Origin of the sequence: Acinetobacter sp. V91_7, from assembly GCF_031799075.1 — a bacterium.
In the GTDB taxonomy this organism is placed as follows: domain Bacteria; phylum Pseudomonadota; class Gammaproteobacteria; order Pseudomonadales; family Moraxellaceae; genus Acinetobacter; species Acinetobacter calcoaceticus.
This window is the reverse complement of sequence record NZ_JAVQNT010000043.1, coordinates 115,343-173,013: the sequence shown is the minus strand read 5'-3', so window position 1 is coordinate 173,013 and position 57,671 is coordinate 115,343. Positions and strand designations below refer to the sequence as shown.

At 35.9% G+C, this 57,671-nt stretch carries 49 protein-coding genes and 1 pseudogene (2 of these 50 running past the window's edge); 27 read left to right on the top strand and 23 right to left on the bottom strand.

Annotated elements, in window-relative coordinates:
- Positions 1–8 carry the 3' portion of a biopolymer transporter ExbD gene (locus tag RMB03_RS15730; protein ID WP_001018517.1) on the top strand. Its footprint begins 397 nt before the window's first position, so only the last 8 of its 405 coding nucleotides appear in the window; the start codon falls outside the window, past its left edge; the stop codon is at positions 6–8.
- Between the two features lie 65 nt (positions 9–73).
- On the opposite strand, the gene RMB03_RS15725 is transcribed toward RMB03_RS15730, so the two are convergent.
- Complete coding sequence (locus RMB03_RS15725; RefSeq protein WP_281833861.1) at positions 74–1,657, bottom strand: ABC transporter substrate-binding protein; 1,584 nt, start codon at positions 1,655–1,657, stop codon at positions 74–76.
- A 285-nt stretch (positions 1,658–1,942) separates the two neighbouring features.
- Between RMB03_RS15725 and RMB03_RS15720 the strand changes: the two genes are divergently transcribed.
- The 5 genes from RMB03_RS15720 (at position 1,943) to RMB03_RS15700 (ending at position 8,856) form a co-directional block, all read left to right on the top strand.
- A complete protein-coding gene (locus tag RMB03_RS15720; protein ID WP_311076862.1) occupies positions 1,943–4,555 on the top strand; it encodes a TonB-dependent receptor plug domain-containing protein in 2,613 nt (870 codons plus the stop codon).
- A gap of 252 nt (positions 4,556–4,807) precedes the next feature.
- Positions 4,808–7,138 carry a TonB-dependent receptor domain-containing protein gene (locus RMB03_RS15715; RefSeq protein WP_336622899.1) on the top strand — a complete coding sequence of 777 codons (2,331 nt, stop codon included), beginning with the start codon at positions 4,808–4,810 and terminating at the stop codon, positions 7,136–7,138.
- Positions 7,139–7,160: 22 nt separating this feature from the next.
- Positions 7,161–8,357 (top strand): LLM class flavin-dependent oxidoreductase, encoded by a 1,197-nt coding sequence (locus tag RMB03_RS15710; RefSeq protein ID WP_311076861.1) that lies wholly within the window; start codon positions 7,161–7,163, stop codon positions 8,355–8,357.
- Between the two features lie 213 nt (positions 8,358–8,570).
- Positions 8,571–8,720 carry a hypothetical protein gene (locus RMB03_RS15705; protein ID WP_311076860.1) on the top strand — a complete coding sequence of 50 codons (150 nt, stop codon included), beginning with the start codon at positions 8,571–8,573 and terminating at the stop codon, positions 8,718–8,720.
- Positions 8,695–8,856, top strand: a complete 162-nt coding sequence (locus RMB03_RS15700; RefSeq protein WP_311076859.1) for a hypothetical protein — start codon at positions 8,695–8,697, stop codon at positions 8,854–8,856. Before RMB03_RS15705 ends, RMB03_RS15700 begins: the two co-directional genes overlap by 26 nt.
- Before the next feature lie 244 nt (positions 8,857–9,100).
- Here the strand turns inward: RMB03_RS15700 and RMB03_RS15695 are convergent, their stop codons facing one another.
- The 8 genes from RMB03_RS15695 to RMB03_RS15655 all read right to left on the bottom strand — a co-directional run bounded on the left by RMB03_RS15695 (position 9,101) and on the right by RMB03_RS15655 (position 16,524).
- Entirely contained in the window at positions 9,101–10,147 is a 1,047-nt protein-coding gene (locus tag RMB03_RS15695; protein WP_151766611.1) for a cytoplasmic protein, read from the bottom strand.
- Between the two features lie 601 nt (positions 10,148–10,748).
- Positions 10,749–12,101, bottom strand: a complete 1,353-nt coding sequence (gorA, locus tag RMB03_RS15685) for a glutathione-disulfide reductase (protein WP_311076858.1) — start codon at positions 12,099–12,101, stop codon at positions 10,749–10,751.
- Positions 12,094–13,308 (bottom strand): MFS transporter, encoded by a 1,215-nt coding sequence (locus tag RMB03_RS15680; RefSeq protein ID WP_311076857.1) that lies wholly within the window; start codon positions 13,306–13,308, stop codon positions 12,094–12,096. The genes gorA and RMB03_RS15680 overlap by 8 nt, the downstream gene beginning before the upstream one ends.
- A 238-nt stretch (positions 13,309–13,546) precedes the next feature.
- Complete coding sequence (locus RMB03_RS15675; protein ID WP_133973115.1) at positions 13,547–14,110, bottom strand: TetR/AcrR family transcriptional regulator; 564 nt, start codon at positions 14,108–14,110, stop codon at positions 13,547–13,549.
- A gap of 96 nt (positions 14,111–14,206) precedes the next feature.
- The gene (locus RMB03_RS15670) at positions 14,207–14,761 is read right to left on the bottom strand and encodes an OsmC family protein (protein ID WP_068556605.1); all 555 of its coding nucleotides are present in this window, start codon (positions 14,759–14,761) and stop codon (positions 14,207–14,209) included.
- Between the two features lie 86 nt (positions 14,762–14,847).
- A complete protein-coding gene (locus tag RMB03_RS15665; protein ID WP_013197542.1) occupies positions 14,848–15,183 on the bottom strand; it encodes a carboxymuconolactone decarboxylase family protein in 336 nt (111 codons plus the stop codon).
- Positions 15,184–15,210: 27 nt separating this feature from the next.
- Complete coding sequence (locus RMB03_RS15660) at positions 15,211–16,005, bottom strand: SDR family NAD(P)-dependent oxidoreductase (RefSeq protein ID WP_068556606.1); 795 nt, start codon at positions 16,003–16,005, stop codon at positions 15,211–15,213.
- A 114-nt stretch (positions 16,006–16,119) separates the two neighbouring features.
- Positions 16,120–16,524 (bottom strand): thioredoxin family protein, encoded by a 405-nt coding sequence (locus tag RMB03_RS15655; RefSeq protein WP_311076856.1) that lies wholly within the window; start codon positions 16,522–16,524, stop codon positions 16,120–16,122.
- 282 nt (positions 16,525–16,806) lie between these two features.
- Between RMB03_RS15655 and RMB03_RS15650 the strand changes: the two genes are divergently transcribed.
- The 3 genes from RMB03_RS15650 to RMB03_RS15635 all read left to right on the top strand — a co-directional run bounded on the left by RMB03_RS15650 (position 16,807) and on the right by RMB03_RS15635 (position 20,006).
- Positions 16,807–17,916: an alkene reductase gene (locus RMB03_RS15650; RefSeq protein WP_311076855.1), complete on the top strand. Its 1,110-nt coding sequence runs from the start codon at positions 16,807–16,809 to the stop codon at positions 17,914–17,916.
- An 84-nt stretch (positions 17,917–18,000) separates the two neighbouring features.
- Positions 18,001–18,702 (top strand): DsbA family oxidoreductase, encoded by a 702-nt coding sequence (locus tag RMB03_RS15645; RefSeq protein ID WP_311076854.1) that lies wholly within the window; start codon positions 18,001–18,003, stop codon positions 18,700–18,702.
- A gap of 698 nt (positions 18,703–19,400) precedes the next feature.
- Entirely contained in the window at positions 19,401–20,006 is a 606-nt protein-coding gene (locus RMB03_RS15635; RefSeq protein WP_151766616.1) for a hypothetical protein, read from the top strand.
- Positions 20,007–20,473: 467 nt separating this feature from the next.
- Here RMB03_RS15635 and RMB03_RS15630 read toward each other — a convergent pair whose 3' ends face one another.
- Genes RMB03_RS15630 through RMB03_RS15620 form a run of 3 tightly spaced genes read right to left on the bottom strand, consistent with a single transcriptional unit; the run spans position 20,474 to position 21,985 of the window.
- On the bottom strand, positions 20,474–20,905 hold the full coding sequence (locus RMB03_RS15630; protein WP_151766617.1) for a hypothetical protein: 432 nt from the start codon (positions 20,903–20,905) through the stop codon (positions 20,474–20,476).
- A 23-nt stretch (positions 20,906–20,928) separates the two neighbouring features.
- Positions 20,929–21,450 carry a hypothetical protein gene (locus RMB03_RS15625; RefSeq protein WP_151766618.1) on the bottom strand — a complete coding sequence of 174 codons (522 nt, stop codon included), beginning with the start codon at positions 21,448–21,450 and terminating at the stop codon, positions 20,929–20,931.
- Positions 21,451–21,499: 49 nt separating this feature from the next.
- Positions 21,500–21,985: a hypothetical protein gene (locus RMB03_RS15620; RefSeq protein WP_252514180.1), complete on the bottom strand. Its 486-nt coding sequence runs from the start codon at positions 21,983–21,985 to the stop codon at positions 21,500–21,502.
- A 68-nt stretch (positions 21,986–22,053) separates the two neighbouring features.
- Between RMB03_RS15620 and RMB03_RS15615 the strand changes: the two genes are divergently transcribed.
- Together RMB03_RS15615 and RMB03_RS15610 are read left to right on the top strand one after the other, a co-directional pair.
- Positions 22,054–22,293: a helix-turn-helix transcriptional regulator gene (locus RMB03_RS15615; RefSeq protein ID WP_151766620.1), complete on the top strand. Its 240-nt coding sequence runs from the start codon at positions 22,054–22,056 to the stop codon at positions 22,291–22,293.
- Between the two features lie 56 nt (positions 22,294–22,349).
- Positions 22,350–23,063: a metallophosphoesterase gene (locus RMB03_RS15610; protein ID WP_311076853.1), complete on the top strand. Its 714-nt coding sequence runs from the start codon at positions 22,350–22,352 to the stop codon at positions 23,061–23,063.
- A 62-nt stretch (positions 23,064–23,125) separates the two neighbouring features.
- Here RMB03_RS15610 and RMB03_RS15605 read toward each other — a convergent pair whose 3' ends face one another.
- From RMB03_RS15605 to RMB03_RS15595, 3 genes are all read right to left on the bottom strand, one after another.
- Positions 23,126–23,845 carry a hypothetical protein gene (locus RMB03_RS15605; RefSeq protein WP_151766622.1) on the bottom strand — a complete coding sequence of 240 codons (720 nt, stop codon included), beginning with the start codon at positions 23,843–23,845 and terminating at the stop codon, positions 23,126–23,128.
- Positions 23,835–25,484 carry an RNA-directed DNA polymerase gene (locus RMB03_RS15600; protein WP_311076852.1) on the bottom strand — a complete coding sequence of 550 codons (1,650 nt, stop codon included), beginning with the start codon at positions 25,482–25,484 and terminating at the stop codon, positions 23,835–23,837. The genes RMB03_RS15605 and RMB03_RS15600 overlap by 11 nt, the downstream gene beginning before the upstream one ends.
- Before the next feature lie 152 nt (positions 25,485–25,636).
- Positions 25,637–26,566: a site-specific integrase gene (locus RMB03_RS15595; protein ID WP_151766624.1), complete on the bottom strand. Its 930-nt coding sequence runs from the start codon at positions 26,564–26,566 to the stop codon at positions 25,637–25,639.
- Positions 26,567–26,788: 222 nt separating this feature from the next.
- Between RMB03_RS15595 and RMB03_RS15590 the strand changes: the two genes are divergently transcribed.
- Positions 26,789–27,796 carry a DNA-binding protein gene (locus RMB03_RS15590; protein ID WP_151766625.1) on the top strand — a complete coding sequence of 336 codons (1,008 nt, stop codon included), beginning with the start codon at positions 26,789–26,791 and terminating at the stop codon, positions 27,794–27,796.
- A 54-nt stretch (positions 27,797–27,850) separates the two neighbouring features.
- Here the strand turns inward: RMB03_RS15590 and RMB03_RS15585 are convergent, their stop codons facing one another.
- The gene (locus tag RMB03_RS15585; protein ID WP_311076851.1) at positions 27,851–28,885 is read right to left on the bottom strand and encodes a CHAT domain-containing protein; all 1,035 of its coding nucleotides are present in this window, start codon (positions 28,883–28,885) and stop codon (positions 27,851–27,853) included.
- A gap of 319 nt (positions 28,886–29,204) precedes the next feature.
- On the opposite strand from RMB03_RS15585, the gene RMB03_RS15580 reads away from it, so the two are divergent.
- The 5 genes from RMB03_RS15580 (at position 29,205) to RMB03_RS15560 (ending at position 36,995) form a co-directional block, all read left to right on the top strand.
- Positions 29,205–30,818, top strand: a complete 1,614-nt coding sequence (locus tag RMB03_RS15580; RefSeq protein WP_151766627.1) for a VPA1262 family N-terminal domain-containing protein — start codon at positions 29,205–29,207, stop codon at positions 30,816–30,818.
- The gene (locus RMB03_RS15575; RefSeq protein ID WP_151766628.1) at positions 30,806–32,332 is read left to right on the top strand and encodes a hypothetical protein; all 1,527 of its coding nucleotides are present in this window, start codon (positions 30,806–30,808) and stop codon (positions 32,330–32,332) included. Before RMB03_RS15580 ends, RMB03_RS15575 begins: the two co-directional genes overlap by 13 nt.
- 177 nt (positions 32,333–32,509) lie before the next feature.
- Positions 32,510–34,525 carry a hypothetical protein gene (locus RMB03_RS15570; RefSeq protein WP_311076850.1) on the top strand — a complete coding sequence of 672 codons (2,016 nt, stop codon included), beginning with the start codon at positions 32,510–32,512 and terminating at the stop codon, positions 34,523–34,525.
- 28 nt (positions 34,526–34,553) lie between these two features.
- Positions 34,554–35,546, top strand: coding sequence for an ATP-binding protein (locus RMB03_RS15565; RefSeq protein ID WP_151766602.1), 993 nt, complete (start codon positions 34,554–34,556; stop codon positions 35,544–35,546).
- Between the two features lie 9 nt (positions 35,547–35,555).
- Positions 35,556–36,995: a hypothetical protein gene (locus RMB03_RS15560; RefSeq protein ID WP_311076849.1), complete on the top strand. Its 1,440-nt coding sequence runs from the start codon at positions 35,556–35,558 to the stop codon at positions 36,993–36,995.
- Positions 36,996–37,891: 896 nt separating this feature from the next.
- Here the strand turns inward: RMB03_RS15560 and RMB03_RS15555 are convergent.
- The 4 genes from RMB03_RS15555 to RMB03_RS15540 all read right to left on the bottom strand — a co-directional run bounded on the left by RMB03_RS15555 (position 37,892) and on the right by RMB03_RS15540 (position 42,033).
- Positions 37,892–38,446, bottom strand: a complete 555-nt coding sequence (locus RMB03_RS15555; protein ID WP_311076848.1) for a TetR/AcrR family transcriptional regulator — start codon at positions 38,444–38,446, stop codon at positions 37,892–37,894.
- A gap of 691 nt (positions 38,447–39,137) precedes the next feature.
- Positions 39,138–40,208, bottom strand: a complete 1,071-nt coding sequence (locus tag RMB03_RS15550) for a 2,3-butanediol dehydrogenase (protein ID WP_311076847.1) — start codon at positions 40,206–40,208, stop codon at positions 39,138–39,140.
- Positions 40,209–40,236: 28 nt separating this feature from the next.
- Positions 40,237–41,475, bottom strand: a complete 1,239-nt coding sequence (locus RMB03_RS15545) for an MFS transporter (protein WP_311076846.1) — start codon at positions 41,473–41,475, stop codon at positions 40,237–40,239.
- 24 nt (positions 41,476–41,499) lie between these two features.
- Complete coding sequence (locus RMB03_RS15540) at positions 41,500–42,033, bottom strand: 2,4'-dihydroxyacetophenone dioxygenase family protein (protein ID WP_311076845.1); 534 nt, start codon at positions 42,031–42,033, stop codon at positions 41,500–41,502.
- Between the two features lie 249 nt (positions 42,034–42,282).
- On the opposite strand from RMB03_RS15540, the gene RMB03_RS15535 reads away from it, so the two are divergent.
- Entirely contained in the window at positions 42,283–43,254 is a 972-nt protein-coding gene (locus RMB03_RS15535; RefSeq protein WP_311076844.1) for a helix-turn-helix domain-containing protein, read from the top strand.
- Between the two features lie 130 nt (positions 43,255–43,384).
- Here RMB03_RS15535 and adeC read toward each other — a convergent pair.
- Positions 43,385–44,531: pseudogene (gene adeC, locus RMB03_RS15530) on the bottom strand (AdeC/AdeK/OprM family multidrug efflux complex outer membrane factor); the annotation flags it as partial.
- A gap of 491 nt (positions 44,532–45,022) precedes the next feature.
- A complete protein-coding gene (locus RMB03_RS15525; RefSeq protein ID WP_311076843.1) occupies positions 45,023–48,475 on the bottom strand; it encodes an ATP-binding protein in 3,453 nt (1,150 codons plus the stop codon).
- Positions 48,476–48,699: 224 nt separating this feature from the next.
- Between RMB03_RS15525 and urtA the strand changes: the two genes are divergently transcribed.
- The 9 genes from urtA to RMB03_RS15480 all read left to right on the top strand — a co-directional run bounded on the left by urtA (position 48,700) and on the right by RMB03_RS15480 (position 57,546).
- The gene (urtA, locus tag RMB03_RS15520; RefSeq protein ID WP_311076842.1) at positions 48,700–49,938 is read left to right on the top strand and encodes an urea ABC transporter substrate-binding protein; all 1,239 of its coding nucleotides are present in this window, start codon (positions 48,700–48,702) and stop codon (positions 49,936–49,938) included.
- Positions 49,939–50,017: 79 nt separating this feature from the next.
- The gene (urtB, locus tag RMB03_RS15515; RefSeq protein WP_311076841.1) at positions 50,018–50,938 is read left to right on the top strand and encodes an urea ABC transporter permease subunit UrtB; all 921 of its coding nucleotides are present in this window, start codon (positions 50,018–50,020) and stop codon (positions 50,936–50,938) included.
- Positions 50,939–50,957: 19 nt separating this feature from the next.
- Positions 50,958–52,121: an urea ABC transporter permease subunit UrtC gene (gene urtC, locus RMB03_RS15510; RefSeq protein WP_198308357.1), complete on the top strand. Its 1,164-nt coding sequence runs from the start codon at positions 50,958–50,960 to the stop codon at positions 52,119–52,121.
- Positions 52,118–52,876: an urea ABC transporter ATP-binding protein UrtD gene (gene urtD, locus RMB03_RS15505; RefSeq protein WP_311076840.1), complete on the top strand. Its 759-nt coding sequence runs from the start codon at positions 52,118–52,120 to the stop codon at positions 52,874–52,876. The genes urtC and urtD overlap by 4 nt, the downstream gene beginning before the upstream one ends.
- 11 nt (positions 52,877–52,887) lie before the next feature.
- Positions 52,888–53,586 carry an urea ABC transporter ATP-binding subunit UrtE gene (gene urtE, locus RMB03_RS15500; RefSeq protein ID WP_192454422.1) on the top strand — a complete coding sequence of 233 codons (699 nt, stop codon included), beginning with the start codon at positions 52,888–52,890 and terminating at the stop codon, positions 53,584–53,586.
- 226 nt (positions 53,587–53,812) lie between these two features.
- Positions 53,813–54,856, top strand: a complete 1,044-nt coding sequence (locus RMB03_RS15495) for an aliphatic amidase (protein ID WP_281833950.1) — start codon at positions 53,813–53,815, stop codon at positions 54,854–54,856.
- A 26-nt stretch (positions 54,857–54,882) separates the two neighbouring features.
- Entirely contained in the window at positions 54,883–55,977 is a 1,095-nt protein-coding gene (locus tag RMB03_RS15490) for an AAA family ATPase (RefSeq protein WP_311076839.1), read from the top strand.
- Positions 55,978–56,038: 61 nt separating this feature from the next.
- Positions 56,039–57,217, top strand: a complete 1,179-nt coding sequence (fmdA, locus tag RMB03_RS15485; RefSeq protein WP_192454425.1) for a formamidase — start codon at positions 56,039–56,041, stop codon at positions 57,215–57,217.
- A gap of 32 nt (positions 57,218–57,249) precedes the next feature.
- Positions 57,250–57,546 (top strand): FmdB family zinc ribbon protein, encoded by a 297-nt coding sequence (locus tag RMB03_RS15480; RefSeq protein ID WP_198308354.1) that lies wholly within the window; start codon positions 57,250–57,252, stop codon positions 57,544–57,546.
- 117 nt (positions 57,547–57,663) lie between these two features.
- Here RMB03_RS15480 and RMB03_RS15475 read toward each other — a convergent pair whose 3' ends face one another.
- On the bottom strand, positions 57,664–57,671 hold the 3' end of the coding sequence (locus RMB03_RS15475; protein WP_311076838.1) for a phosphodiester glycosidase family protein. The gene runs 1,621 nt beyond the window's last position; the window shows 8 of its 1,629 coding nt (coding positions 1,622–1,629); its start codon lies beyond the right edge, outside the window; it ends in the stop codon at positions 57,664–57,666.

Genomic DNA, 57,671 nt, shown 5'->3' with positions numbered 1-57,671 from the left:
CTAAGTAATTATTACCCCATAAAAAAAGCTGCTTCGGCAGCTTTTTTGTATTGTGAGTTTACAGATGAGTATTTTAAGCTTTCCAGAGTTTTTCAAAGCGCCATGTCGGAAAAATCGTATGTTCAGGAGCTAAACCGCCAATATCTTTAGCTGCCGCATCAATGGTATGGCTAAACCCCCAAATGAGCATGCCACCACGTTCATGTTGAATTTTTTGTGCTTGTGCTAAATGGATTTTGCGTTTGGCTAAATCAGGCTCAGCTAGTGCTTTAAAAAATAACTCACTATATTCAGGGTCTTTAAAGTTCACACGATTGGTCGTGGAAATTGGGGCATCGTTAACAACGGCAGTCGATAAATAGGGTGTGCCGACATTGGTCGCATTACTCGATAACTGCCACTTACTGCGGTCAGGGCCATTAAATGTTGCAAAATCCACTTGTTTAACTCGAATATTCACATTGGCTTGTTTTGCTTGCTCGGCAAAAATTAATGCAGGTTGAGCACTACTCACTGGGGTAACAAGCTCTACACTCAAACCCTCTTTAAAACCTGCTTGCGCTAATAGATTTTTTGCCTCGGCAATATTTTGTTGGCGCTGCGGCAAATTGAGAAAGGCAGGGTCTTGCGGCGAATAAAGATCATTGGCGATTCGACCTTGCCCATTTAAGCCTCGTTGTACCAACTCCTCTCGGTTTGCAATCAAACGAAATGCCTGACGCACTCTAGGGTCATTAAACGGCGCTTGTTGAGTGTTAAAGTCAAAACTATTATGTGTATTGGTCGCAGAGCGTATGGTTTGAATGTGTTTTGCTTGCTCCAAAATTTTAATATATTCAGGTGAAATCGCATTTGCGACATCAATTTGCCCAGCCAATAAAGCATTTAATCGAGAGACCTGATCTTTAAAATCAATCACTTCAAAACTATCTGCATAAGGTTTGTCTGCTTTAAAGTAGTTATTAAAACGGGTAAAAACAGAACGTTGCCCCGGAATAAACTCTTTGACTTTATATGGACCAGCTCCGACTGGATTATGAATAGGGTCAAAGTCAGTCGGTACAATTCCTCCAAAGTTTACCCAAGTTTCGGGCAATGCAACAAAGCCGGGAATCGTACTAATAAAAGGAATACGAACAGTGTATTCATCTAGTTTTTGAATACGATCTCGGTCAATCCACTGCACCAGATTGCGAAATGGTGAAGCGAGTTTAGGATCTGTTAGACGTTTTACTGAAAAGATCACATCATCAGCAGTAATGGTTTTACCGTGATGAAATTCTAACCCTTTGCGTAACCGGATGGTCCATTCACTTGCATTATGATTAGGTTCTGCAAACTCGGCTAAAGCAAGTCGGGGCAGCATATTTTCATCCCATTCCCATAACTTATTATAAATAGCGAAACCTCGTGTAATACCACTTCCCGATGCTGAAAGATGAGGATCTAGACTGCCTGATTGTTGTCCTCCAATTAGACCCAAGCGTATAACTCCTCCATGCTTAGGCGTTGCTGAAGAAGTACTGTTTGATTCGGTACTATTATCTGGAGAGGGGCTACAACCTGATAAACTGCCCATCAAAGAGACGCCACCTAGCGCCGTAAGACTTTGTGTTAAAAATTTTCTACGTGATAACTGAAATGTTTGATTTGTCATTATAAATACCTGATTAGATCTTCATCTTCTAAGGTATTGCAGAATAAATGCCAAGTTTTTTATATAATTTTACGATATTTATCATTAACTTATATAAATCTTATTTTCGGTAAGTGTCTCTATTTCAGCAGCTTTGTTGAAAAAATAAACATGAATAGAATTGATAAGTAAACAATGAGAAATTAAAAATAAATAAATCAAATGGTTAGTATTAATTATTTAGCCGTTTAATGGTTGGCATAGGGTTTGCGTAACGCATTGTAAATTTACTTTACTGAGTGTGATATGAGACAGCCTTTTCAATTAAAACCTTTAGTTATTGCGCTTAGCGTATTAGGGGCGACTTTACCGTTATATGTTTTTGCCGAAGAAACGCCACAACAAGCAGGTGATTCTGAAAGTGATGTAATTACTTTGTCAGATGTAGTCGTTACTGGAGCAACCAAGAAAACTACCGTTGTTCCCAAACGCAAAGTTACCTCAATTTATGGAACGGATAGCTCTGTATTGGATACCCCACGTGTAGTATCCCAAGTATCAGAACAACAATTTAGAGAAGATGTTATTCGCAGTGCGGATGATCTCGTCAAATATGCGCCTAGCATTACGCGAGGCGGGGGACAAAATGCTAACTTTGCTCCACAAATTCGTGGACAGAACTCGGAAGTTTTTCAGGATAGCCAACGCATTTACAGTACTCGCCATCCAACCAATCTCAATGCTTATGAAGGAGCCGATATTGTAGCAGGGCCAACAGGTGTAATTTTTGCGCCGACTTCAGGTTCTGGCGGATATATTAACTATCTGACCAAAAAGCCTAATTTTAATAAAGCCGAGACCAATATCTCTGGGACTGTAGGTTCCATTTACTCAGGTAAAGGCGCAGAGCCTAATTTCTCTGTCAGTATTGATCATACAGCCCCTATTTCAAAAGAATTAGCATTTCGCGTGAGCGCAACAGCACAAAAAACAGATGACTATTATGACAATGTGAAAAATAACTTTAATGCATTTTATGGGGCGCTTGCTTGGCGTCCAAATGATCGTTTAAGGGTAGATTGGAATATCAGTTACGATGATTATTACGATTTTAATGTGACACATGGCTGGAATAGAGCATCGCAACAATCGGTTGATAATGGCCTTTATTACAAAGGTAGAGCTACGCCTATTATTCAAAATGGTTCGACTTTTTGGTCTCCTGTATTTGAATCTGGTGCACCAAACTCTAAAGTCATTGGTTGGCAAACTCGTCAGAAGAGCGATAAAAACCAATATGTGGCTGTTGGTGGAGTTCAGACTACGCCGTTACCGAACTCAACTGCCGATCAAGCAGGAACTATTAAAGGTTGGGTGTATGATCCATCAATCCCCGGTAATGAATTGGTCAAGCTAGATGATCATGTTTCTGGACGTAGTGAAGATAAAAATAGTGCCAAGCGATTTAGCACTCAATTAAAACTCATTAAAGATTTAAATGACCATTGGTCTATTGCAAACAGTACGCTCTATCAAAATAACAAAGATTTAGGCGACTCTGTTGGAAGCTTCTTTACAGATTTAGATCATGAGTTAATTGATAACCGACTAGAATTTTTAGGCGACTATGATTTTGAAATAGGTGGCGTAAAAATTAATAATAAAAGCAGTACAGGGGGAACATATCGTCATGAAAAGTTTACGTCCTTAGCAGCAAATAATAGTTTTAATATCAATCCTTATGATTTAACCAATGATCCATTGCAGAAGAACCCTGGAGACTTACTGGGGTTAATCAACAATAGCGGTTCAACAGGAGGTTGGATTGGGCAAGCAGGGGTACCTCAATATTCTCAATATTTTGGATATTTAAATTTACCGCGCATGTACCCAATTGGAAATGGTTTATATGCAGAAAAAGGTGGCTTCCCACCAAATGGAGGAGGAGCTGTCTATACCGGATCTGGTTTTTGGGATACGTTGAGTGTATTCACTCAACAAAACTTTACCTTTAACGATGTATTCGGTATTAATTTAGGTATTAACCATAGTTCTGTAAGAGCAAAACTTGAAAATCCACTCGTTTTAACCCCAACAGATGTCCGTTCTTCGAGTGATAAATATAGTCTATTAAGCTATCAACTAAGTACGTTCATTAAGCCTACGGCGAAAAGCACACTCTATTTTACCTATGATAAAAGCACTGCATTAAATACAGGAGTATTTGGACCTTTCTTGATTTGGGGCGCAGGAAATCAACTCAATCCTTTAGCTTTTGACAGTCAAAGTGAGCTAAAAGAAGTAGGATTTAAATATGAACCTATCACTGACCAGTTATTTTTAACCCTAAGTGGGTTTGAACAAAAACGAGATTTATCACCTGATACGAACGGTAATATGGCTCGCTTTGAAGTAAAAGGTATTGAGTCATCATTAAGATGGCAACTCCAAAAAAATATAGCGATTGGGGGCAATTTCACTTATTTAGATGCTGAATACAGCTCTATTATACCTGCTGGTTTTTCACCATTTGGCTTTCATGCGGACAATGCTACGGTTTGGGGAGACAATAATGCTTTAAACCAACGTAAAGCTGGACGTTATGATGCAGCTGGAATTCCCAAGTACTCTGCAAGTGCTTATGTAGATTACCAACATCAGTCTGGTTTTGGGGCCAACCTATCAGGATGGTGGACAAGCTACTGGTACACGAACCTAAGTCAAACCGTGAAAGTACCGAATAACTATAATCTGGACTTAGGTCTTTACTATCGTCAGCCACAATGGACGGTGGGCCTCAACATTCTTAACTTAACCAATGAACGAAATTTTGTGAATGGTTTGGCAGGCGCGAATAGCGAGTTTTTACAACCCATGCGTCCTCTGACTGTACAGGGTCAATTTAGTTATAAATTTTAAAACCAATCAATCATTTCCAAGAATCTTAAAAAGCCATACGTCTGTATGGCTTTATTATTAATACGGGATATAAAACACGTTAAATCGTGAATGTTGAAATAACAACAATAATACCTTTCAGACTGTCTATCTATCAGCAGCATTGAATCATTTTTATTTTTAAATTTTTATTAAGTATTTGAAATTATTTAAATAAATTAAATGGCATAGAAGTTGCCAATATAAGAATAGATTTATTTAAATGGAGTCACCATGTTTAAGGTTACAAAAATTAGGCAGAGTATTTTAACTGCTATGTGGGGAGTAACGGCGAGTGTTTCGACCTTAGCTTTAGCGAACGATGATACTGATGCAATTCCTGCTGAGCAACAAGCTCAAGTGGTAAATGCTAAAGATGTAAAAAAACTAGGCGATGTCATCGTTACTGCACAATATCGTGCACAAAACATTCAAAAAGTTCCGACTGCAATTACAGCAGTTTCGGGCAAAGATTTGGCAGCGAAAGGCTCAACATTTATTGGTGATGTTTTAACTTATACACCAAATGCAGCAGCTGAAAACCCAGATGGCGATAGCCGTCCACGCTGGTATATTCGCGGTCTGGGAACTGGCGATGTTGCAGCCTCTACAGTTTTCCCAGTCGGTATTTATGCAGATGGGGTTTATCTAAATGCGCCTGTTGCTGGTGCTGGAGATTTATTCGATTTAGAACGTATTGAGGTTCTCCGCGGTCCACAAGGTACGCTTTACGGTAAAAATACCACGGCTGGTGCAGTAAATTACATTTCACGGAAACCCGTATTTTCAGACAAACCGACTGGTTATGGAACTATAGGAATAGGCGACCATAATCTTCGTACTTTTGAAGGCGCCGTGAATGGGGCTATATCGGATAACGTTGCAGTACGAGGAGCATTCTATTCAGAAGACCGTGATGGTTATGCAAAGAATTTAGCCAGTGGAGAAGACTACGGAGATGTTGATAAAAAATCATTCCGCTTCCAGATACTAGGAAAAATTAATGATGATTGGAATGCTTTAGTCAATCTACATAGCCAAACTTATAATGGTCTTGGTAATAATGGCTCTTTAAGTATTGGAAAATACTGGGGTGTTTATGAAAGACCAGAAGGCCGAGATACAAATTTAGACTTACCTGAAAGTAATAAAATTCAACATGATGGCGCTTCACTCACCTTAACAGGAGATTTAGGCGGCGGTCATACTTTTACATCCATTACAGCATTTGATAAAACCACTCAAAAATCTATTTCTGATGGTGACTATACGCCTTACGATGTAGCAAGAAGCTATAGCGATAATGAGTGGCGTCAATATAGTCAAGAGTTTCGAATTTCTTCTGATGCTGAAAAAAGACTCAGTTGGATCGCAGGTTTTCACTACTTTAATGAAGATTTGGATTCAACAGGGGTAAGCGCACGAGTAAACAAAACATTACCGAATGGCGTTCCAGCTCAAACGGCGGGAACACCAGCTTTTAGGGATATTACCTATAATCAGACCACACAAAGTTTTGCCTTGTTTGGTAACAGTACCTATAAATTTACCGATAAATTTAAAGTAACAGGTGGTTTACGTTGGACAAGTGAAGAAAAAGACATTGATCTAGACCTTGTTCAAATTACTACGGGCGATTACACCAAAGGCAGTTGGTGGCAAAAGGATGGATACAGTAACGCGGTCTATAACCCAGCGCCGAATGCAAATGGTTCAACAAGTCGTAAAAAAAGATGGAATGAGCTGACCTACGATATTACGCCAGAATATGAAATCACTCCTGACATCAATACATACTTCCGTTTTGCTCGAGGTTTTCGCTCAGGAGGTTTCAACACCGGTCTGTCAAGTAGTCTGACTCAACTTGCAGATGTTAACCCTGAATATCTAAACAGCTATGAGCTAGGGTTGAAGTCTAGCTTGTTACAAGGCAATTTAACGGCCAATGCTAATATTTTCTATTACGACTACAAAGATATTCAAACAAATCTATTGGTTGCGACCGAAGGACAGGGTGGAGGGGTAACCTCGGTTCTGGCAAATGGACCTAAGGCAGAAGTAAAAGGTGCAGAATTAGAATTAGACTATTTAGCGACCGATAATTTACGCCTACGTTTTGCAGGCGCTTATTTAGACAGTGAATACACCGACTTCGTTGATAAAAACCCAGTAACCAATGTAGTAAATGCTGACAATACAGGTAACAGCTTGGTTCGTTCTCCTAAGTACACCATCGGTTTAGGGGGTGAATATACCTTTAACCTTGATAGTGGAGCACGAGTTATTGTGGGCACAGATGTAAAATATCGTGACCGTGAATTCTTCTTAGTGAACCGTCAAGATTATTCTGTTGACCCAATCTTAAGTCAAAAAGCTTATACCTTATGGAACGCTAACGTTGGGTATATCAGCGCAAATAATAAATACCAAGTTAATGCTTACGTTAAAAACCTGTTAGATGAAGAATATCAAGTTCATGGGCGACCGAATGGTCCTGCTGGGCAATATGTCTTAACCTATGGAAACCCACGTCAAGTTGGTGTTTCTCTCACTGCAAAATTCTAAGCTTTGCTTTACGGAGAAAATAATGGGAATTGAATTTTTTACACGTTTGCCGCTTCATGGCGAAACAGAATTTTTACCCGGTGATCCACGTAATCGCGGTGATTGGGCCAATATTGAAAATGTTGAAAATACCGGAGCGGTTTCTAACTATAACGTAGGTGATGATTTTACCTATATTGATTATCTAAGTCAGATTGCACGGGCTGCAGAAATTAATGGGTTTGCCGGCGCACTCATGGTGAATGCTCCAACGGGTGAAGAGCCTTGGACTGTATGTTCGTTACTTGCTCGAGAAACCAAAAAACTTAACTTTGTGACGGCATTCCAGCCTTATCATTTTAGTCCATATAATGCTGTACAAACTACGGCAACTTATCAGCGTGCAACTGGCAATCGACTGGTTTGGAATATTATTAATGGCGGTTCGGAAGTGATTCAACGTCAAGTAGGCGATGACTTACCACATGACGAACGTTATGCACGTGCTACAGAGTTTCTAGATGTTGTAAAAGGATATTGGAATAATCCTTCATTTCACTATCAAGGAAAGTACTATTCGGCAGAAGGTGGCGGATTAAAATATCCACTGAATAAAGCGAGCCTTCCTATTATTTGCACCGCAGGTTCTTCGGAAGCTGCTCGTGAATTTGGAGCGAAACATGCCGACTATTATTTAATGAGAGCTGAAAAACCTGAAGAAATCGCGGCATTGATTGCCGATGTGCGTTTGCGTGCAAAAAAGTATGGTCGTGAAAATATAAAATTTGGTTTATCAATAGATACCATCGCACGCCGTACTGAACAAGAAGCATTAGCAGAGGCTCAGCGTTTTCTTGATGAAGCAGCTGAAAAGCAACGCTTACATGCAGCAGCAGCCCATGCGGGTTTACGTTCAGCACGAGTATTAAGCTTCGAAAAAGAGTACGCCGAAAAAGATGGTAGTAAAAATGTCAGTGACTTCTTTATACATCCAAATGTCTGGTCTGGCTTTGGCTATATTGGTGTTCCACCAGGTGTTGCTTTAGTGGGAAGCTACCAACAGATTATTGAGCGTATTCAAGAATATAATAGCATTGGCATAGAGTTATTCTTTCTTGCAGGCTATCCACATCTTGAAGAATCATATCGACTTGGTGAGCACGTGCTTCCATACTTTAAAAAGCAACGTGCTCGATTACAGCCTACAGTAGCTACACCAGAGTTTGATATTGCGCTTTAACAAGTGATCGTTGTAAATATGCCTGATTAGTAGGTTAGTCAGGCTTTTTAATTTTTATCTATGTATAAGTTTCATTTTGTCAAGCAATTTCAAACATTTAAAACCATTATTATCAATAGCTTATATGTTTAATTAACCCGAATTTATTCTAAAGAATCTTCATTCTGAACCTGAAAATTCAGCGTGATAAGCATCGGATAAGGGCTATTTATCATGACAAACGTACATAATATCTTTAAAGACAAATTACTCAAAGAGATGCACGTGCTAGAGATAAAGGCACAGCATATTCATCTAATTTTGCAATCAGAGAAATTCGATCGTGGGCTTGAGCAAAATGGTGCCATGTTCACAGGCAGTTAAACTTGATGAAGATCATCATCATTTAGTTGATTATTTGAATAAAGAAATCTTTATTCCAGTGATGTTGTCATCAATAGGCAGCAATATTTTTTATCGTACAACTGTGATGGTAAGGCAACAGCAAGAAGACATGTAGCTAAAAGCTTGCGTATGTTTAACTCAACTTGTTCCTTTTTGGTCTTATAAAATTCAATAACTTAAGTAATTAGGTAACAAGTTGAGTTAATTTTTTTTTAACTCAACTTGTTACCTTAATGAGCAGTAAGTTAAGAAGTAAAAAATTTAAGCAAACTATTGATTATGAAATTTTTTAGAGTCTACGTTTGATTCAAGGACAACTAATATTTTTAAAAGTATGATATGTCTAGGAAACAAAATTTTTATTTCGGCGTATTTTGCTTGGAAAGTCTTGCAGCAAGTTTTCTTAGTGTTATTAGATTTTTTTCATAATGTTTACTACGGCCTTTTAACAAATTAGTAAATCGTTGTTGAAATAAACATTCCTCCAATAGATTTTTTTGCTTATTGGCAATCTTTCGCGCTTCACAATACAGCCATAATGCATTATCTAAAGGATCTTTACGTTTAACTCTTTCATCTTGAACAATCCATTTTTTCACGTAATCCATTGCAGCAGATAAATCCTGCTCTATTAGACTTTTAAGCACATTTAAGTCATAACTCTCTAATTTGGTCTGTTCATACATCTTATGATCTAGACGTAATACTTGCTCATTTCGCTCTTTGGCGTATTGCCATCCTACAGGCAGTGGTTCAGGTGGAATAAAATCCTCCTGTTCTGTTAACTTTACTTTCCCTCGTTCAATAACTTTAGTAATTAATGGAACCTTTGTGAATTCTTTTTCATGTGGATAGTCCTTCAAATATTGGTCAAAAATTATTTGCGCTTGTTCTTTTCTATTAGCAGCAACTAATGCTCTTACTGTTTTATCAAGTAGTTGAATATTACCCAGAGGGCGTAGGGCAAGTAACTCACCCAATAATCCATTTTCAATAATAATGTTGGTAAATAATTTGTGATACTTCAATGCTTCTATAAATAAATTAGCTTTTTCATTTACATCATTGGCTAGCTCAGCATCCAACTCAGCTTTATTTAGTTTAACCTCAATTTCATTTCGAATATTTAAAGCCTTCATATTTAAGCTTCGATTCATATTTTGACGATTTACTAACTGATCTCCATATTTTGAAAGCAGTTTTTCTTCCTCATTCAGCGCCTGAGCTTCTGTTAATTGATCGAGTACAATTCGGATGTTGTATTGATTATTTAAATATTTATCAACATATAGATTCCAATTCAAATCTCTACCTTTTCGCCAAGCTCTATCATCAGATCCCTTACCAACATAAAATACGTCACCTGATAACGTTTCATGCACATAAACGTAATACTTATCGGTCATTATTTTTTCCTCAAGTTGATGTCTACTTTCTTAATAATTTAAACTTACTATTGTTTGTAGTATGTTTTGTAGAATTGCTACTTTTTATCATTTGTAGTAACTCTAACGTGAGTCAACCCATTATCAATGGCATTGTTATAGAAGGAGGTATAGTTATACAAAAAAAGATATAGAACAAAAACCCTATTTTTTTCTTCTTAAGAAGTAGATAGAACTCTATTATAGTTATTTATAATTGCGAAGGACTAGCGAAACCTACTGAAATCTTCTCAAGCGCATAATAAATCAGCATACAAGAGGAGAATACAACCAATTTAATAGACATGACATCAGATCAAATACCCCCTTGGAAGTATGGTTTTAACTGAATAATGGATTGGGTAATTTCGCTCACAAAACACCCAATCTTGAATTTTTAATGTATTCAATATGCTAGTGCTCAGTTAAAAATATTGACCATATTCTTACCTGCTTTATGTTTCAATTAGTGTAAAGGCAATAAAAAAGCTCTCAATTTGAGAACTTTTTTATTAAATAAATAATTAGGCTCTACTTTTTCAAATAGTTATGAAACCATTTACTTATTCATTTAAAAAAGTAACTAACGCATCGTCACGAATTCTTCAGATGATGTAGGATGAATAGCAACGGTATTATCAAAGTCCTTTTTAGTTGCCCCCATCTTTAGAGCGACTGCAAAGCCTTGTAGAATTTCATCCATATTCAAACCAATCCCATGGATACCAACAATTTTTTCCTCAACACCAACACATATAAGCTTCATTTTAGTGAGTTGTTTATGTTGTGCCACGGCGCCATACATTGCTGTAAATGAAGATTTGTATACTTTAACCATATCTTTGCCAAATTCTTCAATCGCCTGTTCTTCGGTTAATCCAACTGTTCCAATAGGCGGGTGACTAAATACTACAGTGGGGATATTGTTATAATCTAAGTATTCATCAGGCTTGTTATTAAATAATCGCTCTGAGAGCCTACGTCCGGCAGCAACTGCAACAGGTGTTAATTCAACCTTTCCAGTAATATCTCCAACTGCATAAATACCAGCGCGTGTTGTATTTTGGAACTTATCAACTTTGATAAACCCTTGTTCATCCAATTTTACATTTGTTAATTCAAGTTGGAGAGCTTTGGTATTGGGTTTCCTTCCAACAGCCCAAATAAGACAATCTACAACTTGTTGAGTTCCATCTTTTAAATGCAACATGATAGAACCGTCTTCTAATTTTGTTACTTTACTGATTTCAGCATTTTTATGAATTTTAATATTCTCACTCTGCATAATTTCTAATAATGCTTCTCCTAAGAACTGATCTAGATTACGTAGGAGTTTTTCGCGTCGAATAAAAAGCTGGACATCTGAACCTAATGATTTGAGGACACCAGCTATTTCTACTGCAATATATCCTGAACCCACAATAGCGGTACGTTTTGGTAATACTTCTAAATCAAAGAAGCCATTTGAGTCGATACCATGTTCAGCACCATCAATTGCAGGCCAACTCGCTTCTGTACCAGTAGCTATGAGAATGTGATCAGCTGTTAAAAGATCTCCGTTTACTTCAATTGTGTTTTTATCAATAAATTTTGCAAACCCGTGTATGACATCAACATTATTTTTACTGAGGACATTGTTATAAGAGGTATGAATTCTTTCGATATATGCCTGTCTATTTTTAATGAGTTTCTGCCAATCAAATGATTTTACTTCCGTAGTAAAACCATATGATGGCGCATATTGACGAATTGCATCACTAATATGAGCAGCGTACCACATCACTTTTTTAGGGACACAGCCAACATTAACGCATGTGCCACCAATATCTCCCGCTTCAATTAATGCACATTTTTTTCCATACATGGCTGCTCGATTTACAGAGGCTATACCGCCACTACCTCCACCAATTGCAATATAATCGTAATGTTTAGACATGGATAACTCCTTTATTTGCTGAATAGTAGAATCCAGCAACACCTAGAATGGGGCCAATCAATAATATCCATGCTGAATCCAAGCCAATTATTTCAAAGGCATAGGTTGTCAATGCAATAGATATGATAGTCAGTGTAAAACCAATTGAATTTTGAATAGCTAATGCCGCACCAACTTTTTCGGAGGGACATGATTGGGCGGAAAGCGCCGAGAATTGCGGTGAGTCTGCAATAACAGATGCTCCCCAGATCGCAAATAAAACCAATAAGAACCACGCAGGTAAAAAACGCCAGCCTAGAGCAAATACCAAGCAACTAAAACCTGAGATAGATAAAGATCCTATAGCAACATATCTATTACCTATATATTTAGAAAGATATCCGCCCACCAAGCAACCAATTGCTCCACATGCCATTACAAAAAAAGTAAGGAGCGAAATGTTGTTGTATCCCAATTTTTCTGGAATACCTGATTTAGCAATAAATAAAGGAATAATCGTCCAAAAGGCATATAATTCCCACATATGACCAAAATAACCTATAGCAGCTGCACGAAATTTTCGGATTTTGAAAACCTGAAAAGTACCACCTGATGACACTATATTTTGTGGTTTTGGAGAGACTGTTGGGTCTCCTAGCTGGTAAATTAACAAGGCTGCAATCAATGCAAGACTTGAAGAACAGATCATGACTGTTTGCCATGCAAAATGAGTGGAGAAACTATTAATAAAATAGGGAAGAGCCGTGCCTAATGTCAGCATAGCAACTAATTTTGCTAGTGCTCGCCCAGCCTGATGAGGTGCCCATAGAACGATAAGTTTCATTCCGATTGGATAGATCCCTGCAAGACATAATCCCACGAGAAAACGATATATAAGGGCATCCATAAGTCCATGAGCGAACCATGCAAAGCAGAAATTAAAAAATGCGCCTAATAGTGCTGAACAAACAAAAATATGGCTGGCTTTAAAGCGGTCTGCTAATTCTGTATAAGCAAATACAAAAGTTCCAATGATAAATCCCGCCTGAACAGCGTTGGTAATCCAGCCAATATCTGCAACTGTTATCTGCCATTGTTGCATTAAATCTATTGCTGCACTATTTGCACTAAACCACAAGGATGTGCCTAATAGTTGAGCCAAACTAATAATAGTAGTGGCATGTAAGCCATAAATTTTTTTATTATTTTGAATGTTGTAACCTACCATGTAAGGCACTCCCATTTAGGTAGATACCTATTTAAAGTACTACCGTAAAATTAGAGGTTGTCCGATGGATATTTCACCTGACATAAAAATTAAACTAATTTTGTTGGGATGGTCATAGTGGGTGCTATACATGGACGAATATAAAGGGAATGCTTTATTTAAAGCATTCCTATATTTTCTTTTATTAGAAATAGATTAGATATTTGAGTTTAAAAATATTTAAATATCCGAGCCAATCTTAAGAAAGCACGCCAACAATTTTTCCTATTACCTTAGGATCAAGTTCTGTTCCATTATTCATTGCCCATCTTACAAAACTACTTCCTTCCATTAAACTTAATAATTGAAAGGCTTTCTGATTTTCATCACCTTCGGCAAGTTCTCCATTTTCTACTCCTAAATGGATAATTTTTTCTATCCAAGATAATTGGATTTCAAAATATTTACGGGTCAACTCTTGCATGCTCTCTGGTAAAACAGCCATTTCAGCAGCAAGAGCTCCACATAACGGTAACATTCCTTCAGACATTGAGCTTCTAAATAAGGAAGCAAAGGCACAAAGACGTCCGAATGCATTAGGAAAATCACGTTCAATTTTTTCAAAATCTTGAATAGTCTGTTCAATATATGTTTCGACTATTAAAATTCCTAAATCTTCTTTTTTGGGAAAATAATGATGAATACTGGCTTTTTTAATACCAACAATTTTCTCTAAATCAGCATAACTAAAAGCAGCATAACCTCTTGATCTCAACATAAGCTCTGCTGAGTTAATTAAACTTTGGCGAGTATCAATGGTCATATTTGTAGTTCCCAGACTAGAGAGATTTGGCGGCATACTATAGCATTGTTGTTAAAGATGAATCATCTGATAAACAAGTATGCCACCCATCACATATTATTTGTTTGCAATCACTAATTGCGGTTTCATTCGAATTGATCGTGAAAAATTGGCGAAATTTGGTGAAGTTTTTAGAACAGCACTATGGATTTCATCCAATTGTTCTTGTGTCCCATCCGTATCAATAACTACAGTGTATTGGACTTCATCATATCCAGGATTAATTTTTTCATCTAAGCCTAAGAAACCTCTAAGATCAAGCTCTCCAGAAGTATCAATTTCTAATGAATTAATCTTGACACCTTTAGTAGCAGCAATAGCTACATAAGCAACTGTAAGACATGCATTAAGTGCAGCCATCAATAATTCTTGTGGATTAGGTGCACTATCTGTTCCTAAAATTTCATGAGGTTCATCAGCAGCTATATGGAAGTTACGTTCATAAGTCTTACCAAAGAGTTCATAAGATTTCACAGTTGAAACAGAACGTGTTTGACCCGCCCATCTTGTTTGTACGTTAAAACGAGCTTTTGAAGTAGTAGGATTCTGGCTTACTTTATCTGCAAATTGTTGAAAAGCATTTAGATCAATTTCATTTACTACATTGTTCATTATAGAACTCCAATTAAGATATAAATTGTGGTAAATGGAGAATAATTTCCCCATCACTAAGCTTGTCTATGTAATCTCTGGCGAAGTTACATTTCGTCATAAGCATCTAAAGTTCGTGCCGAGTAAACATAGGCTGCACCAGCATTTAAAGCGATAGCAGTTCCTAAAGCTGCCGCAACTTCTTCTTTTGTAGCACCTGCTTTTTTAGCCGCGCCCGCATGAGCTGATATACAACCATCACAACGCGTAGTAACTGCTACTGCCAACGCAATCAACTCGTGAGTTTTTGCATCGAGTACTTTATTTTCACGAGTTGCAACTTCTAAGTTGTGAAAAGCAGTGGCAACGGGTTTATTTGCTTTTGCAAAATTACCAATGTTTTTAACCAATGCAGATAATCTGTTAGTCCATTCACCGTTCATTTTTGAAACCTCATCATTTATTAAATATTATTTGCCTAGTTTTCTTGATGCCATGACACCACCATCAACATCCCAAATAGCACCAGTTACCCAAGATGTTTTTTCGGAAAGAAGGAATACAATAGTTTCTGCTACATCGTTTGGGGTACCGTTTCTTCCTAAGGGATGGAAACTATTGAAATCTTGAAGTGCATTATCTAATTGATCTGAAGGAATGAATCTTTCAAAAATACGGGTTTCCACCATGCCGGGACTAACAGCATTTACTCGAATTCCATGTTCTGCTAGTTCTGCAGCCACATGACGGGTCATAGCTTCTAAACCCATTTTTGCCATTGAGTAGGCAGATGCGGTGACAGTTTCGATAGCTTGGCGAGCTGCAACAGCAGAAACATTTACAATTGAACCTTCTTTATTCTGCGCAACCATTGATGAAGCAACTTGTTGGGTAATAAAGAAAAATGCGCGGTTTAGATCCAGAAAATTGTTATAGTCATTTAGCGAATGCTCTAGGAAGCTTTTAGGATAAAAAATTCCTGCTGAATTAACTAATAAGTTAATGTCTTTATGCTCACTATCCAATTTGCTAATTAACTTTTGAACACTATCAAAATTTGTTAAATCAGCAGTCAGTGCAAAAACTTGTTCTTCAGTTGTTATAGCAACTAATTGTTTACGGGCAGTCTCGGCTTTATCTGTGCGATTGCCAACAATTACTACAGTCCCACCTTGTTCAGCAACTTTCTTTGCTGTTTCTAAACCAATGCCACTAGTACCACCAATGACGAGAAGTTTCTTGCCTTTAAATTGTTGCTCACTCATATGATCACCTAATCATTAATACCAATCAAAAGTAGACTACCTACTAGTTGGTTTGTAGATTATATAGGCTAATTTTAAATGTCAAGCACTAGCAGAAAATAGTTTGGAAAATTATTAAGCTTTAATCTCAGATTTCGTTAAGCAAAGAGAACCAATGGAACTCTTTTCTTCGTTTTGCTCATCATTTTTTGATTCGGACTTTATGAGTTCTTTTAAAGCTTTTTGGTAATCGGAGATAGGCTTTACTCCTACAATACGATGGATTAATTGCCCATCTTTGAACATTAATACAGATGGTAAACCCCATATATTATAACGGGTTGTTAAAACTGGTGCCTGATCAACATTAACTGTGCCAATAGTTACATTAGATTCAATACTTTTCACAAATGTATTAAATAAACTTTCGCTATTGTGGCATGGTGGGCACCAAGGAGCATAAAAACGGACCACTGCTAAGCCTTCTTTCCATTCAATTTCATGAAAGCTATCTTCGTTTAAAGCATGTAATTTACGCATTATAAAACTACCTCTTTTCAGTATTTGCAGATTCAGAATTCATTTGGTGAATAGTATTTAATCACTTATTAAGCGCAATCAATTTTAGCGAGAAATTAAAAATACTATTGCCTACCTACTAGTTGGTTGATATAGTGGCATCAACTTATCATTTGTGCAATAGGAATGAGGGAGTGCAAATTTTGTACTTCTAAAACAGGTCAATGCCTGAGTCATTCACTGAATGATGAGTGTGGTTAAAGAAATTTCTTAATTATCTGTAAATCTCTCTAGAGGTCTGTGATGAATAAATTATTCACTCCCCATAATTTGGTGGATATCCAATTAAAAAATCGCGTAGTAATGGCACCCATGACGCGTACGCGAACATTCAATGGGGTTGCAGATGAACTTACTGCGCTTTATTACTCCCAGCGAGCTTCCGCAGGTCTAATCATTACTGAAGGCTTACCTGTGTCTGAAGAAGGGCGTGGTTATTTATATACGCCTGGTTTATATAATGATGAACAAATGCAAGGATGGAAAAAGGTTACTGAAGCAGTGCATGCAAAAGGTGGTCGTATTTTTGCTCAGCTCTGGCATGTGGGAAGAATGTCGCATTTTTCAGTTTTACCTGATAATCAAGTGCCTGTTTCTTCTGGGGTTATTCCAGCGACCAACACTACAGTATTTGCATATACTGATTCGGGTGAACCCGGTCCAGTTGCGCCAAGTAAACCTCGAGCTTTAGAAACTGAAGAAATCAAACGTGTTACTCATGATTTTGTTAAATCTGCACAATTAGCAATTGAAGCTGGGTTTGATGGAATTGAAATTATGGCTGCAAATGGATTCATCTTTGACCAGTTCCTCAGTACTGAGTTAAATAACCGAACAGATCAATATGGCGGAACTGTTGAGAATCGCCAACGTTTTCTTCTAGAAACTATTGATGCTATTTCGCAAGAAATTGGCCATGACAAAGTGGCTGTCCGACTTTCTCCTTTTGGTCGTATTTATGACTTGGCACCTTATGAAGGCGAGGTTGATACTTGGGCAAATATTGCGTCAGCTCTTGGCAAACGTAAATTGGCCTATGTCCATTTGTACTATCAACCTACCTATGAAACAGCACCTTTAGAAGCTCAAAATTTTAAAACTTTATTCAGAGAAACTTTTTCTGGAACTATCATCGCAGCTGGTGGTTTTAATCAACAAAGTGCTGAAGCGGCATTAGAAAAAGGTGAGGTCGATTTAATTGCGTTTGGTGTCCCTTATATTGCTAATCCCGATTTAGTAGAGCGGATGCAGAATAACTGGCCCTTGGCGGAAAGTGATCGCACAACATACTACGGCGTAAGTGGATCTCCAGCAAAAGGCTATACAGATTATCCAGAATATAACGGCAAATAAACAATGGGGTGCCTAGTTAATTTTTGACACTAGGCATTAAAACTTTTTTGTTTTTAAACATCTAATGAATTTACTGAGATATTTATGAAAACTCTACCTTCACAAATTACCGTAGATATATGGTCAGATTTTGTTTGCCCTTGGTGCTGGATTGCTAAAAAAAGATTTGAGAAAGGTTTAGATGCCTTTGAACATAAGAATCAGGTAACTATCCAATATCACAGTTACCGTCTAGCAAGTGGCCTTACACCACAGCCCTTTAAAGATGCATTGTATAAAAAATTTGGTGGGAAAAGTGGCGCTGATGCGATGATGAGCCATGTAAAAAGTGCAGGTGAGCTAGAAGGTCTGATCTATAACTTTAATAGTATGCTTTTTGGCGACACTTTAGATGCCCATGCCATTGTAAAGTTGGCACAACAGAAGGGTGTTGGTGAACTATTAACAGAAAAGTTTTTTAAGGCAAGCATAACTGAAGGTAAGTCTATTTTTGATCATAAGGTGTTGGTTGAGCTTGCTAATGAAGTTGGAGTTCCTCGTGAAGAAGCTAACAGTGCCTTTAGTAATATTTCGTTTAAACAAGAAGTTTTAAAAGATGAAGCCAGTGCACATGCGATGGGTGCTAGTGGAGTGCCGCTTTTCATTATAAATAATAAATATTCAATCAGTGGTGCTCAGCCTATAGAAACTTTTTTAAGTGCATTAGAGCAGGTATGGGAAGAAAAGCAGAATGAATTAATGATCACAGAGGGTCAAAGCTGTGGCATTAATGGTTGTAGTATTTGATTGTGTAGTTGAATAAATTGATAGGGGGGTTAACTTATTTGTCACCCTATCAATTTTTAAACATACGGTTAACTTTTTCATGTTCTATAGTAATAAGAGGCATTTAAGCCCCCTTATATTAGGGTAAATTAAGCAACCATTAACATCTTCGCAATTCCAGAAGCAATAGGATTGTAATAAGTATTCACCAAAGAACTAATTATTTGATTACCTATAATCTTAATTAGGATCTCTACCGGTAAACGGTATTCATGAACAAAGCAGGTAATTACTCCATGTTGTATGACATGGAAAGTAATAACACCATTCCCCAAGACAGGACATCCCACGAATTTGGATCTTCAGCTAAATCTTTATCAATATGAGTTTGTAGTGTGGTTCCACCTAAACGGTTAAACTTAAGTGGTCCAGGATTAGTAACATTCCATTTAAAAGCATCATAACAATCGATAAGTTGTTGATCAGTTAAATAATTTTAAACAAAACAACATTATCTTCACGAAAGGATTTTATTTGTTCTGCTGTTGGCTTGATGCCCATGCTTTAATTCTTTTTATGAAAGGAGCTTCAATGATATATCTTACTGATAAAAAAATTTAAAGAGTAAAAAATTATGGAATTATTTAATCAAATTTGCCACATTCTGTAGGTTGGATTTCAAGATTAAACCTGTATTCAACTTCTTAACGGTGGTCAAAATGTCTACATTAAAAAATTATCTTAATAACCAGCTTTCTGGAATTGAAAATATAATTTTATTAGATAAAGTTGAAATAAAGAAAAGTCATTATAAATCAATATTTTGGGTTACTTCATTTTTCATTTTATCTTCTTTACCTAAATTAGGTACTGGATTTCTACCAAATGTATATTTGCAAAATGCTGTAATTGAAGGGATAGGTCCACATTTTTGGAATATGATCGTGACAGGTGGGCTTATTTTAATAGGTTTATTTTTTCTATTTCCCAATGTCAGACATTTTCCAGAATGGGCTTATAGAATTTTAGCTGGTGCATATACTTCTGGTATGATATCTCTAGGTCTAATCATTGGTGAGTTAACTTTTGCTTTTCCTGATTTATTACCATTTTTTGAAACGTGGAAAATCATTTTAATACTATTTTTACTTATTTTTTCAATACTTCTAGTTTATGGTTTAGTCTACTCTACCTTTTACATTAGTCGGCTTCTAATTTCACAAGAACTTATCGAGTTGATTACTAAAATGGATTTTCGTTTAAGATTTATTGGCTTTCTTTTATTTTCAATTTCTCCAATCATTTTCCTCTTAATAGAAAAATAATTTTAGAGAAGAAATAACTTGAAGATTACTCCTTAGCAAGATTTACCCTTATTTTTTATAATTTATAGAAAATAGGGGCATACAAATATCATTTAAACAGGAACTTTGAAATAAAACTTCTCTGAATTTAATGGGTCTTAAAATTAAAGATAAAAAAATAATACTAATTTTTCTCAGAATAAGTTGAAATTACTTTAAACCTAGATTTTCTAAGTCTATAAAATTGAAGTTTTCATCAAACATATGCTTTACCCTTTTCTCAGATTTTAAGTGTGATAATGTATTAAAAAAACAAGCTTCGCACAGATAAATTTTATATTTTTGATTGTTTTGTAAAACACTTCCTGTCGATTGGGTTGTTAATAAACCATAATTGTATAAGTTTTTTTTATCACATATAGAGCATCCGACTGTATTTTTCATTACTGAATTGACTTCCTTGTCTAAAGAGTAAAAGTATTTTAGTTTTAACCAATAATACTCCAATACAATACTTTTGAATTTAATTGGTTCCCTTCAAAAGTAAGTGAACAAATAGCTTTAGATTCTGAATTTACTCCATATCTACTTACTCGATCACTAATTTGAAAGTTATAGGTGACAGCGAAAGAATTCAATGAATAAGCGCGTGTATCCGCCAGTTTTTCATTTGCTATAATTTCTATTTGAGATTTTGTTTTTCCTGTTGAATTTTGACATTGGTTATTAGTCAGCATACCTTTTCGGCTATTTTTTTTATTTGTATTAAAATTAGAAGAACTATTGCTGAGACCCGTATTCAGTGTTCTAATTCCATTATTTAAAGATGTTCTTAATGAATGCACATCGTTAGGAATAGACTCACATCCAACAACAAGAATTGATAGGTAAACAGATATTGCTGTTTTATAAAATTTCATAAAAGTGTTCTCAGTTGTATTAATTAAAATTCATTACGCAGTTTTGGAATTTTTTCTATTGAATATTTACTCTGAATACAGATGTCATAAGATTTGCTTTTCATACATGTGGCCCATTTGTCATTAATCGGCTTAAAAAGTTTATCTACAGAAACTTTATTTCTTGATTGATTTCGAAAATAAGTTAGTCCATCTTCTTCTTTTAAGTACATGTATTCGTCATCATTGACTTTATCAAGCCGACCAAAAGCCACAGTCTCATTTTCTATATAACAAGTATGAGCTTGAGAGGATTCACATACAGTACGATTAGACATACGAAAAATTTGTTTTCTATAAACAATGACAGCAGTATTTTCATCTTCATTTAAGACTGAAAATGTTGCTATACATGGCTCTGGCTGAGTTGATTTATTGTGAATGTTCAAATAACAAATTGCTGACTTATCAGCTTTTGAAAATGGAATTGCATGTACAAGTGGAGTAGCAAGTAGACTTGCTAAAACTATTACGAAATACTTATGAAAACTTCTTATTACCATCAATTTATAAACCTCCTTCTATACTTTGATCAAAAACTAATAACTAATCTTTTTAATTAAAATTTTCTATGAGTTCTGCCAGTACACTTACTCTTGACTCTAATTTGACTAATTCCTGTTGCTTTTCTTGAATCAAAAATTCAATCTGAAATCGAATAGGAGGAAATTCTTTAAAACATTCATGTAAATATTCAATTTCGATTTGGTTCTTATAAATTTCATTTTTTATATTTTGTGCTTTTAGATAAATTGTTTCATAAGGAGACCGAAGTTCTTTAGGTAGCGAAAGTTTCTTTAACTGATGCGTTGTATATGCAGAAGTATATTTAGAAGGGATACTTGAAATATCCATGGTGAAGTAATTCTCCTCTAAAAGCTCTTTGAAATAGGCATAAATGAAATCAAAGTTCTCTTTTGAATTTAAATAATCACGTTTTTCTATAAATAAATTCCAAATGTCTTGAAATAAACAATTCTGAAATTTCATCTTTGCAAGAAAACGAACAAATAATTTTTGAAGAATTTGTCCTTTCGTCATAAATACCACAGTTAAAACCAAATATCCCATTTTGGGATATTTTTTAGAATAGTACACCATCTCGGGTTATGAGCTCAATACATGACCCAAGATATATTGGTTTAATCAGATGTTTAATTGCGATGCGTGAGGAACGAAAGGTTACTCAGGTACAATTAGCTACATCGCTAAAAAAGCATCAATCATATGTAGCTAAAATTGAAAATTTGGACAGAAGAATTGATCTTATAGAATTAAAAGATTGGCTTACTGCACTTGATATTAATTTTTCCGAATTCATCGAAGCCTCACAGATTGAAAATATTTAATAATTTTTATATTTCTTATAAACTAATCTCTATCCCTATAAATAATTAGTAGTCCTTTGAATCTATTTCCTCTTGATAACTTAATTGAAATCTACGATGCATCTGAAATTACCCGAATTTTTGTAGTAGGTGATCTTCATGGATGCTATCAGGAGTTTATCGATAAGCTTGAAAAAAATAATTTTGATTTTGATCACGACATGGTTATTTCAGTAGGTGACCTTGTCGATCGAGGCAAAGACAGCTTTAAATGTTTAGAGTTAGTTAGACAGCAATGGTTTAAGGCAATAAGAGGAAACCATGAACAAATGTGTTTAGAAGGTGCGATAGCCACAGAAATGAAAAATTTTCATTGTAGACATGGAGGACAATGGTTATATGATCTTAATAACACACAGTATAATGAAGCATTAAAGCTATGTTTAAGTTTACCAATAGCTTTAGAGATAAATTTTAAGGGTAAAATATTTGGCTTTATTCATGCAGATATTCAAATAAATGAATGGAGTGAATTCAAACAAAAGCTTTTGGAAAGTAATTATTTTTCAAACAATACCCAATCGACTTTACAATGTGCATTGTGGGGTAGGAGTAGAATTCGGGCTGCTCAGAATAATATAAAAATGGAAATCATTTCAGGTATAGATCAACTCTATTTAGGGCATACGGTTGTAGATGAACCTACACAAGTTCAGAACTGTTTTTATATTGACACGGGTGTCGTTTTTGGTGGTGATTTGATACTTCACGAAATAGGAACAATATTTTAAAGACCGCACCCAACAATACATCTCAAGCTATTGATACATACTTATTAAATTAATAATTTCTTTTATCCAATGTTTCGCGTTCCAATGATTGAAATGAATAATTGTAAAATTTCTAGTTTAGTTCTTCCACTACTAATAATATTTATAAAACTATTGAAATTAAATTTAACTAAAGAGCCTAATCTAGGATTAAATAAAATAACATCGTCCCATTCTTGTATTCTACCCTCAAGAGACCCAGCATAACTTAATAACCAATATATAGAGATTTGACGATAATCTGCCGCGGAGAACCTCCGATTAGTACATTTTATTTCTATCAAAGTGGTTCCTATCGAGAAGTCTCCTTGACTAGTTGATATCCACTCAAGCCCAGGTATTGTGGGACTAAGTTTGATATTATTTTTAGAATCTGTTGATAATTTTATCAATGTACTTGCTATATTTTCTCCAACTTTTTCAGCTATTCTTTTATCGACATCAGCTATATAGCTGGGTGTTACAGCATCATAAAATAATTTTTGTCGTTGAATTGCTGAATGAAAGCATTTTTCCCAATCAATTTGCCCAAACTCTATTAATTGTTCACCAGCAGAAAATCCTAGTTCAAAAAGCATAGCTGGCTGAAGACTCGTACTTTTTATAAGTGCAAGAGGAATTGGCTCAACAATATCTTCAGTATAAGAATTAAAATGAGTGACTAAACCAGATGTAAGCTGTGGAAATATTTCATCAAAAATTCCGGGTATATTACGCGCTACTGTTCTAGGATCATATTGCATCAGCAGCTCCAGATGCCCAATCTAGAAAAATTTTCGAAAATTGAAGCTCATGTAATTCAGGATTTTCAATACCTAATAACCATGAGGTTTCAGAATTTGACTTAAGTTGAGCTCTCATTCCATTGCCTTGATCTCCGAACTTATAAGAAGCCAACCATAATAGCCGTTGGCTGTTTTTATCAAGCCGGCTCCATTTATTTCGCAAATCTGTAAAAGCATTCCTGTCATGCCAATGACGCCAACAATCTATACAAGCACGCTTAATTGTTTCTGAATTTGTTTGCATATATATATTATGGATAAATTTTGATCGCTCAGGAGTGTTTTTAAAGCGAAGACAACGTAAGAAGTGAAGTAAATTAGTATCTACTTCTAGTAGATGGGCTGAATTAAGAATCAGCTTATCAATTAAAATATCAATACCCGAACTAATAGAAGTATAGTTTTTATCACTTCTTAAGTGAGATATTCCTCTCATTATTGTAGACCATGATGATCTAAAAGCATGGATATTTTGTACATTTAACAATGTTGATGCCAATTCAAGAGCAATTGCAGGCTCCTGAAGACGCATTGTTCTACCTATTTGAGTAATTAAAAAAGAATCAGGGATTGATTTCTCCAGTTCACGATTAAGTAAATAGCGAATTTCAAGACTTTCCACAGTTTCTTTAAGAATCTGATAATCTTCATGTGGATTATCAGAATAAGGATCGAATTTAAGATCGATAGCTCTTAACTTAGAACTTTCCTCATCATGATCACCTAACTGAGCTGAAATATAATCAACATAATTCTTAGCGGACAGAAATACTGTCTTTGTTTTATTTATAGTGAGGCCATAATTAGATAAGGAATGTGCAAGTACACTAAGTGCCTTATAGGCTTCAGCATATGATTTTGCAATTAATACATAATCATCAACATAGCGATACCAATCTATACCCGCATATGTCATAGCCTCATCAATATATTTTAAGAAAAGTTCTGCTAGGATTCTCGCACCTTGGCCTCCAACAGGTAGACCAAATGAACGTCCTGCAGAAAACTTTCCTAGAAGAGCGTTAATTTGCTTGGCTATTATTTCGCCTTCGCCACCTAAATCACAGATGAAGTTTTCAATATGATGGTGTGAGAGTTGATTATAAAAACTTGAAATATCTGTTTGTACAATTACGGAATTTTCATCAGCTAACTGAGCCTTATCTAAAGTCGTTTTTTTATATTTTCTCCAAGTATATTCTGGGTCAAAAAGCTCATCTTTTCCATTCGTTATAAACCTATACGAGAAGGTGCGTGGAGATCGTAATGGTTCTAGTGTTTCTGCAATAGAGATTCCTAAGCCATTAAAGTAAATATTCCAAAAAGGGTGAATTTTAGTTACTACTCTGAAACCAGCAGGTCCGGAAGGAGCAATTAATCGTTCACTAAACACATCGAGGGCAGTTATTTTTCGGCCATTTTCTTTCTGGGGTCCTTTCCTAAGTTTCTCATAAAATGTAGATGCCAAATGAGCTAATTCCTCAGCTTTATCGCCACAAAATTTAGTATCAATATCAAAAGGTAATGTATCATTATCACCATGCGTAGCAATTTCAAGTGCCGCATGCTTAAAATGATCAAAAGAAGGTGATAGCAATTTTTATCCTCCAATTCGTAAATTGGTTTTATTTATATATAATTATGTTTTATATAGTAAAATCATAAAAATCAATAATTATTTTAATAGTTGATAATTTTACTTACCTTTAAACATTCTAGTAATGGTTTTATATAAGGTTCTTTTAACAATTACTCTTTAGCTTCAATATTAATCATTTTGAAATTATTAGTGTTATCAATATACCTGAGGGCTGAATTAATATTTTTCCAACCTACATATTGCATAAGATCCTTAAAATCCCAACCATTAGAAATTGCCCAGTTAGCAAAGCCACGACGTAAAGAATGGGCACTATAGAGTTCAGCTGCTTCAATTCCAGCTTCAGAAAAAATACTTCGAATAAGAGGAGCCAAGCTATCAATATGAAGCGGATTAGATGAGACTTGTCCCCAGCGATTAATTGATCTAAATACTGCTCCAGAAGTCAATCCACTTATATGAAGCCAATCTAAATAAGCTCTGGTAGGGCAGAGTTGGTTTAATTTAGGAACCTGAAAATAATGACCATCTAATTTTCTATCTCCTTTATTTTTTGCAAGATAACAACGCAATCCCTCAGCGTTAATTTCTATATGCTCTATATTTAATTGTATGAGCTCATCACCTCGAAACCCTCGCCAAAAACCCAATAATAATAATGACTTATTTCGAATATAGCGAAGTTGTTTTGTCCGATCTTCCGTAGTTTTAGACTGCTCAATATTTCTATCAAGATAATCCAGAGTTTCTTTTAATTGTATAAGCTGTAGGGGCTTAGCTTGTTTTTCCTGAACGGGATGTATGGCTTTAATCCCTTTCAAAACTTTTTTTACAATTGGGGCCTTTGTTGGATCTGGAAAACCCTGCTCTATATGCCATTGAGACAAAGCAGCTAACCTTTGTTTAAGTGTGTTAATAGCCAACACACCAGCGTAATCGGTTAAGTAATGGGCAACTTGCTCTGCTGTAGCTGGTAAAAAACCTTTCCATTCAATTTCATAATGCTGAATTGCTATTGCATAACTTTTTTGAGTGTTCTCACGTATTGAGGCCTGCAAGTAAAAATCAATTTTATCCATTTTAATTTATCCACAGCCAGCAACTTAAATAAAACTACCAAAGAGACGGATCACTATATGTAATGCTTTGAACATGAAAAGCAGTATATTTCAATATAATACAGGATAATGTCTTATTATCCTGTATTAAAAATTAAATTATTCTCAATTGATAATCCAATAAAATTATTATGTTATTATGTATTACGTAATACAGTATGATTAATAAAAGAGGAATGAGTCATGTCTAGATCAGGTTTAACTAAAAACAAGGTTAAGCAGGCAAGAGATATACTTATCTCTCAAAAAAAGTATCCATCTGTTGATGCTGTTCGAATTGAACTTGGTAATACAGGTTCAAAAAGCACAATACATAAATATTTGAAAGAATTAGAAGAAGATGAAGAGCAGGGTATTGGGCAGAATCACTCTATTAGTGAAACTATACAAAGTTTAGTAACAAGATTAGCCGAGCAACTTCATATTGAGGCAAATATTGAGATAGAAAAAGTCATAGAGACTAATCAGATAAATGAGGAAAAACTCAAAGAAGATGTGGAAGCTTTACGTAATGAATTAAGTCAAACAAAAATGGAGCTTCAAGAACGTAATGAAAGAGTGATTGAACAGCACGAAATTAACAATGCATTAAAATCCTCTCTGGATAAGGAAATCATTACTAAAAACCGCCTTGAACAGCAAGTTATTAGTTTGACTGAATCATTGGAACAACATAAAGAATACTTTTCTAATTTAGAAGAAAAATTTAAACATGCTCAACAATCTTTAGAGCACTACAGAGAGTCTGTCAAAGAACAACGCCAACAAGATATACGCCGACATGAGCACCAGATTCAGTTACTTCAAGCCGAGTCTAGACAATTGCAACAAACAATTATTACAAAACAAGATAAGTTAAATGAAACTTCTTTAGAAAATACAAAGTTAAAAACGCAATTATCAATTTTGACTGAAAATCATAAAACTTTCGATAAAACCATTAGTGATTTAGCCTCAGAACTCGAAAACATTAAAAAACGCGAAGCTTCTTTATCATTATCATTACATAGTCGTGATGAGAGTTTACAAAAGTTAGAGAACCAGTTAAAAGTAGCAATTAAAGAAAAAAATCATTTAGAGTTAAATAATAAAGAGCTTGAAAAGCAACTGATTACAAGTCAAGTAAAATTTGAGATGCAGCAAAAAATGCTAGCTCAATTACAAGAGTTACTTGCTAAAATAAAAAGATAGGTTCTGTTTTATAACTTATCTTTTGAACAGAAATATAAAAATTAAGCTGTATAATTAATCGTCAGCAGATAACAAATAAATATCATCTGCAGATAAACCATCTTTTACATAAAGTTGAGGAATGTGCATTTCATCAATACCTTCAAGCATCAAAGCAGCTTTCGCTTGATTGAAAGATTTTTGAATTGAATGACCAAAGCTTATTGAAGAATAAAATTGAGCTGAGAATTTTTGTGCAGCCTCATCTGAAATACTTTGGATCATTCCTATTGCACATTCAACGTGTTCTGTAACACGTGATGCCTGATTATAAGAAAAACATGTATTAAAAAAAACTAATCTTAAGTTGTCATTAGCTACGCTCATTGCTTGGACTATTGCATCCAGAGAAACTAGTCTTGTTTCATCATTATTACCCATTAGAACTAGTTCATCATTTGCACTACCATGCCCACTAAAATGAACAATAGTTGGTTCGCAAGTATTCATGTAGTGAAGAATATCTCCAGGGCGTACAGCCCATTTTGATTCAAATACAATTGAATCACGATGTTGAGCTTTTAGAATTTGCTCTTCAATAGATCTTACTTCTATGTCTAAACTTAATTGATGTTGATCTCGAGGATTAGAAGCCATAAATAAAACTTTAATTTTTTTAGGTAATTCTTTTAATTTCTTGATTTCAATATCGTGAATTCGGACACTGTTGGAAAGATTTGCCATCACTCTTGCTTGTTCTCTGTTGGCTCGGTCTGTCTTTAGTTGATTTTGTTTAGAAATTTTCGTTTCTTCATTTGTAATTTTTTTAGAATATTCATTTTTTTTATTTTCAAAGCTAGCGATTTCTTTTTCAATCTTAGCTATATTCGCTTGAAATTTAGCAATATTACTATTACATCTTTCAATTTCTCTCATTTTAGATGTAACAGTGGATAACGAGTTAGAATTCCTAATTTGACGTTGTAATGATTGGATTCTGGAGTTTTCTTTTGAAATATTCTCAGATTCTTTACTTTTCTTTATTTGAGATGCAGAAATTTTTTTTGAATAATCTTGAAAGCTATTTCTATAAGAATCTAAAAGTGACATAAGCTTTATTCCTACTAATTTTTAATTAATATAATTGAAATTTAAGAACTTTTGAAATATATTAAGTTAAATATTTTTTATCCATCAATACAATAAAATCAAATGCTAATACTGCAAGCTAAAACATAGCGAACGATGTTATCTCAATTACAAAATTTAATTATGCACCTTGAACCAGAAAGAAAGTTATGAAGAATTATGAGAGGTTATTGAAGATTTTTTTTAATTTACTTCCTTTTCATACAATAATCGGAAAGGAATTATAGACATTAAAAGATAACGATTGTTTAATAAATACAAGATTTAGGATAAATAAAACATGTATAAAAATGCTTCCAATTATATAGAATCCATATTTGAATTATTAGAGCCGAACCTTATTGGATTCTATAACCAATTTGAAGTTGTGACAGTATTTGCTTCATCTAAAGAGGAATCTCAACCTTTCAATATTTTGACTATAGTTGTTGCTCAAGAAGAAGAAACGAAGGAACTTCAACCAGAAACTTTTTTGTCACCAAAACCATTAAAAATTAAAGGGGTAAAAGATTATTCTTTTGGAATAGTAAAATATGCTTTAAATCTTGATGATACAAAAGATCTTCTCTCAGGCTTATCTAAAGACAATGTATGGGGAGCTAATCAACGCATCTTGGCTTTCTCTAAGAATCTTGAACTTATTCCAAGAATATTTGTTCCAGCCGATTCAACTGAGACTGTTCCACTTAATAATCTTTTAAAAAATAATTTTTGGAGTGGTTCACATGTTTTTGAATGGTTTGATACAGGTAAAGACAAGCTTAAGTTTTTCTTTGATAAGCCAGGTCTATTGCAAACACTGTCCGAGGAAATTAATAAATTTATACCTATTAAATTAGCGAGTGTATCAGACCGATTAGGAAATCTAATTATTCAATTGCCAGTTTCTATAGCTATTACAGATGTGCATCATACAAAACAAGGTAATGCATTAACTTTAAAAATAGCTTGGCATCCAAAAGCATCAACTGAGAATAAAAACCTAATTTTTAATTGTATTCGTTTGAATGATGTGACATGCCAAGATTTTTTTTCTAGTCGAGTTGATATCAACAATGAATTGATAATACCAATGGAGCATGTGAGGGGAGCACATCGGTACTACTTATGGGATGATGATAAAAAAATCTTACTGGCAGCTTCTGCAGAAAGCTCTTTTATGCATGAAATTTCTTTAAATAGTGCAATGATTCAACATGAACCTAGAGGTTTTTACATAAAAAATAATGATTCTAATAGAGAATTAATTAGGCTTAACGTTGTTAGGAACCATACTTATAATATAAACCCTGATAAAAATGAGTCAAAGGAGCTAAGCCATACATGGATAACTCAAAGATTGTATGAACATGAAAAAGCCGATTTATTAAATCAAAAAAAACTGATCCAATATAATCGCAATCAGTCCGCTAAAGCCTATAATGATCTTAGAAGCCTTATACAAATATATGGTCAAGAATCAATTTACCTGTGGGATCCTTATTTAGCACCCCAAGATATCTTGCAAACATTATTTTATTGTTCACATGCTCATTCAGCTTTAAAAGCTATTACAGAATTAGTGAGTCCTCCTAATCACGATAGCCAAGTAAAGAAAACTTTAATAACGGATTACCATCAGGAGTTAGAAGATAGCTGTGAAAATAAATTTGGTTTGAATTTAGAATTTAGAGCGAAGATAGGTAAGCATGGATGGTCGTTCCACGATAGATTCATAATTTTTCCTAAAACTATAAATGGACCAAGAGCTTGGTCATTAGGAACTTCAGTAAACAGCTTAGGTAAAACACATCATATTTTTCAGGAAGTCTCGGATGGTCGTTTAATTGCTGATGCATTTGAACAGTTATGGGTAGCTCTAGATCATCAGGAATGTCTAGTATGGAAATGTTAGAAAAAAATAAGACGTTTTTTAAAGCCTTGTTTACAGATGGTTTAGAAAATGTCCATGCTATTGCGCCTCATGTAGCTTTGAAATTGATTACGGAAATTTCAGAGGATATTCCATTTAAATACTCCAATAACGAACTCAGAGAAATCGAAAAAGGGTTACTACAAGACTATCTATTTTTGGAAAATTTTGATGATAAAAAATATAGGGGATTAATTAATTCTCTTACTCAAGATGAACAAAGTATATTAAAAGGCTTATTAAAATGGTTAATTAACGAATTAAAAAGCTGGGATGAAGCTAAATGTTCGGTCTCATTACTATCATTGATTTTTATAATCTCTGACATGCTATCTGAAAATTTATGGGAATTAATACCACCAGATTTAATAAATAATTCACAGTTAAATGAGTTTTTAGAGGGAAGGTTTGGTCGCTTTCATTATGATATTGTAATTCCTCAACACCAGCATGTACCAATTTGGGAAAAAGAAGCAGTACAACCATATATGGCCGCAATAAAGGAAAGAGATTGGTTATATATGGCTAATAATTGGCATCTATGGGGACGCTCTCCAAAATTTGGTAGAGCCAATATTTTTCAATATCAGATATTTTTATATTTATTAAAATATTCACAAGGAAGTTTATTATTAGCTATTGAGAAATATGAGGATTTCTTTAGTCTTATGCTTATTTGTAGAGAGCATGATTTTTCTTTACTGCAACGATTTAAACTAGCATGTGATACCACAAATGAGCTTTTTAGATTTTCTTTGCTATTTGCCTTGGAACTCAACAACAGTCAATATAATAATTTAACAGATAAAGAAGCTGACTTTTTTGCACGGGCTTTGCAAAAAATGAGTGGTAATCTTAATCAGCTTAGCCTTTGGTTAATCATATTCAATCGTTACTTAGTTAGATTTCAAATTCTAGCAGAAGGATTTGGAATTTATTTGGCTAAGTATGCTTCTGAAAGAGAGATTGATCTTTATTTAGAATCAATAAAGTTGGATGCTATAAACCTGCAAAATGGCTATGACGACTCAAGAAGAATCTTAAACACGACATTTCAAAAGTTTGCAACATTAGCTGACATTGCTATCAGAGAAATTTTCTGGAGCAAGTGTTATAGGAAGTGGTTAAATTGGAATTTTGGACAAGCAGAAGACCATTATCATTTATATTCAATAAACTTGACTAATCTAGATTATGCAATAGTAGGATATTTTATTGAATGCCAAGATCAAACTGGCAGAGAACAAGTAGTCAAAAGTATTCTAAGAGATGTCGACAGTATTTTTACTAAAAATTGGTATGCTTCAGAAAGTGAGATTAAGACACAGTTTTACAATCTATTGTCGAAATTACAAACTGTTAGTCATGCAATTGAAATTATTGAGGGAGAGCAAGGACCTTGGATAATGCAATCTAAGAGGGTATATTTATCTACTCGTTTTCAGGTTGATGACAGATATAAAATTGCTTTTGATTTAGATCATTTGAAGCCATAAAACAAATAATGTAAAATATCTATATTAAAAACAGCATCTTAAAAAGAATGCTCATTAATAAAAAACACTAAATTTTAAATATATTTTGATAGTTTTTTCATAAAAACAACAATAACAGAAACTTGCAAGTAGTATCTTAAATATCAGTACTATTTACATTCCTTATGGGGTATAAATATGAATAATCTTAAAATTAGTTTAGTCCCAAATAGAAAAAAAATTAAAGAAAATGATATTGAGTTATGGCCAACTTTTGATGAAATGAGCCTGACCGAAAAAACTAAGAAAATCTATAACTTAAGAAAAAAAGGTGTTTATTTATATGTTGCTGGGGCTTCAGATGAGAAATTTAGAGATGAAATAGGTCTAAGTAAGAAACAAATTTATAGACTTATAACAGAAAGGTGTATCCAAATACATCCTGATGGAAAAATTTATGGTTGGCGAGGCCTAATTCCAAATATAAATTTAAAAAAATATACTAGAATTAAGCAGTTTACGGATAATAGTAATGATTATAGTGGGATATTAAACTTTATTTTTGAAAATAACCCTACTCTAAAAGAAAAATTTGATAGTAGAATTCTTAAATCACCATCAAAAAAAAGAATTACTAGCTTAAATATAAATAAGAAGGATTTATGGAAATGGCTACTCACTGAATTTAAATTATTAGGCTTTGAAGTTAGAAATGAATGGCCATTCAATACACAATATAAAGGATATATAACTATTATTAAATATATTAATAAGATACGTTTAGAAAATCCAGAAAAAACAATAAAAATCAATAGTGAAGATAGTTTTAGAAAAATAATAGCAGGGGATGGGGTTAATAGGCCAGTTACATATCCGTTCAATAGGGTAGAGATGGATGCCCATAAGATAGATGGAAGATTTTGTATTTTAATTCCCGATTTATATGGTAATAATATTCCCACAATTATCCATAGAATTTGGGTAATCGTTCTAATAGATGTCTTTAGTCGAGCTGTATTAGGCTATCATATTTCATACAATAAAGAAGTAACGCAAGAGGATACACTTAAAGCAATCAGAAAATCTCTATCAGTTTGGATTCCAAAAAAAATATCTTTAATAGGAATGAGCTATAAAGAAAAGGCAGGATTTCCTTCATCAATATCAGAAAAATTTGTGGGAGTAGGCTGGGATGAAACTTGTGTAGATGGTGCAATGGCAGAAAATAGCCATCTCATAGAGAAAGTCTTAAATGAAGTAGTTGAGTCAAAATTAATTTCTCCTAAAAGTAGTCTGCAGAATTACACTAAAAGAAATAGTAAAGATGATAGACCATACATAGAATCATTTTTTAAGCAGTTGGCGGCAAATGGATTTCAAAGATTAAATAATACAACTGGTAAGGATCACCAAAGTATAGTAGGTCGAAATCCTGAAGAAATTGCTCTTCAAGGTCAATTCCAGGTTGAATATGCTGAAGAACTGATTGATGTAATTATCGCAAATTATAATGCGACACCACATACGGGTTTAAATTATCAAACGCCACTAGAATTTCTCGAAAAGATGGCAGAAAAAAATTTAAACAACTTACGTTATGTATCCTCGTTAAAAATACAAAACATATTAAGTTATAGAAAAAAATGTAAAGTGAATGGAGATATAAAAAAAGGAAGGGCGCCTTTTGTTCATTTTGCGGGAGCAAGATACACGAATGAAATTTTACGACAAAGGTATGATCTTGTCGGAAAGTATATTTGGGTAATAAACCATATTGAGAACGACTCAAGAATTGCATTAAGCTCAACATTACAGGGGGATTCATTAGGCATCTTAAGAGTAGGACCACCTTGGGACAAATTGCCTCATAGTCTTTATGTCAGGAAAATAATAAATACTGCGAAATATAAAAAAATTCTGGATTTCAGTAATAATAATGATGCTATAAGTACTTTTTTAAATTATTGTGAGACAAATACAAAGCTTCCTATTCATCCTGCCTATCTGGAAGCTAGACGCATACTTATCGAAAATGCTGAAGAGCAGATTGGTGAGTCGATACTCGAAAGAGCAAAAGATAATTACAAGCAAAAAAATTCTAAATCTAAGACGATTAAAAATAAAAGAAATGAAATAAGCGAAGCTAAACAAATACCTATTGAAGAAGATATCTATTTAGAAGACCTACCAAAACGACGTAAAGTACGTCAATAATTTAAATTAATAACATGGATGAATAATTATGAAAAATCAAATAAATAGCTTTTCAAGATCTCATCCAATCATTACGCAAGAGTATGCAATTTTCACTCCACCTATGGAACATATGATTAAAACTATAGGAGATTGGATAGATCAACGTGTAAGTGGAGGGTATATATACGGCCCATCAAGATTTGGTAAATCTAGAACATTAAAATGGTTTTTAAGACATGAGTTGGAACAACGCTATAATTGTTATATTCCACTAATTATCTGGATAAGAAAAGATTCAGTTATGAGCGAGGGAGAATTTTGGAATCAATTATTAGAAGCATCAAAATATGAATTATCGGATCCGATTAAGCCTAAAACTAAAGTAGTCGCCAGAAGTTTATTTGAGAAAAGAATTAAAACAATTGCAGATTTTTCAGAATGTAACTATGTTGTACTTGTAATAGATGAAGCACACGAAGTAACGTTAAAAGAATGGAAATGGCTTTTAGGCCTACAAAATAATTTAGATAACGAAGGTATTCGTTTAAGTATTTTTAGCATAGCTAGTCATAGTATTTTATTTCAACCCAATTATCTAGCTCGTACAGGCAATCCTCACATTGCTGCTAGATTTTTCGCGGTTGATATGAGATTTGATGGAATAAAGCGTATGAAAGAATTACATTATATCCTTCAGGGTTATGAAGAAGATTCTGAATGGCCAGAAAATAGTAACATAACGTACTTCCAGTATTTTGCACCAAATTTTTATAAAGAGGGCAAAAGACTAAGTAATCATACAGCTATCATATGGGGAGCTTTTGAATCTCTATTTCCTGTAGAGTTAGATGTAAGAAAACGGACTAAAATTTCCCTTGAAATTCCAATGCAACATATTGCATTAACAATTGAAAAAGTATTACGTAATTTACTTGATGCGGATAGTTGGGATCATATTGAGGATCCAAATTATTGGATAGAAGTTATTGCATCAACAGGTTTTTCAAAACATATGAAAATGATTGTTAATCCTGCATAGGTACAATATATGGTTAATAAATATAAAAATCAACCAGGTATAAATTGGAAAAAAAACTCTGCGTTATTAAGTGAAACTATAGAGAGTTTTGCAGCAAAATATTGCTTTTTAAATCATATTAAACCAGCTAATTTTTATGATAATCTATATGATTTAATAGGGAATTATTTAAAATATGATAATATAAAAGTAGAATCATTACTAAAAATTTCAGAAATTTTCCATGAACCATTAGATACTATTTCATCTATATTTACAAATAGTTACTTATATAACTGTACGCCTATAAATAGGTTACTACGATTTGAGGTAGACCATTTTAAAACTTTAAGCTATTGTCCTAAATGTATTAAAAGTGGGTATCATTGCAAAATACACAATTGCTTTTGGCTTAAAGTATGCCCAATTCATAATATTAAACTTTGCCAAATAAACTTATATGAACTCCATGATAACGCGAAACCTTTTACCTATTTTTCTATCAAAATCCTTACTCTTACTAAACTATTTATAGATAATTGTAAGGGCTGGCCATTTAATAAAAGCAATAATTTAGATTTATCAAATATTTACAGTATTGAGAATTGGTTTTATAATTGTAAAAAAGTATATTCCCAATATGAAACTATTAAATTGGAATTAGGAGTAAGTCCATTTAGATATCCTGTAGATTATTTTGGTTTTATTTTGAATATTTTAAATAATTTACATGAGATTCCAATAAATATACGTGACTGGATGCCTCATTCAAATAATACATTCAAAGTGAATAGAAAAATATTTAATTTTAAAAATGATTTAAGATTAACTTTCAATGGAATAAAAATTAAAAATATTATTGTATTGTATCTGTTTAACTTACAAAAAATTAGTTTTTTAACAAACAAAAAACTTTATCAATTTATTCTTGATCAAATAATTAATATTGAAAAAATACATCAGGAAAAAAGATGTTTATGGAGTAATGATAATAGTTATTCAAATTGGTTTTTATTAAAGAATGATCTAATTCACTATAATAGTATATATCAACCATGTATTTTTGAATATGCAATTCAAAATTCTAAAACAACATGGCTTAATCCAGAATTAAAAGATTTATCATATTATAGAGAGCTAATAAAACTTTGCAATGAAACATGTATAAAGCTTATTGATAACAATTTAGCTTTTTATGATAAAGACAATGATAATTTATATTCATTTAATACTATTCAATTTTCATGGGAAAAAGAAATTATACATTTTTTTGATCACATCCTTATGGGGATGGCCGAATGTTATTTTTATTCTTTAACTCAGTGGTTACAGATGATGACTAGTCCTAAGAATCAAAAAGGTAAATTCCAAAGCTCAAACTTTATGGATTTCGCCATGTCACAGATATATTTAAAATTTAACAGTGATAATTCATGTGAGGTAATGAGCATAGAAGGAGTAAATAAGTAATTCTAAGAAAGAAGTAACAAGTTGAGTTAGTTTTTAATACTAGAATTAAATTCTCCCATATTAGTTAACTAATAACAAAATATTGAATTAATTTATATTTTTCTAACGTAAGTAACAAGTTGAGTTAATTTTAAACTCAAGAAGTAACAAGTTGAGTTAATTTTTAAAAAATTTTTTTAAAAAAAACTGCATTTTCGCTCAAATTCATAAAATACAGTAAGCTTCTGAAATATTTGAGATTTAATTTTCATAGGTAACAAGTTGAGTTAAACATGGTAACAAGTTGAGTTAAATGTACGGAAAACGCAATAAAATCAAAGGCTTAATAGAGAATTATACGAATGTTCGTATAATGTATATTATGTTAAATAAAAGATTTGGAAACCTACCATATATAAAGCTCTGGCTACTCTACGTTGTTACTACGCCGTTTATGCTTCATTACACTGAATTATTAAAAGCTTGCTCGACTGCATCTGTTGCTCAAGCAACTTACTAAGCCGTGGCACTCTTAATTACTTAAACTGGCTTAACCCTATTTCTAATCTTAGCCAGAATAATTCTCTACACAGCTTCCTATAAGTTGTCATTACATTTTTATATTTACCCTTGTGAACTGCACATCACCTTTACGAGCTGTATTTTGCGACTACTACTGGCTGCTATATAGATTTCCTTTTCTAAATAGCCTTTTAAACATTTATGTCTCGAAAATGGCATTTGGGACTAAAACCAGAAAAATACTTAGCCTGCAAAAGCTCTTATTCAATATTGTGACAACCATATATCTTATTGAAATTTAATTAAAAAATTAAAATACAGCTATACATTCTTTTAAAAACTTATATAATTTATGTGCATAGCTATTCTTTAGATTTCCATCAGCACAGTACAACTCACACTAACTGTAATAAAAAATACTCAAGCAATCCCTTCCGTTCATCTGGTTTGTTCGGGTCTAAAAGCTGAACCACTGCGCCATCAATCACAAACAAAAACATGTGTGCATCTTGTTCTGAAGCATTTTCATTGCTTTTTAAAAGCAAATTATAGATTTCATTAATCAGCCAGTTCCGATAGTCAACTACCACCTGATATGCCTTTGGATGCGTTTTCGCAATTTCAAAAATCGCTTTGAACGGCAAATGGTAAAGCCTATCTAAGTCGGCGTGTAAGTAATATATTTTGCGGAGTTTTTCAACTAATGTTAATTCTTTTTGAACATGGATAATTGAAATGACCTCATATTTAAGGCCATCTTTTTGAAAAGTTAAGCTCATTTCAATAAGACGTTCTTTTGAGTGAAAGTAGTTATAAAAGGTGGCTTTAGGGATGTTTGCCGACTCAATAATTTGGTCTACACCGACATTGTGAAAACCGTATTTATTAAAAAGATATCTTGCAGAATGAAGCACGCTTAAAGCACGAAATGGAAGATCTGAATGTGGCATAGTTTTACCGTGTCAAATTATTGTTGTATATGAATGAGATAAAAAAGGCATAGCAAAGCCGTAAAGACTGTGCACAGCACATCTCAAGTTTTAATTGTCTAAGTTTTAAGTAATAACGAGCTAAAGCCTGAAAAGCCTTACGGCGATCAAGCTGCGTTAAATGTTTTAAGCTGTGTTGTTATAGCTTTTGGCAATGGCTGCCAAGAAATGATGAATGTACAAAGCCAACTCCTTATATATGGAGTTCTGCCAGAGCATAAGATTTATGGTGGCAGAACGAAAGAGGGTTAGCAGACTAGTAATAACTCAAACTAGCACACCCGAAGGTGTCCCTCTCCCGTCCTACCGCTACGGGAGGGAACGAGTAGTTCACCACACAAGGTTATTCCTCAGAAGGAAAAGCTCTGATGCGGGAGTTATTATGCGGTCTGCTAAAACCGACTGGCAATGTGGCCAGCAGGCAAAGGATAGTGTCCAAATCTCTTGTCGTCAAGCACACAAAATGACATTTGTTTTTAAAATAGACCATTAAAAAGTAAGGATAAATAATTATCTAATTATTGTTAATTTGAGGTTTATAAAAAGATATGTGTAGAAATTTAGCCTGTTTATATAGAAGTATTCAGTTATTTTTAGAGTTGGGCAGGCATTTTTCTTTTGAAAGGTGTGTGAAAAATGCCTACTCATTTTTCTAGGCGCTCAAGTTTGGTGCGACCAAAATTTTGATTTGGGATCTATCTTCAAGTAGCGCATCAAAACCGTCTTTTACTGCGCGCTCCAGCGGAACAACTTTAGTCACAATGAATGACGGATCAAACATTTTATTTGCAACCAGTTGAATAAGCTCTTCATACACATGTCGATAGCCCACACTCGCGATGAGAGACAACTCATTATTGACCATATCAAACGAATTAAATTTAGCTTCAGGCATGAGGCCCACCATGACCAATTTCCCTCCTTTACGCAGGGCCTGTAATCCATTTTCCAAAGTGGCGTTTAAGCCAGCAGCTTCAAAGCTAGCATCTACCCCTAACCCGTTTGTTTCAGCTTGAATGGCTTGAACCAATTCATGACTATCAAACTCTCGACCATTGAATACATGCGTTGCGCCAGCTTGTTTCGCAGAGTTTAAGCGTTCTTCTGAAACATCGACCGCAACGATGGTGGTGGCTCCTTGTAACTTTGCGAGTGCAACCAATAACAGTCCAATTGGCCCTAAACCAAATACGGCACATGTGTCACCAAGCTTGAGTTCGGCACGGCGTAAGGCATGTAGTGCTACTGCGGCTGGCTCAAATGTCGCAGCTTGTTCAAAACTCACCGTATCAGGTAAATGGTGCAACATATAAGATGGAATAACGGCAAACTCAGCCATGCCGCCGTCTCCCATTAATCCAGCAAAACCCATTGATACACATAAGTTGTATGAGCCAGTTTCACAATATGCACATTGTTGACAGCGGTATTCTGGTTCTACCGAAACACGGTCGCCGGCTTTGAAGTTTCTTACAGAGCTTCCAACCTTAACCACTGTGCCGCAAAACTCATGTCCTATGACGATGGGTGCGACCGTACCTGACAGTTTATGAGGTACTTCGATCGGAATCGCATGTGGACCACTGTCATACTCATGTAAGTCACTGCCACAAATGCCGCAATAGGCAACCGAAACAACGACTTCGTTATCTTTGGGTGTTGGTACTTCAATTTTTTCTAAACGAATATCATGGGCAGCATGCCATTTAAGCGCGCGCATCATATTTTTCTCCGTCATCATCAGTTTGTATTTATGAAATTACGTTGTCGGTTTGCTTTTTTAGTAGGATCGGTGCGGTCTCTTTAAGTCCAGCTGAGAAAAGGCCTGCCATCATAGCGGCGACAGCAGCCATCCACATGGCAATTGCCAACCCATAATAATCAGCTGCAAGACCTGCGACGATCGGGGCAAAAAAGCCACCTACCAGTTCACTTGTTCCCATAATCAGTCCCAGTGCACTTGCAATTGAATGGCGTGGCACGGTTTCAGCGGGAATGGTCGACATAAATAACGTGAAACAACCAAGCCCCGTATACGTTAAGAACACGAATAGTCCTAGGCTCATGACAGATGTGCCGTAGATCATGGCAATTGGGCATAAAGCAGCAATTGGGGAAAAGATCAGCAGAGCTGTCTTACGTCCCATACGGTCTGATAGACCGGGAACCACGAATCCCCAAAACACCCACGCTGCACCTAGACAAGTCATAACAATGGTCATGTCCGTTGCAGAAAAGTGTCGATATTTCATTAAAAATGTTGGTGCAAATGAAATAATCACCACAAACCACGTGAGAAAACAGCAACCGATCAGCACACATAACAAAATGTTCCGTTCACGTAGTAGAGTCCATCTGCTTACATGAGAGTTTTGCTGTGTTTGTGCAGGTTGTACCTGACTCGGCTTTTCTTTTACCCAAAGCCATATGCATAAGGCTAGAACTAAGCCTGCGATACATGAAACATAAAATGCATCGCGCCATCCATAGTGAGTCGCAATACCGATCACCACGGGTGGCCCAATCACACCGCCAATGAGACCCGGAGATGAACCTTGTAACAGTCCCATATTCAGTCCACGGCGTTCAGGTGTAGAACTGTCGACCATTAAGGACTGTGCCATTGGTAAAACAGGTCCTTCGAATAACCCCATTAAGGTACGAAGTATGAGTAAACTCATGAACCCGACCACCCAACTTGAAGCAGCCGCACATACTGAAAAGCCAAGTACCGCGAGCAAAAGAATGGGTTTACGTATACCTCGAGCATCGGACCACGCGCCTGACAGTGCACCCGATAATGCCCATGTCAACGACAGTGCAGAAGACATTAGGCCGAGCTGCATTTCACTTAGATGTAACTCATCGGATATAAAAGGAAATAAAAACGATAAGGCCAAACGGTCAAAAAACACAAAACCAGAAGTCACACACAAAATCAGCAATAACCGATTTTCGTAGGTCAACAAGGACCGATGAGATGTATACATTGCATATTCCTTTGCAGCTGTAGATCAACGATAAAGTTTTTCAATCATCTCCGCGCCGAGGCCGACTTTTTCATAATGTGCTTTGCACATCTCGATGTATGAATGCACGTCGAAATATCCATCGGGATTGCCTTGTTCGTCCAACCAAATCAGTGGCCCTTTTACAATGAAAAATGCACGCATAGGTTCAGGATGGTCAAAAGCGACGAGCGTATGTCCTTCCCCCGGTGTTTCATAAACAAAGTCCCCTTTTGTTGCTGTCCAGTCATGTTCCAGATAGCCCCATTTCCCAGAGATGGTATAGGCAAAAACTTCGTGAGGATGGTAGTGTCGGTTAACCAGACCAGCACTTTTGGCCATGAGAATATCGCACCATTTATTTTGTGAAGGTGAAATCCATAGCGGACGCGATGATACGGTATCGGTAAAAGGTACATAAAGACGTTCATCCTCTGATGCTGCATCGGCAATGTAAACCTCAGGCAACGCATCTGGTTTTAACGGATTAAGAATAGGTGAAATATCTTGCCAAAATTCATCCTTCGCTTTGTCAACCACGATATATCTCCTTAATTTTGATATCGTGGAAATCACTTTAGCGAAACAATGCTAGGCTGGCTTATCTAAGCTGGACGTATTTTTTGATTCAGCAGGACATCATTATTTAGTATTTGTCTGACTTGATGAGGTCGTTATTTTTTAAGTATTGAAATGGTCAATTTCAATTAAAAAGGGTTGTTTTAAACGCTTTATGCGTATAGTTATAACAGTAAGTTTTATGAAAAACTAAAATAAGGACGGTTTAGGATGAACACTTCCAGCATAGTTTCTTATGCACATTATTCGACAGAAGATGTACCTTTTACTGATCAACTTGAATACTGGAACACATCTAACACCAACTCACTCATCGGTTTGAAGACCTCTTCGCTTCATCTTGAAGGAATTCAATGTGAAATGACCTGTGTGAAATTACCCGAGTTGGGCATAGCCAATATCATTGGCAATAATCATATGATTGAGCGGGATGAAAAAAACATACGTAGTTCTATTTCAGAGTCGATTTTTGCCTGTCTAATTATTAGTGGTAAAGCCTATTTTGTACAAAAAGGAAAATGTCTGTTATTGGAACCGGGTGAGATCATTATTTATGACACACGGGTACCGTATCATTTTGGTTTTTTAACTGAGATGCAGCAATATTTAATAGATATTCCTACCCATGTTTTTTCAGAGCTTTGTAAATTAAGTATCGATCAACTACCGCTTCAACTTTCTAATCAATCCAAAAGCGACAAACTTTTTGCCACAAATCTCAGTTCAACTATTCGCAACTATTTTATTAATCCGTGGGAACAAGATGGAGCCTGTTTTTACGACGATATTCGTGCACTCATTTCCACCACTGTGATTAACCACACGAAAGGCACACAGTTAAGCTGGGCACATCATGCTTATTTAAAAACAGCAAAACATTATATTGCGAATAATCTTTCTGACCCCGACCTTTCCACTCAACACGTAGCCGCAGCTGTTGGAATTTCATTACGCCATTTAAATCGGCTATTTCACCTGCAAGATCAGTCTACTGTAAGTGATTATATCTGGACCTTACGATTAGAGCGTGGCTATGCTCTATTGCATGATTTACATCAGCGCAAAGTGACTATTGGTGAGATTGCTTACAGATTAGGATTCTCTAGCCAATCACATTTTAATCGTGCGATTAAAAAACGCTATGGGCTGGCCCCCGGAAAAATCCGAGAGTCAGGCTTATAAACTCAATACATATGAAATTATGATAAATCCCATGTGTTCTTTGTTGAAAACACTCTTTTTTCATTTGCGCTGATTTAAGAGATTGGAACAAGCTTCAACTAGAAATATGAATTACAAATATTATGATTCTTTAGATACCCCCTCCTAAAACTTTATAAATTTCAATTTGGTTATTTAATTTGACCTGTTCAAGTGCCAGTAAGCCTTATTGAGAGTTTATATGTTGCAGCTGTAGCAGAGACTAAACGGCGCTGAGCATCTAGGCGCTCCTCAATATGTGCAGGTGTAGCAAGAGCATCATTCACTTCTTTAAAGGCTGTTTGAATAGACTTTTCATATTCTGATAAAGCAACTTTTTGGTCTATTTCAGCAATTTTAATACCCGCCTTTCTTGTTCCCCAATCAAAAATTGGTAGATCAATGCTTGGACCAATTGACCATGCAAAATTACCCGACTTAAATAAATCTTTAAGTTCAGTAGATGCATAACCCGTAGAACCAGTAAGGCTTATGGTTGGGAACATTCGAGCCTTCGCAGCACCAATGTTTGCACCTGCCGCTCGCAACCCATATTCAGCAGCTTTAATATCTGGACGATGATTTAACAAATCACTTGGTAAACCCGCTACAAAATTCTTCTCAAGGGTAATATTTTTAATTGAATCACTTGGAAGTAAGTTTTCAGGAATAGGAGAACCTGCTAACAAATCTAGTAGATTTTTTGCCTGTAGAATTTGAGTCTTATAAGTTGCAACGTCATTTCTAGTAGTCTCTACAGAAATTTGTGCTTGTTTTAGTGGCACTTCACTGTCAATACCAACATCAAAGCGCTTCTTGTTTAGGTTATAAGCATCGACTTGCGCTTTTAAAGTCTGCTCAGCAAGATTTAAATTGGCTTGTGAAAAAGCATAATTTAACCAGACCTGCGTGATGTTACTGATTAGACCAATTTGTACAGTTTCTTTCGCGCTTTGAGTTGCAAGATAGTTATTTAATGCAGCATCCTTTAAATTTTGAACACGCCCCCAAAAGTCTAGCTCATAGGCAGTCATTCCTAAGCCCACTTGAAATGTAGAAACTGGGTTATTGGGGTTAATAGATGGGCTAACCTGCCGCACTGCATTTCCAGTTACCCCAATGGTCGGGAGCTGGCTATTTTTTGTGATTTGATATTGTTGCTGTACACGCTCAATATTAAGCGTAGCAGTCCGTAAATCCCGATTATTGTTTAGCCCTATTTCAATGACCTCTAATAATTTAGGGTCAGAAATAAACTCTTATAGAAAAAATAATAAAAAATTTATTTATCTTCTTAAAATTACTTTCCTTGTCTAAACCATCAGGAAAGTAAGTTATCAATTAATCCAAGCAAGCATAAATATTGAAATCAAACAGTTATGTCGCTAAAACAAATCTTATATGACATATAAAATAATTTAATTCTAGTCATTTTAATTATTCCTGAACAATAACGATATACAATTTTATTATCTATACATTTATAAACAATTTAATGGGAAACAATAGTAATGATATATGTTTACTATGCTTTTTTACTTTTCTTCTTAAAGCTAAGTGCAATCGGTTTAATTTTTGGCTTTTATCATGATGATATATTTTTCTTTATAGCAGGTGCTCTATGTATTTTCGCATCCTTTATAACTTACTTAATGATTAAAGAAGTTCGCAAAAATCCTTTTGACAAACACTAGCGAATCAGAGAAAACAGGCTTAATGAATTCAGATGATATCGTCCTTATACCCTATCCTATTTCAATACATTAGCATAATCATGCAGACGTTGAATTGATCTTTTGAAATCAAACCGCTGTAGATCTTGTTCTATCTGCTGCCAAATGTCTTGATATTGATTAAACTGTTGCTTACATTGCATCAATTGTTGTTTAGCTCCACGAATATAACCAATACTCAAATGTTGTTCTAATTGTGCTAGTGCATCTTGCAGATTGAGATGGGTGACAAAAGAAGGAGCTATTTGAAAGGGATCTATTATTTCACCGATATTGTTTTGCATTGGAATATAGATTTCTGGTTGTTCTTCAGCTTGATGTTGATGAATCCATTTTACTCCAAGTTTATCTCCAATTTTGTTTAGCAATAAATTGAGATCGACTGGTTTTACTAAAAAATCTTCATTTAATACATCTGTTTCAGGATTTTGCATACGCTCATTGGCATCTGCTGAAATAATAATAATCGGTACATTGGTAATCTTATTTTTACGTAATAACTTAGCCGTTTCCCAGCCTCCGAGCACTGGCATACTCAAATCCATCAAAATCAAATCAGGATTAAACACAGGAACTTGTCTTAAACATTGTAATCCTGATTCTGCTTCCTCTAAAACAAAGCCTAAAGGCTGTAAAAAGTTTAAGACTAAACCACGATCAGTCACCTCATTATCAACCACTAAAATTTTCTGACGCTGCCCGGTATAACCAACCACAGTATTCGATGCGACATCAGCAATTGGGTGAATCAGGGACTTAGATGGCAAAAATAGTTTAATTTTAAAAATTGAACCTTGTTGAAGCTGACTACTTAACTTCAACTCCCCTCCCAATATATCTACCAACATTTTAACGATAGGCAAGCCTAAACCTGTACCTGCAAAGCTGCCTTGAACCACGTTATTTCCACGTTCAAAGGGTTGAAAGATTCGTTCAAGATCTGATTCAGCAATTCCACAACCTGTATCATGAATCTCAAAATAAGCAGTCTGAAAACGATAATCAACTTTAAATTCAACTTGGCCTGAAATAGTAAATTTCAAAGCATTTCCAATGATATTAATTAGAATTTGCTCAAGTCTTTTTTTATCAATACGAACGTATTCAGGAATTTTTTCGCTAATTTCTACTTTAAACTTGAGTTGACGCTGCAAAAATTGCGGTTCAAACATATTCACTATTTGATTTAAAAATTTGGGAAAATTAATATTCGACATTTCCAGAGAAATCTTTCCTGTTTCAATTCGGGCAAGATCCAATAAACCATCAATCAAAGAGGTAAGATGCTGCCCGCTACGGCTAATTACTCCGAGCGCAGCTTCACCTTTTTCAGATAAGCGTTCTTGTTTTTGAAGAAGTTGACTATAACCTAAAATACTATTTAGTGGCGTACGTAGTTCATGACTAATTCCCACCACATAGCGACTTTTAGCTTCATTGGCTTTTTCCGCTTGAGTTCTTGCATCTTGTAATTGACGATCAGTTATTTTATGGGCTTCAATCTCATCCATGAGCAATTTAGTTTGCGTATTACTTTCAAGCTGTGCCTGACGGCGACTTTCATCATTCAGAACTAACCACCATGCAGCAACGCATAGTAATAAAAACAACACCGCATAAATTTTGATAAATAAAGTCAATAATGCATCGTGTTGCTGGAAAGAATAACCTGTATTCGAAAGCTCTTGTAAATACACTAAACTGAGACTTACAGCTAATACCACACCAAGCACAAAGAGTAATAATATATATAGGCTCAAACGTGTATTAATATATTGAATCCATTTTTTTGGTAAGAACCACACTGCAAATACACGAAGTTGATATGACCACCGTGCATGTGGTTTACACAGATCATGACATCGTGCCTCTAAAGTACAACACAGAGAACAAATTTGACTATTATATGCGGGGCAACTTGCCATATCCGCAGCTTCATAATCGTGTTCACATACTACACAGGTATGCGTTTCTACACAGGATAAAGGTTGTTCTTCCAAACGGGCAAGATAATATTTACCTTGGGTTAAATATGCAATAATAGGTACACATAGCATCGATGAACCAAGCGCAATGAAACCTGCTAAAGATTTGGCAATCTCACCAAACATCCCCCAATAACATAGCAGTGAAAGACTCGAAGCTATAAATAAACTGCCGACACCGACAGGATTAATGTCATATAAATAAGCACGTCTAAACTCAATACCTTTGGGACTTAGACCTAGCGGTTTACAGATTACCAAATCTGCCACGATTGCACCGATCCATGCCAAAGCTACATTACTGTAAAGTCCTAAAACTCGTTCTAAAGCATGAATCACACCCAGTTCCATCAGGAGTAATGCAATAAAAATATTAAACACTAGCCATACTACACGCCCTGGGTGACTGTGTGTTAAACGAGCAAAAAAATTAGACCACGCCAATGAGCCAGCATAGGCATTTGTGACGTTAATTTTAATTTGTGCTACACAGACCAATAGAACTGTCAAGAATAAAGCGATTCCTGGATGTGAAACAACATGTTGAAAAGCGATCCAATACAAATAATTAGGATCTGTGAGTTGACTGCTGGGCACCAAAAATTTCAATGCTAATACCATTAGCATCATACCCATGAATATTTTAAAAAAACCTACCAAAATCCATGCGGGGCCTCCTAAAAATACCGCCAAATTCCATTTATATTGAATATTTTTTTTATCCGGTAAAAACCGTAGATAATCAGCTTGTTCTCCAATTTGGGTAATTAAAGCAAAGAGCACCGTACAAGACGCACCAAAAAATGCCAGGCTAAATGAAGAACTGCCACTTTTTGCACCCTCAATCAGTACAAGTTCTTTTAGTAAGCTGGGATGTTTTAAAAGAACAAAACACCACGGCAAGAGAAGAAGAAATAACCATAAGGGTTGAGTAATCGCTTGCACTTTATTGATAAAGCCAATGCCCTTCACTACTAGCGGTAAAATAATTACAGCCGAGATCAGATATCCCATACTAAGCGGAATACCCAAACCTAGTTCCAATGCCAATGCCATAATTGCAGCTTCAAAGGCGAAGAAAATAAAGGTGAAACTGGCGTAAATTACCGAAGTGATTGAGGAGCCTATATACCCAAAACCAGCACCACGGGTGAGTAGGTCAATATCAACATTATAGCGTGCGGCATAATATCCAATCGGCCAGCTAGTTAGAAAAATGATTATCGCAACCACCAATAATGCCCAAAAGGCATTATTAAACCCATATTGCCATAACATGGTTGCGCCCAAGGCTTCCATTGCTAAAAAACTGACCGCAGCAATAGCCGTATTGGTTACTGTCCACAGCGACCATTTGCGAACAGACTTTGGAGCATAACGTAATGCGTAATCTTCAATACTTTCATCAACGACCCATGTATTGTATTTACGGCGAGTCGGGATCACACGTTGCGGTGCTGAGCGGGGCTTGGCTGATGGATCCATGATGATCAAATATTTATAAATAGTTACTCTTTAAAGTTAAAGCAAAAACTATACCTACCCAACTTAGCTCTAACTAAAAATTAATCTATAACGGACTACACAGCTATATACGTAATGTGACGTATATGTTCATTTTTTAATTCCTCTTAGTCTTAGTCCATACCAAGTGCACAAATATTAGCAAGTGCATAAATTCAAACAGCTTCAGATCAGGGGAAAATATCATGACTTTCAAAACAAAAGTAAATACCGCTGGATTACTGGCAGGTTTACTTACAATACCTTTTTTACTTGCACCTATAATGACTAATGCCAATGTTCCAGCAACAGCAAAAGTGAATACCACAAAGCTTAAAGTGGACGATAAATTTGTATACGTGGGCCAGCTTCACTCAGCAACAGGCACAATGGCAATTTCAGAAACAGGCTCGATTCAAGCAGAACGCTTGGCGATTGAACAGATCAATAAGCAAGGAGGTGTACTGGGGCGCCAAATCAAAATTATTCAGGAGGATGGCGCTTCTGACTGGCCTACTTTTGCTGAGAAAGCACGGAAACTTACTGAAAAAGATAAAGTTGCTGCAATCTTCGGTTGTTGGACATCTGCCTCTCGTAAAGCAGTACTACCCATCATTGAGCGTAATAATGCCCTGCTTTACTATCCAACATTTTATGAAGGTTTAGAGCAATCGAAGAATGTAATCTATACTGGTCAAGAAGCAACGCAACAAGTTCTTGAAGCTTTGAACTGGTTAGCAAAAGAAAAGAAAGCGAAGACTTTCTACTTAATTGGGTCTGATTATATCTGGCCACGCACCACCATGAAAATTGCTCGCACACACATTGAAAAAGTATTGAAAGGCAAAGTGGTCGGAGAAGAATACTATCCTCTAGGCCATACTCAATTTGGTTCTTTGATTAACAAAACCAAGCTAAAAAAACCGGACGCAATCTTCGCTGCTGTCGTTGGTGGTTCAAACGTATCCTTCTATAAACAAATGAAAGCTGCTGGTGTAACTAGCGACAAACAAACCTTACTAACCCTTTCTGTAACTGAAGATGAATTACTGGGGATTGGTGGTGAAAATATGAAGGGCTTCTACTCTTCAATGAAATATTTCCAAAGCTTAAACAACCCAAATAACGTGACATTTGTAAAAGCATTTAAAGCAAAATACGGTCCTAAAGCTGTGGTGGGTGATGTAACCCAAGCTGCTTATTTAGGGCCATGGTTGTGGAAAGCTGCTGTAGAAAAAGCGGGTAGCTTTGACGTCACTAAAGTAGCTAATGCTTCACCAGGTATAGAGCTTAAAACAGCACCTGAAGGTTACGTGAAAATCGATCCAAACCATCACTTATGGAGCAAGTCACGTATTGCTCAAGTGCTTCCAAATGGTCAATTCAAAGTAGTATACGAATCAAAAGGCTTGATCAAGCCAAATCCATTCCCTAAAGGATACTAATTTAACTGCCACAGGATCAGGAGAAGTCATTCTCCTGAACTTTTATACCACACAATTTTAAAGCTTGGAGGATGATGCGATGGATATTTCATTTGCGGAATTCGGTGCAATATTTGCCATGCAAGGCTTTAATGGTTTATCAGTTTTCTGTGTGCTGTTACTGATGGCCTTAGGTCTTGCAATTATTTTTGGACAGATGGGCGTTATTAACATGGCGCATGGTGAGTTCCTAACCATTGGGGCTTATACCACATTTTTTATTTCAACTCTGACTGAAAACTACTTCCCTCAATTACTACCTTACTATTTTATCATCGCGATTGCAGCAGCATTTTTCACCTCAGGGATTATTGGCTATATGGTCGAGCGGCTAATGATCAGTCGACTATATCAGAGACCACTTGATACATTATTAGCCACTTGGGGCTTAAGCCTCATTATGCAACAGTTGTTCCGTTCGGTATTCGGCCCTAAAGAGGTCAGCCCCACCCTTCCAGATTGGTTGATGGGGTCTTATCAACCAACAGAATCCATTGATATTCCTATTAATGGTCTATTTTTGGTCGGAGTGACTTTAACTGTTACGGCCTTTGTTTACTTTCTGATTTATCGTTCACGTTGGGGCTTACAACTTCGTGCCACGAATCAAAACCGTTTTATGAGCGGTGCCGTCGGGATCAATACCAAACGGGTCGACAGCTTGACCTTTGCACTAGGTTGTGGTTTAGCCGGGATTGCTGGGGCAGCCTTTACCACCATCGGCTCCACAGGCCCAACAGCAGGTTCTCTTTACATTGTCGATACCTTCCTTGTGGTTGTGTTCGGTGGTGCAGCTAGCTTACTAGGTACCATTGCATCTGCATTCAGTATTGCCCAAGCTCAATCATTACTAGAATTCTTTTTGTCAGGTTCTATCGCAAAAGTGATTACTTTGGCGACCGTAATCATCATCTTGATGCTACGCCCTCAAGGTTTGTTTTCAATTAAAGTTCGTAAATAGATATTCAGGAGAGATTAATATGAAAAATCTAATGAATGTCTTGTTAGGGGGTAAAGAAGGTGCTATTGGGCTGATGATTCTAGCGATAATCATCCTACTCTTAATGCCGATGTTCCTTGATGTATTCCGCTTAAATCTGATGGGCAAATATCTAACTTTTGCATTTGTAGCAGTGGGATTAGTGCTCTGTTGGGGGCATGGAGGCATCTTAAGTTTAGGTCAAGGTATTTTCTTTGGCATTGGTGGTTACTGTATGGCGATGTTCTTAAAGCTTGAAGCTTCGGACATGCAAAGTACAGCCGCGCAAACAACACCGGGGATTCCAGACTTTATGGACTGGAATCAAGTCACTAGCTTACCGATGCTTTGGGAACCATTTCATAGCTTTAGCTTCACCCTCTTCGCCATCATTATTATTCCAATTTTGCTTGCCTTCATTATCGGTTTTGCCATGTTCACACGTCGTGTAGGCGATGTGTACTTCTCCATCATCATGCAAGCAATTGTGGCAATCTTGACCATTCTTATTATTGGTCAGCAAGGTTTTACTGGTGGTATTAACGGTATTACTGATCTAAAAACCTTACATGGCTGGGACATCCGTACCGATGAAGCCAAATATGTTCTTTATTACATCAATGCATTATTACTGCTTGCAGTGATTATGATTAGCAGATTTGTACTGAGTTCTAAACTTGGTCGTCTACTGTCTGCAATGCGTGACAAAGAAGAACGCGTGCGTTTCTCTGGGTATGATGTAGCCATGTATAAAGTCTTCATCTTCTGTTTTGCCGCAGTCGTCTCGTCAATTGGCGGTGCGATGTTCACTCTACAAGTCGGTTTCATGTCACCAACCATTATCGGCATTGTACCTTCGATCGAAATGGTAATTCTTGCCGCCGTGGGTGGTCGTTTATCTCTTATCGGTGCAGTCTACGGTGCAGTCTTAGTTAACCTTGGCAAAACTTATTTCTCTGAGGCTTTCCCTGAGCTGTGGTTGTTTTTACTAGGCGGTCTGTTCATCTTTGTGGTGATGTTCCTTCCAGATGGTTTAGCTGGTGTTTATCAAAAATATGTACGCCCTTTATTCATCAAAAACAAAACAGTAAATGGAACAACTCCCCCACCTACCATCGATTCTGACGAAAACAAAGAACCTGTCATGAAAGGAGGTGTTAAATGAATAAAATTGGCGTAGAAATGAGTAAACCTGTCCTCGTTATTGAAGATTTAACGGTTTCATTTGACGGCTTTAAAGCAGTCAGTGATCTCAACTTCTATTTAGATAAAAATGAAGTGCATGTAGTGATTGGTCCAAATGGCGCTGGTAAAACTACGGTTTTAGACCTCATTTGCGGTAAAACCAAAGCCACTTCGGGCACGATTAAATTCAATGATATTGAGCTGACCAAACTCAAAGAATTCGACATAGTACGTAAGGGAGTCGGACGTAAATTCCAAAACCCAAATATTTACGAAAATCTGTCGGTATATGACAACTTAGAAATGTCATTTCCAAGAGGACGCAATGTTTTTGGTGCGTTATTCTTTAAACGTACCAAAGATGTTAGTGATCGCATTAGCGAAGTAGCATCAATGATTTTCCTGACTGAACTATTAGACACATCTGCCGGCTTATTATCACATGGTCAAAAGCAGTGGCTGGAAATTGGCATGCTACTAATGCAAGATCCCGAGCTTTTAATGCTTGATGAACCTGTTGCAGGTATGAGTGTCTCTGAACGTGAGCAAACGGCACACTTACTTAAAAAAATTAGTCAAGGACGGTCAGTGCTAGTTATTGAGCATGATATGGAATTCGTAAAAACCATTGCGGACAAAGTCACCGTACTACACCAAGGTAAAATTTTGGCGGCAGGCAAAATGGACGACGTTCAAAATGATCCTAAAGTCATTGAAGTTTATCTCGGACACTAAGGGGACCTCATATGAGTGAATTATTCGAAATCAATTCTTTGTGTTCAGGCTATAAACAAAGTCAAGTTATTCATGACATTAATATGAAAATTCAACCCAAAGAAATTGTGGCTATCATGGGCCGTAACGGCATGGGTAAAACAACGCTCTTTAAAACGCTGATTGGAGATATTAAAAATACTAAAGGTGAAATTAAGCTCAATGGTAAAAATCTAGAGAAGCTTGATCCTTACCAACGTGTAGAAAATGGCATGGCCTATGTACCACAAGGGCGAATGATTTTTTCAACCATGTCGGTACTTGAAAATATTCAAACAGGCCTTCCAAATTCTGCCCATGGCAAAGTTCCTGATGACTTATACGAGCTGTTTCCTGTACTTTGGGACATGCGCAAGCGCAAAGGCGGTAATCTATCTGGTGGACAGCAACAACAGTTAGCAATTGCACGTGCACTTGCGACTAATCCTAAAGTATTGTTATTGGATGAACCAACTGAAGGGATTCAACCATCCATCATTAAAGATATTGCGAAAACATTAAAAGAAATTCGTGACAAACGAGATTTGACCATTGTAGTTTCTGAACAAGTCCTGAGTTTCACTATGGCAATGGCAGACCGTTTCATGGTGATTGATAAAGGCCGTTTCGCTTACGAAGATGTCCGATCAAATATCGATGAAGTTACCATTAGTAAATATTTATCAGTTTAATTTAATAAACTTTTTCTATATCTCCCTTCGATTCGTCGGGGGATTTTTAATCATAAAAACTTTTATTTTTTATATATAACAACCTTTAGTTTTATTTGGATTATTCAACGGTAAAAATCATTAAAAAATGTATCGATATACGCAATTCAACGTATTTTTTAAAACTGGATTTCACGCGACACTCTTTACATAGATTGATTTGTACCAAAAAACTTGGAGAAAGCAAATGCGTCATGGTGATATCTCAAGCAGTCCAGATACAGTGGGTGTTGCGGTTGTAAATTACAAAATTCCTCGTTTACACAACAAAGCTGAAGTTCTTAACAATGCAAAAAAAATTGCTGAAATGTTGAAAGGGATTAAACAGGGTATTCCCGGTATGGATCTGATTATTTTCCCTGAATATAGCACCATGGGCATTATGTATGACCACGAGGAAATGATGGCAACAGCCGCCACCATTCCTGGCGATGAAACTGCGATTTTCTCTCAAGCCTGCATTGAAGCCAATGTTTGGGGCGTGTTCTCTATTACAGGAGAGCAGCACGAAGAACACCCACACAAAGTACCGTATAACACTTTAATTTTAATCAATAACAAAGGCGAGATTGTTCAAAAATACCGCAAAATTATTCCTTGGTGCCCAATTGAAGGTTGGTGTCCAGGTGATACTACCTATGTAACTGAAGGTCCTAAGGGTATGAAGATGTCATTGATCATCTGCGATGATGGCAACTATCCTGAAATTTGGCGTGACTGTGCCATGAAAGGTGCAGAGCTAGTCGTACGTTGTCAAGGCTATATGTACCCTGCTGCCGAACAGCAAATCAATATGGCGAAATGTATGGCTTGGGCTAACAACGTGTATGTCGCTGTTGCGAATTGTACAGGTTTTGATGGAGTCTACACTTATTTTGGTCACTCAGCAGTTGTCGGCTTCGACGGTCGCACCTTAGGTGAGTGCGGCACTGAAGAGAATGGGATTCAGTACGCACAACTATCATTGCATGAAATTCGTGATGCCCGTAAATATGACCAATCTCAAAACCATTTATTTAAACTGCTACACCGGGGCTATACCGGTGTTTATAACAATGGCGATGGTGATAAAGGGATCGCGGATTGTCCTTTCGATTTTTACAAGACATGGGTACTCGACGCTCAGAAAGCACAAGAAAATGTGGAAAAAATCACTCGATCAACCATTGGTGTGGCGGAATGCCCGATCAGCAATTTACCGCATGATGGTTTAGAAAAAGAAGCATCTTAGTTAGTTTAGCGCAGGAGGTACTCGACATGACATTTGCCAGTGATCGCATCAGTGCCAATCAGGAAACCTTGGCTAAGCAACACTATGATATGCAAAGCAAAGAACGTATTGCTCGTACTTCTCGTTTTAGTTTTAATCCTGATTTGGTCATGCAACATGTCCGTGACAGAATTATTGGCCAAGCTGAAGCATTGGAAGAAATCGAAAATATGTTGGTGACGATCAAAGCTGACTTCAACTCACCTAATCGTCCGCTCTCAGTCACCTTAATGCTAGGACCAACTGGAGTTGGTAAAACAGAAACTGTCCGCTTGATTGCAGAAGCCATTCATGGCAAACCTGATGCATTTTGTCGAATTGATATGAATACTTTGGCACAAGAACACTATGCCGCGGCTTTAACTGGCGCCCCCCCAGGTTACGTGGGATCCAAAGAAGGCAACACCTTATTTGAAGAAGCACAAATTCAAGGTAGTTTTTCAAAACCAGGCATTGTGCTGTTTGATGAAATTGAAAAAGCGAGTACTGAAGTGATTCGCGGACTTTTAAATGTTTTAGAAACAGGCATCTTAAAACTCACTGCGGGCACCAAGGTTTTAGACTTTAAAAACTGTATGATTTTTATGACCAGTAATGTCGGTGCTAAAGATGCACAGACACGCCTACAACAGCTATCAAAACTACCTAAAGCTATTCAAAAACTGGCACGCTTGAGTAAACTCGATGACAGTGAAATTATCAACAAAGCCTTACATAAAAAGTTTGATCCTGAGTTTTTAAACCGAATTGAACGTATCTTACATTACCAAGCTGTAGAGGCATATTTTGCGAGCACATTGGTTAATTTAGAAGTCGACAAACTCAATCAACGTTTGCGTAAGCAAAGCCGTACAGTTGAGTTGACTGCATCTGCTAATACTTTTTTATCGACTGGCCATGATGTTCGTTTTGGCGCACGCGGCTTAGGTCATCGTTTCCGTATACTCATCGAGCCAAAACTCGCAAAGTTTTTGATTCAAAATCCTGAAACCAGTCACATCATTATTGATTACAACAATCAAAGTCTAAATATCCGTTCCATGCTGTCTGAAACTAAGATCGAAGATCCAAAATCTCATTAATGAGATTTTGGATCTTCCGATTAGAAACTAGCTTTATTTGACCTCACATAGGGGATAAAACATGCAACATATCAAAATTAAACCTGGCGTTCCTTTAGCAGAACAATCTGAGATTGGACACAATCGCTGGCATCCAGACCTACCATTTTTAACATCTGTGAAGCCAGGAGAAGAAATATTAATTGAAAGTTTAGATTTTTTGGATGCCCAAATTAAAGATACAGATGATATTTCGGATGTTAAAAATGTCGATTTAACCCGTGCCCATCCTCTTACTGGCCCATTTTATGTTGAAGGCGCTGAACCAGGCGACTTGCTAGTGATTGATCTGCTTGATATTCAGCCAATTTCAGATGTCGGGTTCTCTGGAGTGTTTGCTAAAGAAAATGGCGGTGGTTTTCTTGCTGATTACTTCCCTGAAGCCGACAAAGCCATTTGGGACTTAAAAGGTTTATTTGCAACCTCTCGTCATATTCCAGGTGTACGTATCGCGGGCTTAAAGCACCCAGGTTTGATGGGTACGCTACCATCCCATGACTTACTTAAAGAATGGAATCGCCGTGAAGCATTGCTTGTACCTAAGGGACAAGCTAACCCACCTGATCCACGTACTGCTGTACTTCGTGGTGTAAGCGGGACTGAGTTTGACCGTATGGCAGCTGAAGCGGCACGTACTGTGCCACCGCGAGAGCATGGCGGTAATACAGATATTAAGGACCTTGCAGCAGGTAGTCGTATCTACTTCCCTGTTTATCAAAAGGGTGCGGGTTTCTCAATGGGTGACCTCCATTTCTCTCAAGGAGATGGTGAAATCGGTTTCTGCGGTGCGATTGAGATGGATGGGGTTACTCGTGTTGGCTTCGACCTCATTAAAGGTGGTATGGCTAAATATAATATTGACTCGCCAATCTTTGTTCCAAGTAATGTTAAACCAAACTATGATCAATGGTTAACTTTCGAAGGTATTAGCGTTGAAAATGATGTGAACTATTACCTTGATGCCACTGTGGCATATCGCCAAGCATGTTTAAAGGCGATTAAATACTTGGAAAACTTTGGTTTTACTGGTTCACAGGCTTATATGTTATTAACAGCGGCTCCTGTTGAAGGTCGCATCGGTGGTATTGTGGATATCCCAAATTGTGCATGTACTGTGTCATTACCAACCGCTATTTTTGAGCAGGATATATTGCCAAAAGGTGCACTCAACGACGATAAATTTTGGGGGAGAAAGCGTTAATTCCTAAGATTTAAGGATAAAGGAGTACAAAAATGCCGTTATATGATTTTCGCTGTGAACATTGTGAGGGAATTTTTGAGCAGCGCGTACCCATTGCTCGTATTTCAACAGACACTATTGAATGCGATTATTGCCATCAACAGACCTCTGCAAAACCAATGATTACGGGTCATCAACAAATTAATATGAAAACCAAATGGCGCCCCAGCTCAGGAGCCGAGCAACTTGCAGGTCCCTTAGTCGAAGGACCTGGAACTAATAAAAATAGCGCACGCAGCTCAGTTTTACATAATTGCCGCGGCGTGAATTGTTCTTTATGCGATGTCTAATGAAATAGTAATTACTAAGTTCACCGCTAATTATTTTTCTAAATATAAATAAAAACCGTCTGCACGAGCAGGCGGTTTTTAAAATTTTTATAATTTATCTAATTAAAAAATCTAATATTATTTAA

Coding starts and splice junctions, on each gene's coding strand:
- RMB03_RS15675 (WP_133973115.1), bottom strand. CDS start 14,110: ATGACCATTGATACTCGCCAAAGTTTAATTAACTCAGCAGAGCTTATG.
- RMB03_RS15680 (WP_311076857.1), bottom strand. CDS start 13,308: ATGGTAGGTTACAACATTCAAAATAATAAAAAAATTTATGGCTTACAT.
- RMB03_RS15630 (WP_151766617.1), bottom strand. CDS start 20,905: ATGAAATTTTATAAAACAGCAATATCTGTTTACCTATCAATTCTTGTT.
- RMB03_RS15480 (WP_198308354.1), top strand. CDS start 57,250: ATGCCGTTATATGATTTTCGCTGTGAACATTGTGAGGGAATTTTTGAG.
- RMB03_RS15715 (WP_336622899.1), top strand. CDS start 4,808: ATGTTTAAGGTTACAAAAATTAGGCAGAGTATTTTAACTGCTATGTGG.
- RMB03_RS15575 (WP_151766628.1), top strand. CDS start 30,806: ATGGAAATGTTAGAAAAAAATAAGACGTTTTTTAAAGCCTTGTTTACA.
- RMB03_RS15535 (WP_311076844.1), top strand. CDS start 42,283: ATGAACACTTCCAGCATAGTTTCTTATGCACATTATTCGACAGAAGAT.
- RMB03_RS15495 (WP_281833950.1), top strand. CDS start 53,813: ATGCGTCATGGTGATATCTCAAGCAGTCCAGATACAGTGGGTGTTGCG.
- urtB (WP_311076841.1), top strand. CDS start 50,018: ATGGATATTTCATTTGCGGAATTCGGTGCAATATTTGCCATGCAAGGC.
- RMB03_RS15620 (WP_252514180.1), bottom strand. CDS start 21,985: ATGACGAAAGGACAAATTCTTCAAAAATTATTTGTTCGTTTTCTTGCA.
- RMB03_RS15695 (WP_151766611.1), bottom strand. CDS start 10,147: ATGACCGATAAGTATTACGTTTATGTGCATGAAACGTTATCAGGTGAC.
- RMB03_RS15590 (WP_151766625.1), top strand. CDS start 26,789: ATGTCTAGATCAGGTTTAACTAAAAACAAGGTTAAGCAGGCAAGAGAT.
- RMB03_RS15560 (WP_311076849.1), top strand. CDS start 35,556: ATGGTTAATAAATATAAAAATCAACCAGGTATAAATTGGAAAAAAAAC.
- RMB03_RS15545 (WP_311076846.1), bottom strand. CDS start 41,475: ATGTATACATCTCATCGGTCCTTGTTGACCTACGAAAATCGGTTATTG.
- RMB03_RS15710 (WP_311076861.1), top strand. CDS start 7,161: ATGGGAATTGAATTTTTTACACGTTTGCCGCTTCATGGCGAAACAGAA.
- RMB03_RS15605 (WP_151766622.1), bottom strand. CDS start 23,845: ATGCAATATGATCCTAGAACAGTAGCGCGTAATATACCCGGAATTTTT.
- RMB03_RS15550 (WP_311076847.1), bottom strand. CDS start 40,208: ATGATGCGCGCGCTTAAATGGCATGCTGCCCATGATATTCGTTTAGAA.
- RMB03_RS15565 (WP_151766602.1), top strand. CDS start 34,554: ATGAAAAATCAAATAAATAGCTTTTCAAGATCTCATCCAATCATTACG.
- urtE (WP_192454422.1), top strand. CDS start 52,888: ATGAGTGAATTATTCGAAATCAATTCTTTGTGTTCAGGCTATAAACAA.
- urtC (WP_198308357.1), top strand. CDS start 50,958: ATGAAAAATCTAATGAATGTCTTGTTAGGGGGTAAAGAAGGTGCTATT.
- RMB03_RS15580 (WP_151766627.1), top strand. CDS start 29,205: ATGTATAAAAATGCTTCCAATTATATAGAATCCATATTTGAATTATTA.
- RMB03_RS15490 (WP_311076839.1), top strand. CDS start 54,883: ATGACATTTGCCAGTGATCGCATCAGTGCCAATCAGGAAACCTTGGCT.
- fmdA (WP_192454425.1), top strand. CDS start 56,039: ATGCAACATATCAAAATTAAACCTGGCGTTCCTTTAGCAGAACAATCT.
- gorA (WP_311076858.1), bottom strand. CDS start 12,101: ATGTCTAAACATTACGATTATATTGCAATTGGTGGAGGTAGTGGCGGT.
- RMB03_RS15725 (WP_281833861.1), bottom strand. CDS start 1,657: ATGACAAATCAAACATTTCAGTTATCACGTAGAAAATTTTTAACACAA.
- RMB03_RS15635 (WP_151766616.1), top strand. CDS start 19,401: ATGTCTACATTAAAAAATTATCTTAATAACCAGCTTTCTGGAATTGAA.
- RMB03_RS15670 (WP_068556605.1), bottom strand. CDS start 14,761: ATGAACAATGTAGTAAATGAAATTGATCTAAATGCTTTTCAACAATTT.
- RMB03_RS15655 (WP_311076856.1), bottom strand. CDS start 16,524: ATGCGTAAATTACATGCTTTAAACGAAGATAGCTTTCATGAAATTGAA.
- RMB03_RS15555 (WP_311076848.1), bottom strand. CDS start 38,446: ATGCCACATTCAGATCTTCCATTTCGTGCTTTAAGCGTGCTTCATTCT.
- RMB03_RS15570 (WP_311076850.1), top strand. CDS start 32,510: ATGAATAATCTTAAAATTAGTTTAGTCCCAAATAGAAAAAAAATTAAA.
- urtD (WP_311076840.1), top strand. CDS start 52,118: ATGAATAAAATTGGCGTAGAAATGAGTAAACCTGTCCTCGTTATTGAA.
- RMB03_RS15660 (WP_068556606.1), bottom strand. CDS start 16,005: ATGAGTGAGCAACAATTTAAAGGCAAGAAACTTCTCGTCATTGGTGGT.
- RMB03_RS15705 (WP_311076860.1), top strand. CDS start 8,571: ATGACAAACGTACATAATATCTTTAAAGACAAATTACTCAAAGAGATG.
- urtA (WP_311076842.1), top strand. CDS start 48,700: ATGACTTTCAAAACAAAAGTAAATACCGCTGGATTACTGGCAGGTTTA.
- RMB03_RS15615 (WP_151766620.1), top strand. CDS start 22,054: ATGAGCTCAATACATGACCCAAGATATATTGGTTTAATCAGATGTTTA.
- RMB03_RS15645 (WP_311076854.1), top strand. CDS start 18,001: ATGAAAACTCTACCTTCACAAATTACCGTAGATATATGGTCAGATTTT.
- RMB03_RS15700 (WP_311076859.1), top strand. CDS start 8,695: ATGGTGCCATGTTCACAGGCAGTTAAACTTGATGAAGATCATCATCAT.
- RMB03_RS15525 (WP_311076843.1), bottom strand. CDS start 48,475: ATGGATCCATCAGCCAAGCCCCGCTCAGCACCGCAACGTGTGATCCCG.
- RMB03_RS15650 (WP_311076855.1), top strand. CDS start 16,807: ATGAATAAATTATTCACTCCCCATAATTTGGTGGATATCCAATTAAAA.
- RMB03_RS15585 (WP_311076851.1), bottom strand. CDS start 28,885: ATGTCACTTTTAGATTCTTATAGAAATAGCTTTCAAGATTATTCAAAA.
- RMB03_RS15720 (WP_311076862.1), top strand. CDS start 1,943: ATGAGACAGCCTTTTCAATTAAAACCTTTAGTTATTGCGCTTAGCGTA.
- RMB03_RS15665 (WP_013197542.1), bottom strand. CDS start 15,183: ATGAACGGTGAATGGACTAACAGATTATCTGCATTGGTTAAAAACATT.
- RMB03_RS15595 (WP_151766624.1), bottom strand. CDS start 26,566: ATGGATAAAATTGATTTTTACTTGCAGGCCTCAATACGTGAGAACACT.